The organism is Elusimicrobiota bacterium, from assembly GCA_041660185.1.
Taxonomy (GTDB): domain Bacteria; phylum Elusimicrobiota; class Elusimicrobia; order 2-01-FULL-59-12; family 2-01-FULL-59-12; genus JBAZWU01.
The window spans coordinates 56,536-105,841 of the sequence record JBAZWU010000009.1 but is presented as its reverse complement, the minus strand read 5'-3'; the positions used below and the strand labels follow the sequence as shown (position 1 = coordinate 105,841).

Genomic DNA, 49,306 nt, shown 5'->3' with positions numbered 1-49,306 from the left:
TCAGCCGTTAAGAAAGAGGTTATGCGGAAGTTCATCGGTTGCTCCGATGATAGGATAGTTGGCGCAGCGCCTCAACCGTTCCGATGACCGCCTGATGGATGGAAAATTGATCGATTCGCTGCCGGGCCGCGTCGCCCATGGCCCGGAGACGAACCCGGTTTTCCGAAAGCGTCCGGAAATGCGATGCCAGTGTCGGCACGTCGCCTAAAAAGAATATCTCGCCTGTTTCCCCTGGCCGGACCAGATCCGGTGCGCAACCGGCCTGATCACAGACCAGGACTGGAAGGCCGCTCGCCATGGCCTCATTCGCCACGAGTCCCCATGTTTCCGTTCCATCGGAGGGCAGCACGAGCGCATCGGCAGCCACATAAGCCTTCGGCAAGGCGTTCTGGTTCAGGAAACCGGCAAAGCGCACCGGCAGGTTATGGATTGCGACAAACCGCTCCAGCTCCGTCCGCAGCGGGCCATCCCCGACGACGAGTCCAACGATAGACCGGGCTTTCGGAGCGGCCTGACGGATGGCTTCCAGAAAATCCATCGGGTGCTTTCGCGCCAGCAATTTCCCGGCAAACAGAAAGACCGCGGCCTCCGGCGGGATTCCCCACTCTTTCCGCAGAGCCTCCCGATTGGGCCGCAACACTCTGGCGGAATGGTCAAAAAAATCATTATCGACCGCATGCGGAACGGAGAACATCCGCGACGCGTCAGCGCCGTAGTGAACCAAATACTCCCGCGCCCGCTGGCCGACCACGAGATACCCGTCAAACCTCGGGATAAAACGTCGATAAAGGATTTCTTTGGCCAGACGCACAAACGGAGAACGCGGGGTGACAAGCTGCGAATCCCCGCGGATCAACAGCGGTATGTGTTGACACCGGCAGGCCTGGATGGCCTGCCAGAAACTTTTGACGTGCCAACCGCTCACCAGAAAGGCGTCAAAAGCCATGGACCGGATCCGGTCAACGATCTCCGGGGTATCGCACCCGAAGAAGTGAGAGGGGCTGGGGTGCTTCGCGATATTTTTCAGGAACCAGCACGAATACCCCTCCAAGAGAGGCTGGTCCCACTCGAACGGCACGCCAAATCCCGCTTCCGCCTGGCCCTGAGGCGTTTGCTGATGCGCGTAAAACACCTGAAGATCGATCTCCGGATGGTGGGCGAGTGCCCGGTACCAGGGACTGAAGTACTGGATCGGATGAGTCGCCAGGATGCCCAAGCGGAATCTCATGCCGTCTTCCTCCCGGCCAGCGCCCGATTAAAGGCTTCGCACATCCGCCGGGTCATCCCGCGGGCCGAGTAACGGCTGAAAGCCGCCCAGTCCGCTTCCGGCGCGGCCTTCGGCCAATGCTCAAACCATTGCCGGGTGATCCGTTCCGAAACCGACTCGGCTGTTTCGCCTGATCTGAAACTGACCAACTCTCCCGCACCGGTTTCACGCAGGACCTGGCAGACGCTGCTCTGCTCATGGAAAACCGCCAAAAGCGGTTTTCGAGCAAGGATATAGGGATAGATCTTGGAGGCGGTATACCCCGGATCCTCTGACCCGGGAACAAGAAGAGCGTCCGCATCGAGCAGACACCGAAGCGACTCAAAATAACCGACCTGCTCTTTTTTTTCTTCAACGAGATCACCCACCCCGCAGGCTTCCGCCAGAAGGGCCACCCTGCCGGGGAGCAATCCTCTGGACGCATAATCCGTACCAATAAAATGAAGCCTCAGGTTATTCCATTCGGCGTCCTTCTGGCGCGCCCGGGCGAGTGACAGGAAAAGAGCGCGCAACGCCAACGCCATATCTTTCCCTCCGCGCCCGGCATAAACCCAATGACGCCGTCCATCTCCTGTCCGGAAAACGGATTGCTCAATCGAATGCTGTTGAAGGTATTCGAAATCCAACTCCGGCGCGCCAAAAGGTAATACAGTAAAACAATCCGCACTCAGGCGTGGATATCGACGGGAAAGCATTTCGACGTACGCCGTGGAAACACTGATGATATGAGACACATTTCGAAGCGCGTAAGGCTCCAGCCGACAATCGATGGCCCGGGATAGCTTCGCCTTTAAACCCAAACAGTTCCGCCAATCGTCATTCCCCCCGGCCGCTCCAGCGTCATTCCCCGCGGTCTCTGGCGGGGAATCCATCCTGCCATCAACAGCATGCTTAGATCCCCGGCCAGTGACTGCCGGGGATGACGTATCGGTGAATGCGGGGGATGACGACTTTGTCTCCGGCACCCAGGGATCCTGGAAATCGAGCACATAGGGCACCCCATGTTTTTTCGCCCAGAGCGGGCCCAGAATCATCACCGGGAACATCGTGGTCGAGAAGAAAATGAGATCCGGCTTCTCGCGCTGGATGATTTGACTCCCGAGACGATAAAGAGACGGAAGGCTGCGCCATCCCACATGTGTCAATCCCAGCCATCGGGTCCATCCCCGCGCCACCGACGTCGCCTGAAAAACAGATGTGTCCGGCGGGACCGTATCCGCCAACCGGGAATCACGCGCGCCACCCTGCTCCTGCGGATCCGTATGAAGAACCAGGGGCACCCATCCATTCTCGGACAGATAAGGGAGCGCCGTCCGGGCCCGGTGCATATCCGGATAAGTCACCGGCGGCCAATTCGGAGAAACGATCAACACGCGCTTCATGTTGAAGACCCTGTCTGCGATTTCCGGAAATAGGGCGCCTCCAGCCATTTATAGGAGAGCCACCCCACCGGCAAGAGAACCGCCAACAACAGAAAGAATGCCAGGTATTGCGTGCTCAGCGAAGACCCCAGGTGATGCGTCAGGGTTCTTGAAATAAACCAACAGGGCCACCAGTGCCACAGGTAAAGGCTGTAGGACCAGCGTCCGATCGCCTGAGAGGCAGGCCAGCTCAGGGCATTCGCAAAAGAGGAGGGGCTGACGACCACATTCCACAGCATCAGGCCATACCCCAGCGTGAGCACGGGCTCCGCCATAACTTGAGAAAGGACACCGGCGCGTCCAGCCCAACGAATGATCTCCGTGGTCATCAGGAGACGACCGGCATAGGCTACCAGTAATCCAACCAGAAACCCTTGTCTGCCCTGCAGCACCCGGGGCAGGGGTCGTTCCTGCACCACCCAGCGGGCGATCCAGATCCCCCAGCAAAATTCAATCAACCGCGGCGGCAGCTGAGATTTCCATAGAGCGACCGCGGATTCCGCGTGTTGATACATCCACAACCGGAAACCCACGGAAGCGATCATCAACACAACCAGGACACGACCGAACCCCCAACGGACGGACGCCCAAATCAGAAACGGCAACAGAAGATAAAAATGCCACTCGGTAGCCAGGGACCATAACGGGGCTGCCAATTGTCCTGTTCCAGGAAATATCGTATGCGTAAACGTGCCGTGCGCGAAAAGATCTTTCGACGGAAACGGTCGACCGCTCAACCATAGACCGGCGGCGCAGACAAGCGCCGCCATATAGAAACCCGGGGACAAACGCAGCCATCGCCGTTTGATGAAAACCGCGTAGTTCCCCCAATCCAGAGTGGTCTGCCGCCGGATATACATGAAGTACATGCAGAAACCGCTGATCACAAAAAATAGATCAACACCGGTTCCGATCAGCGAAACGACGCGCTGAAGATCGAGGGGAACACCCCTGAAGCGCCCAACAACTAAAGACGGGTTACCGCAAAAAGACCAGACGTGCGCCCAGATCACGCCGAGGACAGCGAGCGCACGCAATCCGTCGACCGGAGCGATCCGATTAGAGCCCTTTTCCAATGGCCACCTCCAGATAATCTCCTGTGCGGGTCCAGTGCACCAGGGCACGAATGCTGTTGGCGAGCGCTTCCCGGCGCTGGATCCATCGAGCTATTTTCCAGGCCCTTTGCTGCCAATCTTCCCAAAACGTCATCCCCGAGAGCCCCTGTCGGGGATCCATAATTTCTGGTAAAGGTTTGCCTGGATTCCCCGCCAGTGACCGCGGGGAATGACCAGTTCGTCCGTAAGGAAACGGTGATCCCGCGATCCGGTAATCGACCGGCCCCTGGAACCCGACCGCACGCAGGATTCGCGTCAGTGACGCCGGCGTCCAGAAGAGCAGGTGCTCGTCGAGCGTCATATGCACCCACCGATTCCGGTAAATCCGGCACGCCAGGCCGGCGCCGTACGGACACGTGAGCAGAAGAACACCTCCGGGACGAAGCAGGCGATAGGCCCCGCTTAAGAGCGGCCAAGGATCGACTAAATGTTCCGCCACGTTCAGGAGCGTCACGAGGTCAAAGGAACCTGTTGGGAGGCTATCGATTCCCCCCCGGCGTAGAAATTCGTTTTGCCGGTTTTCCGGAAGATACTCGTCAAGGCCTTCCGCCTGGAAACCCAACTGCCGGGCGATGGAAACAAACGTACCAGCCGCGCAGCCGACATCCAATAAGCGCCATCCCCGGGGAGGCGTTTCAGGCAAGAACCGGCAAGCTCTCGCCAGTTTTTGCCGTGCACTCAAAATCTCGGCAGGTCCTGCAGCATCGTCGGACAACTGAAAATGCGTATACCCCTCGGAATAGAGGTTCGCCAGATCATCCTGAGACGGCATGGATTTCTTATAAACCAGGCCACAGGAACAACGCATCACCGCGCAGGTCCCCTGCCAAAACCCCGTATCGAAGAGCTTGACGCTGAGAGAAACGGGCGCCCGGCAGGCGGGACATTCGGAACGAAGGATCATTTGTTCATCCATTCTCTTTTCGGGGAACCGGTAAATTTAGATCCCTCAACAGGTCGCGGAAGCGCCGCTCCCAGGTGTGGTGTTTCCGGACATGTGCCTGTCCCGCCGCAGACAGACGCCGGCGCTCCGCCGGGTGCGCCAGATAATACCGGATCTTTTCCAGAAGATCTTTCATCGAGTCCCATGTGGCGATATCCACACCGGGATGAAACAGCTCCCGCAGCTGCGCGCAATCCTGCGCCAGATAAAAACCGCCCGCCATCGGAATCTCAAAATCACGCAGCCGGAGCTGGCGCCGTTCCTGATGCGTCCCTGGCGTGTTGCTGAAATGGGCAAAACCCAAATTAATCGCCGCCCCTTTTACCAGGGGATCGAACATCGCGTCGGAATATTCCCCGTAGAGGCACTCCCCGGGGACCTCCGCAGACGACGAAGGCCGGCCCCGCCAAAGACGCAGGCGCCGCTGGATAGCGGAGAGCGCGTTCCCGACTCCCATCTCCGCCAGATAAGGTTTCGCGTAATAGCGCAGATCGTGAAGAATCTTCAGCCAGGGTTGTGCTTTCGATTCATCCAAGCGATCGTCCGTCTGCCATCCATGTCCAAAAACACGCAGCGGCAATCCGGCGTGGGCTATTTCAGACAACGCACGCCGGCGGAACTCCCAGGGCGAACCCAGGTAGAGCACCCCGTCAAACAAAACGTCATCCGCCGCCTTGGCGGAGGCCGGTGGATTGGAGGCCATTGGCATATACCAGGGCCGGATTTCCGCGCGGCGCAAGGCACTCCAATGATCGCGCTGGGCGCAGGCTAACCGGTCGAAATATTTTCCAGTGCGCAACACGCGGTGCCACTGACCCACCAGGTCCACATGGTAGTTGACCATCGGCACCTGCAGCAGACGCAATTGTTGAGCGGTTTCCTCTTCCAGCACATCGTCGTAGATGACCGCAAAAATCAGGTCCAACCGCCCCTCGGCACGCAGTCGGCGCGCGGTATAGAGGAGTTCCAGATTGATCCGGTGGTTAGCCTGGCGGCCTTCCCGTTTCCATGACTTCCCCATGTGCGAACCGTAGAAAAACTCCTCCACCCGGCAGCCCAGACGCCGCCATCCCTCGGAAAGGTGGCCCGGCATCCAACCGTCCCTACACAAAACCGTCAGAACATTCATAACACAGCCCCAGGGGACGTAGTTGCAACTTTGCACAAATGAGAGCTCTCGCAGTCGTGCAAAGTTGCAACTACGTCCCCTAAGACGTTTCCTTTCATTTCAGCGCCATCCGGTAAATGCGTTCGTAATTTTCCACCATTTGCTCCGATGAAAAAGCCTCTTCCGCCCGCTCGCGGCAGGTGAGCCGGCTGATGCGGTTGATCCGGCCGATCGCTTCAACCGCTTCGTCCACGCTGCGAACCAGGAATCCGTCTTTCCCGTCCCGCACAATTTCAGGCAACGCCCCGCGCGGGCAGGAAATCACAGGCGTTCCGCAGGCCAGCGCTTCAGCGAAAACAATCCCGAAGGGCTCTTCCCACTCGATCGGAACCAGGAGCGCCGATACCCGCCCCAACCAATAGTTTTTTTTCTCGTCATCCAGCGGCCCGATGTATTCAATCCCATCTTTCCCCAGATGAGGAGCAATCTCGCTCTCCCAATAGGCCTTTTCCTCCCCGGCTTCCGCATGATTGCCCGCCAGGATCAGCGGCCGGCCGGCTTTCCGGGCCGCGGCGATAGCGGTGTGAGCGCCTTTCAGCCTCTCGATGCGGCTGAAGAAAAGCAGCGGCGCGTCCGGAGGCACCGCCGGCTGGAAGGTGTAGTGCTGAAGATCGATTCCGTTGTGCACGGTGTGCCAGGCACCTCCGGAGCGGCGCCCCTCCCGACAAATCGAATCGCTGCACCCCGTGAACGTCAACGTTTGGCGGGACAAACAGACCGCCCGCCGGACCGCGGCATCCGTTGGCTTGCGCTCATACGTCATGATCTTCGGCCGGGCCTGGCGGAGCAAGGGCAACAGATACAGAAGCCTCGAAAAAGAATGAATGACTTCCGGCTGAAACGCTTTCACCGCGGACCATAAGGCCGCCAGATTGCGGCCGGTATCCACCAAGGCCTGCGACCGCTTCCCGGGCCAGGGAAAGAAACGGTCCACCGGCACCGTCGAATCCGCATGAGCCGCCAGCGCCACCACGTATCCCCTCTGCCGCAAGCCCCGCGCCAGCAGGTCCACAATCCGTTCAATACCTCCATACAGGCGTGGAGGAACCTGCAATTCCGGATCAGCTGTCAGCAGGATCTTCATCGCTTCCTTTCGGCCGTCGCCAGCACATGTATTTCATGATCTTCACTCAAAACCCGCGTCAGGTAGCCGCGCTCCTGAAGCCAGGACAATACCTCGTAGGGAGCCGCATTCAGACGGGCCAACGCCCGAGGATGCAGGCTGAGCACAAGATCCGGCTGATGCCCCCGGAGAAGCTCCTCCGCTCCACGCAGAACATCCCATTCGCCGCCTTCCACATCAATCTTGATGAGATCTGGCACAAGCCCCAGACGCACCGCTTCCTGGTCCAGACTGACCATTGGAACGGCCTTCGTCACAAATCCATCTACCGCGACACGACCGTTCATGCCTTCGGCACAATCGTCGCCTTCCCGGTAATAAAATTCCGTCTGACCCTCTTGAGGCCCGCAGCACACCGGGCGGATCACCACGCGGCCAGCGCCGCCATTCCATGCCAGATGCCGCTCCAGATGACGGCGGGTCGGCTCATGTGGCTCATAGGCCACAACACGCCCCTTGGGCGCCGAGCGCTGGAGAGCGATCAGCGTGTAGGTGCCGATATGCGCGCCGATGTCATACACAACATCTCCCGAATGAACCCGTTCCGCAAACGTCCGATAAGCGATCTCTTCCAGCGTTTCCCAGTTCTGACTGGCGAAAAGCGTCCCCAACTGCATGGCATATCCTCCGACAACCACACCGATCCCGCGTTGGCGGCCAAAACGTTCCAACACCCGCGTATAGGGATAGCGAAGCACGGACCAAAGCCATTCGCAGGACCGCAAGCCTGGAGCATGGCGCAACGTTTGAGCCAGACGCCTTAATCCGCTCAGCATACTTCCCCTTTGTCGTCATTCCCCCCGGCCGCTCCACCGTCATTCCCCCCGGCCGCTGGGGGGGAATCCATAGATCCCCCGCCAGAACCCGCGGGGGATGACGAAAAGGAACCTGCGGGGGATGACGGAACGGGTGTCCCCAATACTTCTTTGACAGCAGCTAAAAGCGTCTCTGATTCTTTTTCCCAGTTGTAGCGCGTTTCGGCCCACTCCCAGGACTTCTGTTTCATCTGAAGCAAGAGACCCGGGGTCTCCAAAAGCGCCCCCAATCGCTCCGCCAGAACTTCCGGACGGTCACTGGGAACAATCACGCCGAATCCCGGCGCGTCCACAACCAGTTCCCGGTAGGCCTCCGTGTCGGCCAACATCAGCGCCAATCCGGCCATCATGCCGGCAAAGGCTTTGTTGCCAAGGGACAACTCGTGAAAGGGTTCATGATCCGGCTGCGTGGCGAGCGCGATATCGTATTCGGAAGCGGCCCGGATCACTTCCCCGGGCGGCACCGGCGGGCGGATCTCCAGACGGCCGGCCAGGCCCAGGCTCTGCGCCTGCCGCCGGAGTCCTTCAACATAGGCGCTATCGGGATGCCCCTGCAAGACGAGCCGAATCGGGCGGGAAATCCGGGCCATCGCCTGCAGCACGTTCCCGGCCTGGGAATGAGGCCCGATGGTCTGTCCCATCCAATACAGGCTCACCTGTTGGCGCACGGATCGACGGGCAGGAGGCAAGACTCCCTGTCGCTCCGCCAGATACGGCACATTTCTTAAAACAATGGGAGATTTCGGAAGGTTGTGCCGGTCCTGCAGCCAGCGGGCCGCCGGCGGGGCCATCGTCGACACATACGCACAGCGCTTGAGATACCGGTCTTCCAGCCACCGGTGAATGGCCCTCCCCGATTCCATAGAATAATCCGCTTGAAGATCTTCCGCATCAAACGCCAACCGGGACTGCGCTCGATCGGCTGCCCAGGCGGCGGCCGGCAAGGCTTGATGCTGTTGGGCTATATACAGATCCGCCCGCTCGCCAAGAGCCATGCGAGCGAGTTCCGGATTGGCATAGCAGCAGGCGCGGGCCGCCACCGCTTCCACAGGAATCACCCGAAAGAGATGCCGATGGGCATGCAGCCTAAACCGGACCCACTGCCAGCGAAGACGGGCGATCCGGCCGTTGAGAAATTCCACGGGATGATGTGTCCATCGCGCCTTTTTGACAAGATCGCCGTCCTCGGCCGCCCATTTACCGATGAATCGAGGCGTGACGACGCTCACCGCGTATCCGGCTTCCGCCAGGGCATTCGCGCTTCGAATCATCCGGGGATTGGCGACCGGATGGCCATGGCTGATGAAACAGATTTTTTTCATTTTCACTTCCATGTTTTGCTCGCGCGAAGCGGCGACGTCTGTTTCACAAAAATCATGTCCGATTGCCACAAGGCGCTGTCCAATGGGCGGCGCATGAAATTGCAGACGTCATGCAGCGCGTACCCATGCTGCGCCAGCCAGGCGATCAGCTCCGCCGCCAACGGAACACCCTCATAGACATCGATATGATTGACCTCTGAGAGAATCACTTCGATGCCCGGCAAAATCCGTTCGGCGCCGCGCAGGACTTCCAGTTCATATCCCTGAACATCGATCTTCAGAAAATCAGGAGAGATCCGGCGCTCCTGGCAATACCCATCCAGCGTGATCATCCGGCAGGACCGGACCGGCCCGATCGCCGTCGCAGGGACTTGAGGATCGGCGGAGCTGTGTTCTTTGAAAAGAGTCGAACCGCCCAGCTGGTAAAAATAGGACTGACTGGATACCTCCCGGGCGCCGACCAGGGTCCGAGTCACCGTCAACCGCGGGTCCCGGCGAGCGCGGTCCTGAAGCACCTGAACACATTCCGCATCGGGCTCAAAACAATGCACCGCCATTTCCGGCCAATACGTCCAGGCCTCGTCAGCGAACAACCCGGAACTGGCCCCCACGTCCAGCAAGAGGTGCGGTTGAAAACCTGTTTGGCGCAGACGCTCCAGCGCCAGCTCCTGAAGAGGGAATCCCAGACGCCGGCGCAATCGTTCGGCGATGATTCTTCGAATCGTTGAGAAGATCATAAGACCGCCCCGGGAATGCCGGGGCCTTCTGGATGAAGCCAGACCACGTTGCGAAAAACAGGCGGATCCTTGATTCCCGGCAACGCCCGAAGACGCAGGCTCTGTTTCAGGCCGCCTCTTTCAAGATCAAAACCGAAGGCCTTGTATCCCTGGCGCGTCATCAAACCATGCAATTCATCCGGGCTGGAACCCGCGTTCTGCAGGAGTTCAGGTTCCACTTCCGTAATCACAGCCGGACGCCGCTCAAGGAACTTTCCCATCCCGCGCAGAACCCGGCATTCAAAACCTTCCGCATCGATTTTCACCAGCACGCGCGGTCCAATCGACGCCGGCAGAACATCATCCGCCCGGCGAACAGGAATTTGAACCGTCTTGTACGTGAGCCCCGCTTGTTCCGGCCGGGCCGCGAAAGTGGACCAGCCGCTGGATTGCTGGATCATTTGAAAAGGCAACTCTCCGTTTTGATCGCCCAGTCCAATCGGAAAAACAGTCACATTTGACAGACCGTTGATCTCCGCTTGTTTTCGCAAACGCTGCACAACGGATGGATTCGGCTCGAAAGACAACACGCGGCCGGACGGACCGGTCCGCCGGGCCGCGGTCAGCGTGAGCATCCCGATATTCGCGCCGATATCAATGAAGGTGTCGCCGGGCCGCAGCACAGTCTCAAGAAGCACCTGCGTCTCCAGATCGTAGTAGCGCCCCAGAAAGTAGGTATACCGGTCTCCCCAATCCTCCAGCTGCAGATTCATCCGGTACCCGTGCCGCTTCCCGCGAATAATCACCGGCGGCAGGCCGGACCAGAGATCGCTGCTGCGGATGGCCAGGCCCAGCGGGCCGCAGAGCCGCTCCCAGCCGGGCAGTTCAAAACGGATCCAAGGACGCATCGCATAAGCGAGGCCCCGGCGCAATCGATGGAGGATGGTCTTTCTCATGATGGCTTCAAAATGAAATGGTTGTTGTCCTCTTGCGGACCGTCGCCGAGCATCCCATGAAACGGTTGTCCATCCAGGCCGCAGATTTCATATCCGCTTTGACGAATGGTCTCGGTAAGATCCTGACGGCTGTATCCAAAACTTTCCCAGGCAAACACGTGAGTCTCCAGCAGGATCCAGGGACGGCAGCGGCGAAGCGTCTGCGCCGCGCCCAGAAGGACCTGCCGCTCGGCCCCTTCCACATCAAGCTTGATGACACCGGGGTCAAAAGTGAACGCCGCGCAAAACGCATCGAGCGTGGTCATGGGAACGCGCGACGGCCGCATCACGGGTTTGGCTTTATCCTTCCAGTACCAGTATTTCCCCGGAGCTTCGGCGGAGAGGCTGGCGTTGGGATCAATCCCATCCGTGTGAATGACCGCCTCTCCCACCCGGTCACTGAGCGCGGCACGATAGATCTCAATGGTCAAGCCATTGACCCTTACATTTTCAAACAACAGCGGAAAAACATTCGGGTTCGGCTCAAAAGCCGCAATCCGCGTCCCGGGTCCTGCCATTTGCGCATACAGAAGACTGCAAATCCCCACGTGTGCGCCGGCATCCAGAAAAGACCGGCCCGGGGCGGCCAGGCTCAGAATTTCCCGGGTCAGTTTCTCATCGAACCGGTAAGAACCTCCTGAAAATATTCGCGGCGAAATCCGGATAGAAACCTGGCCGTCCACCAGAACCGATAAGCCCTCTGAATAGACCCAGGCGTTCCAAAACCGGCCGAGTTGCTTCACCCTCCGGCCAACGACCGGCCAGCGATCCAGGGCCAGGCTCCGGGCCAGACCAATGACTCCCCGGGTGATGATTTGAAGAACCTTCATTTCAAGACGCTCCCAGCCGGCGGTACAGATCCTGATACTTTTCCGCCATCACTTTCGAAGAAAACCGTTCCTCGAAATCACGCCGGCAGTTGCGCCGGTCAATCTCCCCCAGCCGGCGCACCTTGCCCGCCATATCGTTTTCGTCCTGCGCCAGGAAACCGTTGACCCCTTCTTTGACGAGCTCGGGCAGGCAGTACCGGTTAAACCCGATCACCGGACATCCGCACGCCAGCGCCTCAATCATCATGACGGTAAAAGCCTCGGACCCCTGCAGCGGCAGAAGATAGGCCGCGGCATTGGCCAGCAGATCCTGCTTCTGCCGGTCATCCACCGGACCGATGAAGCGGATCTGCTCTCCGTCGCACTCTTTCAGAACGTTTTCCTCAAACCAGGCCTTTTCATCCGGCTGATCGCCAATGACCCCGGCGATGACCAGCCGACGCCCGGTGGCGCGGGCCACGCGGATCGCCGAAGGAACTCCTTTGCGAGGGTCCATTCGCGCGATAATCGCCAACGGCGCATCCGTGCCCACGGTGACCTTCGGCTGAAATTGATCAATCGCCAAACCATTGTGGACTGGAATCCACTCCCCTCCAAAACCCCGGTAGCGCTCCGCAATCCAGGCTCCGCAAGGCGTGAACGCAAACCGGCGAGGATGCAGGCTCAGGAAACGCCGGAGCTGAGGAAGCTGCAGATCTCCAAAATGGAAGGTGTGGACCTTGGCGGCACGTCCCCAGAGGCGCGGCAGAAAATAGAGAAGCCGTCCATGGTTATGAATCACGTCGTAACGGCTTCCGTGGCCTATGAGATGTTCCCATACGCGCCGGACGGTTTTCTCTTGATGCCAATAGGTCCCGATGCCGTGGAACTCAACACCGGCTGGCGGAGTGGAGCCATCTTCCGCCAACAGGGTCACGTTATGACCGGCTCGAACCAGTTCCCGAAGAAGGGCCTGAACAATCCGTTCCGTCCCCCCCATGGTCTTGGGCGGGATCGGAAGCACCGGATTAACGATCTGAAGGATGTTCATGCGATCGGTGTCACAAAAACCGCGTGCAGCATTTTCTCGACCTTGGGGCGAAAAGCCAACGGCGCCATCTGCACAATCCAGTTGGCCACCTTCGGATAACGGCGGACCAGCAGAGCGGCCAACCCCATGGAGACCGGCAGAGACAGCGCATGAGCGACCGGGCGGGGCAGCCACAGACCCGCCAGCAGAATAACCATAATCATGGCGAGGAATTTGTAGAACGGCGCACGAATGCTCGACGGCAGCACGCCCCAGTAAATTCCGAATTCGTACAGACAGACGGCAAAAACCAGCTCAGAGGCCAGGAATGTCCAGCCCAATCCGTACGCCAGGAAGCGGGGAAGCAGCAGATAAGCTCCGACAAACAAGGTCACCGCCTTCAATACGCCGATCCCCTGCAAATGCCACATCCTGTTTTTGGCGACCAGCGCGAATTGAGCAGGCGAAGAAACCAGGCTCACGCAGACGCCGGCGACCAGCGGAACAAACAGTTCGCAGGAACCCAGATAATGCGTTCCATAGATCAGGAAAATCCAGGAACGCCAGAAAAGAAGAAACGTCAACAACGGAAGCGTAAGAAAGCTGAACGCCACGAGTGAATTCCGAAGGAGTTTTTCGTAAGCGTCCGGCCGGCCCAGGCGGCCTCCCTCTTCAAAGATGGCCGGCGCAATAATCGCGCCGACAACCCCCGGCAACACAGCCAGCACCATTCGTAACCCGTTGGCTGTCTGGAACATCCCCAGCTGGAAAGCCCCTCCAGGATAGTGATCGAGCATCGCCAGAGTCAGCGTCGTAATCGGGTTGAACGTCAAATACCCCAGCCAGGCGGGGAAGGCACATCCAAAAATTTCTTTTAAGTACCGGATGTCAAGAGACACATCCAGCTGGAACATTTTCCGGTCAAATCTCCAAAGCTTCCAAGTGATAAACAAAATGCATCCAATAGCCGCCACCAGATAACCGGCTATCGCCCCCGTGGGGCCCCACCGCCAGCCCAGGAAGAGAGTTGCCCCGAACATCAGAACGCTCTGGAGAATAGAGAAAGAGGCCGCGGCATCAAAAAGCTGCAAACCCGTCAGGAGATTGAAGCCGTTGGTCAGAAGACCGTTCAGCCACCCCAGAAGCAGACATAAGCCGATGATGATCAAGGGCGTTGTAGACGGGAAAAATCGGACCCCCCAATGGGGGATCAGCCAGGCCAAAGTCAGGAAAAAGGTCGTGGAAATGAGAAAGAATATCCCCATGATCAGGGATATGAAATATCGCCCGGTCGGGGTATCGCGCCAGTAGTACTCCGCGGAGAAACGGTTTACCGCGGCATCCAGACCGAATCCCGCGATACCGGTAAAACTGACCGCGGTTGAATTGGCCAATCCCAACAGACCGAACCCGACGGGTTCCAGCAACCGGGCCAGGACAACATTCATGAAGAGTTGGATGGGACGTGTAATGACGGTAGCCGCCAGAATCCAGCGGCTGGATTGTACGCGGCCCAAACGGTGAAAAGGCTCAGCCTCTGACGGCGGAGGGATTTTTACGGGTTCGCCTTCCATGCCCTTTAAACATGGACCATGTACGCCCGAAAAGCAAGTAAAAAAATGCGGATAATGCTGATAAATCAATCTGAAATCCCTCCTTTAAACCCTCACCCCTACCCCTCTCCCTCAACAGGGAGAGGGGATGATGTTTTGAAAAAATCTGACGCTCCCTCCCCCTGCGGAGGGGGAGGGCTGGGGTGAGGGTAAAAATGGCGAGTGACGGGACAAAGACACTCGGGGGTGACGACAACTAAGTTAGTGCGGGTTAGGCGGCCTGGTCAGTATCTGTAGGGGGTTTCTGTCGCTGGCCAAACTCAATGACCGGTTCGTTTAAATACGCTTTCAGCCAGGAGAAGAAGGAATGCCCGGCGGTGACTTTTGTCGAGGATGTCAGATCAAAATCCGGCAGAAGATTCACACCCTCCGTCTCAGGGATGGGCGGCACCAACTTTTCGTCAGCAATATCAGGGGACGTAGTTGCAACTTTGCATATTGTTACAAGTGATGGATTCTGCAAAGTTGCAACTACGTCCCCTTTATCTTTATCGGGTTGGGCCTTCTTTTTCTGTAAAGCCTCTTCAATTCCTTGAACAACCTGATGAAGATCGTCAAAAGGCTGAGTCTCTTCGAAAACCTCGGGAGCGGGTTCTTCCGACGGATTTTCCAAGGCGGCCAGTTTCTTTTCCCAGACCACACGAAAATCCTCCAGCCCGGGGGTTCGGCTCTTCCCCATTTCTTCCGGGTTTGCCGCAGGCTTCTCGACCATCTGTTGACGAAGCTTTTCAATCTGGCCCTGAAGGGATTGATTCATTGAATTGATTCGCGCGACATAATCCGCTTCCATCTGCCGGCGCTGTTGCTCCAGATCCGCTGACAGCGTCTGGGGCTGAACCAGCGGCGGGGTTTCGATTTGACGATGGAGTTTCTCCATCTGGCCCTGCAAGGAATACTGGACGGATTCGATCCGTGACAGGACGTCTTTTGAAAACGGTTCCAGCTCGTGATGGACCTCTCCCGCAATCTGTTGCCGCTGCTTCTCGGGATCCGCCGCCCTGGCTTCTATTTGTTGATGGAGTTTTTCCATCTGCCCTTTCAGCGATTGCTGGATAGACTCGATGCGCTCCAGAAAATTTCTTGAGAACGGCTCCAGTTCTTTCTGAACCTCCGCTAATATCAGGGACCGCTGTTGTTCGAGATCAACGGGCACCGGGGCATTTCCGGAGGCCACCGCTTCGAGCCGGGCGGTAAAGTCTCTGGAAACCTGTTCGATTTCCTTGTGAATCTCTTCCACGATTTGAAACCGTTGTTTCTCGAGATCCACGGGAGGATCGGCTTGTTTTTCCATCTGAGTTTGCAGGGACCGGGTAATGGATTCAATCCGCCCGGTCATGTCCTGGGATACCTGCTCCACTTCCCTGCGAATTTCCTCCGCCACCTGCTGTTGCTTCTGCTCAAAATCAGGGTCAGCAGGCGCCCTGGAAGGAACCGGAGTTCCAGGCGTCTTGGAATTGGGTTTGATGATACGCATACCAATTACAGTCTAGCGGTCTTCGACGCGATTTCAAGAGCTATTTTGGGGGGAAGAGACGGTCAGCTCTTTCGTGTGCGACGCCAGCGGCCCCATCGAAAGGGCCATTTCAGGCCATGGGAACGCCCTACGGCTTTTTCAAGTTTCTTCACCTGCTCATGCAAAGCAACCAGTTCCTGGCTCTGCCGTTCCAGTTGCTGCTCCTTGCCCTCGATTTGCCGGGCTTGCTCGGCGGCCTGACGGCGGATATCCTCTTCGCGTTGACGCCACTCGGATTCGCGGGACCGGTAATCCTGCTGCAGGCGTTCCTGGTCATTCCGAAGCGCTTCCTGTGACTTCTGGGCCAACTGAGAACGTTCGTGCCCCAATTCTTTTTGCAGGCGCTGGGCCTGGGATTCCAGACGATCCCGAAGCTCCGCCTGCGTTTTTTCAAAACGCTCGGCGTACTGTTTTTCCAGCGTCTGTTCCTGCTCGGCCAAGTGCCGGGCCAGTTCAGCCTGTGCTTTTTCCACTTGAATCTGGTGCTCCGCCAGCCACTCCTGCCGCTGCTTGTCCAGCGAGGCGCGCAGCTCGGCGCTTTGCGCCTCCTGGCGTTTGACCAGCTCCGCTTCCTTTAACAACCACTCGTCTTTGAACCGGGCCTGCTCAGACTGCAGACGAAGATGCTCTTTATCGCGTTCCGTTTTCCAGGATTGCTTCTCTGTCTCCAACTGTGCCAGCAGCCTCTGACGTTCCCGCTGAAATTCCTGTTCCAGCGCATGTTTTTGTTCTACCAGCTGTTTCTTCACGCGCTCCTGCTCCTGCTGGCGAAGGGCCGCTTCACGGGAGGCTTGATCCTGAATCTGCCGGCGTTCCCGGCCCAGTTGTTGTTCAAACAGTTTTTTGCTCTTCTCCTCCAGATCCACGAGATACTTTTGCTGCTTCTCGGTCATCTGTTTCAGAAGCTCGGCCTCTTTATCCTGCCAGCGGGCCACCACTTCGGATTCGAGCTGGGCGGCTCGGGCCACCATTTCCTTTTCCTTCTCCTGTGTTTCCTCCTGCCAGCGCTTTTTCTCTGTTTCCAGCGCTTCCTCAGCCCGCCGAATCGTCTCTTGCGCTGTCGCGCGTTCCGCCTCAATTGCCTGCTGGAACTGCTCGGTTAGCCGTTTTTCCTTGGTCCCCCATTGCTCCGCGAGCGCTTTTTCCTTCAGAATAAATTCGTCGCGCAACGCGTCGTCCGATTGACGATTCTGCTCTTCCAGAAGACCTTTGTGCTGTTCCAGAAGCGCTTTCGCGTGTTCCTGGTCGCCCTGGAGGTGTCTAACCTGGTCGTCAAATTCCTGACGGAGCTGGTCCTTCTGCTGCTGCAGGCGCTCGTCATATTGCTTCCGAATCGCCTCTTCTTTCTCAGCGACAGCTCGGCGAAGCTCGTTTTCAATGGCTTCCTGCTGAGCCGCGAGGACTTCTTCGCGTTTGCGGAACTCTTTTAAAAGGGTTTGTTTTTCGGCTTCGAGCGAAGACTGGTGTTCGGCCAACCATTCGGTGTGCTTTTTCTCCCACGACGCCCGGAGCGTCTGACTCTCGGCCTGAACCCGCTGGGCCTGCTGAGCTTCTTTCTCCAGATACTCTGTCTCGAGCCGGGACCGGACCGTTGACAGTTCGCGGGAATGAGCCTCCCGTTCCTCTTGCCAGGCGGTTTGCGCCTGAACCCATTCCGACTTGAGACGCTCCTGCTCGCGCTGAAGCTCCTCTTTCCAGGCCGATTTGGACACCTCCAGCTGCTGGCGCTGCCGGTCCAGATCAGCCTGGCGAAGCGCCATTTCCTGCGCCAGACGTTCGTCCAGCGCTTGGGTCCGCCGGGCGATCTCTTCGGCAATTTGCTGGCCGGCCTGCTCGTGTAATGCCGCTTCTTTCTGGCGATACTCGTCGGCCATCTCCGCCAGGCGCTGGGATTCCTGGAGTTGCCACTGCTCTTCCAGCTCGTTCTGGCGTTTGCGGTACTCGGACACCAGCAGCGCTTCCCTCTCCTGATGTTCCTTGACAAAGAGTTGCCGCTCGGCCGCGAGTGTTTCTTGGCGGCGCTGCAACTCCGCCTGAACCGTCGCCCGTTCCGACTCGAGCGCCTGCTCGTATTCGGCCGCCATTTGTTTTTCCCGGATGGTCCAATGGGTGGAAAGATTCTTTTCCTTTTGAACATACTCTTCGGTGAGCGCGGCCTTGGAGCGTTCCAGCTGTTCATCGAGACTCTGGCGGTGTTGTTCCAGAATCTCCTGGCGTTTGGCGTAATCCTCCTCCAGACGCTCGCGTTGAACCTGGAATTCCCGCTGGAGGTCCGAGCGGGACTGATCTAAATCCGTTTGGAGCTGGCGGTACAGTTCCGCCTCTTTCCGGACCCACGCTTCCTGGCGTGCGGTTTCGCGGTTATTAAACTCTTGCTCCAGCGCGATGCGCCGGGCCTCAAATTCCTTGTCCAGAACATTCTGCCGGGCGCTCTGTTCGACCGCCAGGGCCTTCTGAGCCTCAGCGGCCTTCTCGAGAAACTCCTGCTCCAGCGCGGTCCGGCGTTCCTGGAGCTGCTGTTCCTGGCGGCGAACGTCTTCCTGCCACAGCTGTTTCTCGTGCTCCACTTGCGCCTGCAGCGCTTCGGTTTCTTTGGCCACCTGCCCGGCCACTTCCTGCCGCAGCTGGTCTTCGAGCTCCTGTTTTCTGTTCTTGTATTCCCGTGTGAGATGGTCCACAAACTCCGCTTCTTTTTTGTGCCACCGCAACGCCATATCCGTTTCCAGATCCGCCATCCGCGCGAGCAAAGCCCGTTCCTTGGACTTAAAATCGTCTTCCAGTCGTTCGCGCTGAAGATCAAAAGCCTGCTGCACCCGCTGGATCTCCGCCTTGGCCGAGAAACGCTCCCGATTCAGCGTTTGCTGGTACTGGTCGTGGACCTGTTTTTCTTTCAGGGCCCACTCCGCGACCAGATTTTTTTCCTTATTAACAATCTCCTGGAGGAAAACGGATTTACTCTGGTCAAATTCCTGCTGGAGTGCGTCCCGATCGCGGGTCACTTGTTCATTCTGATGGAGACGCTCCGCGTCCAGCTTGGCGCGTTCCTCGAGGAGAAGTTTTTGATAGTGCGCGTGGGTTTCCGATTCCTTTTGAACCCAGGCCTGGCGGCTCTCCGACTCCTGGCGGGCCAGCCGTTCTTCCAGCTCGGTTTCCCGCTGGGCATGGTGTTTCTCAAGATCTTTTTGATGGGCGGCGAAATCGGACTCCAGCGCCTGCTGTTTTTCGTCAAACGCTTTTTGCGCCTGCTGCAGCGCTTCCTGGTGCTGGGACAACCACTCTTTTTGCTGGTTCGTCCAATCAGACTGGAGAGCCTGGATCTCCTGTTTTTGCCGCTCCAGCAGCTCGGTCTCTTTGGCCAGCCATTCCCTGGAGAGCACCGCCTGTTGTTCTGACAGGCCCTGCTCCAGATGATCCCGCTGAGCCAGGAGCGCCTGGCGTTTTTCTTCGGCCCGCGCTTGAAGCTGTTCTTTTTCCTTGGCTAGGACTTGCTGCTGAGCCGCACGCTCGCGGGCCAACTGTTCTTCGATCTTGGCTCGCTGTTCGGTCTCCTTCTCGATAAATGCCTGCCGAAGCGCTTCTTCCTTCTTTCGGAAAGCCTGTTGAAGTTCCAGATCGCGATCCGCGGTCTGCCGCTGAAGTGCGGTTCGAGTCTCTTCGAGTTGGGCTTCCTTGTCTCTCAGTTGCGCCGCCAGCTCTTCCCGAAGTTTGGACTCTTTCTCGGCAAAAGCGATTTGCAGACTCTTCTCTTGCTGGCGATGCGCTGTGGCCAGCGACTGGGTGCGTTCGTCGAACAGGGCCTTATGGTGTTCTTTTTCTTTTTCGAGATCCTGCTGCCGCGTCTGCAATTGGGACTGGAGAGTCGATTCCATCTCCACACGGCTGGTTTCCGCCTGCTTCCACACCGCCTGCTCCCGCTGGACCCAGAGACTTTCCAGCTCCCGGCGGCGTTCGTGATACTCTTTCTGAAGGGCTTCCTCCTTCTGCTTCATCTCCAGTTCGGTGCGCAGGAGGATTTCCTTGAGTTCCTTCGTCTCCTTCAGCCATTTGGCCTGGACCTCGGTGATTTCCTTGTTTTTCTCCTGGATCGCCGCCTCGATGGCGGCTTTGATATCTTTCCGTGATTTGGCGAGCTGAGACGCCAGCTCCTGTTCGGTCCGCTGCTCAAAAGCCATTTTCTCCTTGTGGAGACGCAGCAGATCATCGTCGCGCTGGGTCAGGAGCTCCTTGACGCGCGCCAGCTCCGCTTCGCGAAGGTCGCGCGCTTTCTGCCATTCCAAAAGGGTGTCTTGAATTTCCTGGAGGCGGGCTTCCCACTTCGTCTGTTCCTGGAGAGCGACCTCGCTGCGGATCTGTGCCGCGAATTCCTGCCGGTATTCTTCCTGAGTCCGCTGGCTGGCCTGCCACTTCGACTGAAGATCCGCGATGTGAGTTTCCGCCTCAGCGATCCGTTGCCGCCAGACCTTCTCCCGGGCGGAGAGGTCCTGCAGTTCCGCTTTCAGCGTGGTATTGAGATCCTGTAGGCTGCGCAGACTGGCGATCGCCCCCCTCAGCGCCAGACGCGCGGTTTCCAGATCCGTGATTTCCTTCTCAGAGTAGGAATCTTCCCAGGAACTCATACCGTAGTCCTTCCGGCATTTTCTCTTTGTCACCTTGTCTCAAAAGCGCATTTTCGCTTTATTGACACATGGTTTCAGAAAAAGGCATTCCCCTCCTATCAGGAGAACAAGGAAGTCTCAAGGATTTTATTCTAGATAATCCAGCCGGTTTTGGATCGGATAATGGCCAACCGGTCACGGAGTTGCTCCCTGATCGGCAGGGGGAGGTCAATACGTTCCTGAAGCTGAACCAAACAACGAACCGCGGCCTGCTGAATGTCCCGGCTGGGATTGTCCACGAGAGAAACCAGCACGTCCATAGCCTCGCTGCTGGCCAGCTCCGAAAGTGCCCAGAGGCCCGGCACTTGCGTCCCGCCGCGAGAATCATTGACGAGCTTGCGCAATTCTTCGAGAGACGCTTTCGGATCAAACTGGTAAAGGGCTTTGGCCGCCCGGGCGCGCACCCACGGATCTTCCTCCTTGAGAAAATTCCGCAACATCTCCTGCGCCCGGTGGGTATCCTCGTTCTTCACCAGCTCCGCTTCGATCGCGTCGATCTGTTTCATCCCGGGCACGACCTGCAAATCCGTCGGAGGACCGAGAAAAACCTGAGACCCCATGGGCAGACTGGAGATGAGACGCTGATGATGCTCTTGCAGCAGGCGGGCCACAACCCCGCGGCGGCCAAAATAGGCCTGCAGCACCCCGACGAACACGATGGCGAGGCCCATCCCGCCGACCGCGAAGAGAGCCAACCCGCCATAAAGCAGTCTACGGAACTGATCTTTTTCGTGTTCCAGATTTTCCAGCCAGCGTTCCTGGGCCTGCCAGAGCCGCCGGATCAATTGCTCCTGATTGTTTCGCGATTGTTCCAGCCACTCCTGCATCGCGGCTTGCACGCTGAGCGGCTGGCCTTCCGAAGGGAGTTTCCGGTACAGGTCCCGCAGAAAATCCTTCATCGGAACCGGTACCGCGTCCGGAGAAGGCGCCAGCTGCGACTTCAAAGCCGAGAGGGCCTGATGCGCCTGATCCGACGGCGAGGTGAGCGCCAAGGCGCGCGTCAACGGTTGAACAGCCCCGTCAAAGTCCTTGTGGTGATACCGGAGAAAGCTTTCTTCCACGAGCGCTTTGACGAGCAACTCTCGCGCCTGGTGATTTCCCGGCCGGCGGGCCAGCGCCTTTTCCAAACACTCCGCCGCCCCCGCATAGTTCCCATCCAGAAAAGCTTTCACGCCGCCGTTCAAGTCGCGCACGAAAGCCCGGCGCGACAGAACGTATCCCCCCCAGAAACCGGAGGAAACGATAAAAACGATCAGGCCCGACACAAGTGCTTTAATTCTCATGGCTTTGGCTCCAGAGCGTTTAGTATTCGCGTCGCCAACAACTTTAAACGCCAATCTTCCGACAACATCGGCTGAAGCGCTTCCCGTACCAGCTCAGGGCGGCCCGCCTTCAGGCCATCCTCGGCTATATGTTCCATAACTGGAGAAGAGGCATTCTTCAAGAGTTCTATGAGTTGCGCGATCGTGTCTTCTCCCCCGATCCGCCCGGCCGCGGTGGCCAGGGCCTCTTGAACGTCGATAGAAGATTCTTCGCGCACATGCTCCAGGAGAAGCGGTCCCGACTCCGGCCCCCCCACGCCTTCCATGGCCCGGGCTGCGACATAACGCATTTGAACGTCTTCCGCCTCAAGATAGGTCGACACGATCAAAGCAACCATCGTGTCCCGGCCGGTCTTGCCGAGCGCGTCCACCGTGACGATCCGAACGGCCTGCTCCGGATCATGCAACATCCGCTGCAGCGCCGGAACGGCTTTCGCGGAATGGAGTTCGCCTAACGCCCAGATGGCAAAACACCGGGTGCTGGTGCGCGGGTCATCCAGTTGCCGGGTCAACCAACGGAGCAGCTCAGGGTGTGACTGCTTTCCGAGCGACTCGAGGATTTTTGAGCGGGCCCCGGCAGAGGTGGATCGGCGATACGCCTCCATCAAAAGCGGAACGGCCTGGGGATCCAGCGCGGGCACCATCTTATCGCTGGATAAAACCGCAGGGGACAAAGAAACCCCGAGGACAACGACCGAAAGACAACGCATCCAGAGTCCCCCCGTTACCCGCATCGTCTTACCGGTCAGGAGGAACGTACGCCAGAGCGGCCCGCACGCGCTCTTTTAAATACTCCTGATCAAACGGTTTAATCAGGTAGTCAAAGGCACCGATGCGAAGGGAGTCGATCGCGATTTCCACCGCCGGGAAAGCGGTCATCAACATAATCCGCAGATGGGGCCACCGGCTGCGAAGGTCGCGGGCCAGCGCCAGCCCATCCATCGGTCCCGGCATCCGGAAGTCGGTGAGGAGCAGATCAAACGTTTTCTCGCTGGCCAGGGCCATGGCTTCATCCGCATCCCGGACGGTTTCAACCTCATACCCCAGCGGGCCCAGAACCCGGGCGCAAAGCTCCCGGACAGGTCCCTCGTCGTCAACGACCAAAATACGTATGGCGGACTCTGTATTCATGCGATTGCTTTTCATGTAACTCTTCGGAAAGGAAGACGCAAGGAAATGAAACGTTAACGGCTTGTTTTCTTACGACGCGACGCCGCCGACGACAACACCTCTGGGGATCCGCAGGGTGGGCAGGCCATCGGAAACCGGGGCGCCCTGGCCGTCTTTACCGCAGGTGCCGACGGACCATCCCATGTCGGAGCCGACCAGGTCTATGGCTTTGAGAACATCCGGACCGTTGCCGAGGAGATTGGCCGAACGGATCAGCGACCCGACCTGGCCGTCCTTGATGAGAAACCCTTCTTCAACCTCAAAAACAAAATCCCCGGTTGCCGGCTCGACCTGGCCGCCGCCCATCCGGGTCACCAGCAACCCATTCGGGATGGAATGAAGAATGGCTTGAGGATCATCCGGCCCGGGCGCGACAAAGGTGTTGGCCATGCGCGGGATGGGACGATGCCGGAAGGATTCGCGGCGGCCGTGCCCATTGGAGCGCACCCCGTCCTTGCGCGCGGTTTGCCGGTCATAGAGATAGGTTTTCAGAACCCCGTGGTCGATCAGCACCACGCGCTGGGCCGGCGTTCCTTCGTCGTCAAAAGCGTAATACCCCCGTTGCCCCGGCATAGTGGGGTCTTCCAGCACGCTCACCTTCTCGTTTCCGACGATTTTCCCGATAGCCCCCTGATAAACCGGTGAAACACCTTTTTGAACCGCATCCGCTTCAAGCGGATGCCCGATCGCTTCATGGATCAGCGTTCCCCCCGCTTCGGCCGCGATGATCACGGGCATTTCTCCCAGAGGCGCCGGGGGCGCGCTGAGCCGATCAACCGCTCTCCGGGCCACTTTCCGGGCAATGGCGATGACATCGTGCTTCGTAAAGAGTTCGAACCCGCCGCTGCCGCTGATCGCCTCATAGGCGGTTTGACGCGTTCCTTCTTTTTCCGCCACCACCTTAATGGAGAAGGTCACAACGCTTCGCCACTCCTCGGATTGTTCTCCTTCCGACGTCAAAATCCGAACCTGTTTCACCGACTCGCCGTAATGGATGGAGATCTGGCGTACGGAGGGGATGGAGGCGGCCTCGTAGGCGCTCTTCACTAAAGCCACTTTGCGGTCGGCCGGGATTTGGTCGAACGGTTGGCCAATGGAAGGTCGTGACAAACGCAGGGGGAGAGGCACGATCGAAGGTTTTGTCGCTGGGAGAGCGAGTGGCCCGATCAACTGTCTCGCCAGCAAAGCGATGGCGTCGTCATTCGGATCGTCGATAGAGGCATACCGGTTCTCGTCGCCAATCCGGTACCGGAGACCCGCGCCGCACTCCTGCCCTCCGGTAAAGCGTTCCACTTTTCCCTCTTCCCAGCTGATGGACAGGGAAGACGCTTCCTCCCAATAGAGATCGGCGTAATCCCCGAAAGTTAATAACGAAAATAAGGTTGGGTTCATTTTTCTCCGTCATCCCCCGCGGGTTCTGGCGGGGGATCAACACATCGATGATGGATCCCCGGCCAGTGGCTGCCGGGGATGACGTTTGCGGATAGGTATTCTACGATACCGCGGGCAACGTCACGACGAAAACACTGCCTTCGCCAAGGGTCGATTCCACACGAATCTGGCCGCCGTGCTCTTCCACGACTCGTTTGACCAAGGCCAGCCCCAGTCCCATCCCCTGGACCTGGCCGGTGAAATGATCATCGATCTGATAGAACTTCTGGAAGATCTGCTCTTGTTTCTCCGACGGGATTCCCGGGCCGTTATCGATGAAAGAAAGGCGGACCGTCCCGTCCAGGAACTGCCCCCGAATGCAGAGTTGGCGCGGCTGGTTCGGGTTGAACTTGATGGCGTTCTCAATCAGGTTCCGGAAAACCTCTTTCATCCAGATCTTATCCAGGACCACCATCGGCAGCGTCAGGAGTGACGGCTCCTTGATAATCTGGGTTTCAACCGTGCGCAGAAGCGGCGCCAGATCGGTCAGCGCTACATCCAGAACATCCGCGATACTGTACGGCTTGCGTGTCAGCTCCAGGGTCTCGGATTCCAGGGCCGCAAACCAGACCAGCTTCTCCACGAGGCTCGTCAACGTCTGGCTGTTGCGATCAATGGTTTCGATGGCGGTCCGCTGAAAGCTGGTCAGCTCCTCAGGCTTTTCGAGCAGCATGGGCGTAAAACCACGGATCGCGACGAGCGGCGTCTTCAGCTTGTGCGACACAAGGGCCAGAAAATTCTTCTTCATCTGGGCTTCACGCCGCTCTTCCGTGACGTTGGATAACACGAGGAGATAGCCGGTCACTTTCCCCCGGTCATCGCAGATCTGGTTGATCACTCCCGCCAGAAACAGCGACGGCGCCGCTAGACGGGACAACTCCACACCGCCGGCCCCCCCGAGGGTGGAGGCGATTTCCTCCCAGGCCGGTTGAACCTGAAACGTTTCCTCAATCGATTTCCAGGTGGTCCCATCCAACTGGGAACTCCCCAGCAACTTCCGGGCCGCCAGATTGGACAACACCACCCGTCCCGCTGGATCCAGAAGGATCACCCCTTCGATCATTTCTCCCAGCATGGTGGACATTTTTTCTTTTTCCTGCCGGATCGACTCGAAGAGCCGGGCGTTTTCAATCGCGACCGCGGCCTGGGACGCGAAGGCTTCCAGAATCCGTGCATCCGCCTCACTGAAGGGCTGACCGTCGGCACGATTAATAACTTCCATCACGCCAACCAGTTTGTCGTACACCTGCATCGGAACGGCCAGAATGGATTTCGTCTGAAACTGGGTGGTTTTGTCAGCCTTTTGCGTCCAGCGCGGATCCTGAGTCACGTCATTCACGACGGCCGCCTGGCGGTGTTCCGCCACCCATCCCGCGATGCCCTCCCCTTTTTTCAGGCGAATCTGCTGCAAGGCGCCTCCTTTTTCTCCCAGCGTCAGATCGAAATACAGTTCATCCGTGACGGGATCCAGCAGGAGCAGGGAAGAGGCCTCGGCCCGCACGACTTCGCTGGCCAGGCGCATGACGGTCTTGAGCAGGTCGGAGAGGCCCAGCGTCGACGTAATGGCGCGCGTCGCCTCAAAAATTCGGATGAGATCCTGTTCCGAGAGCTGCATAATTAGTTTCCCTTCCTCCGTGACCGGTCCCGATGCAAACCCGCTGCGCGATGGGCCGGCCGTTTGCGGACCGGAGCCACGAACCGCCGCCGGAGGTCTTTATGGTACTCCGGCGTGAACGGGGACCAGGTTTGCTGCACGCGCAGCTGCCGCCGGCTCAGATCATGCAATAATCCGCGATGGCCTTGCATCCGGGGAGTGAATCGATCCAGGACCTTCAAGGGTTTGCCCCGCTGGGCGATTCCCTCGTGACCGGCGGCCACTCGGACCGGCTCCGGCAAACCACCGGCCCCTTCGGCCGGACTCATTTCGACTTCCCCGTTAAAAACTCCCAGGTGCGTCCCGTCTTCCTTTGACATCTCCAGCGCAAACTCGGTCCCTCGGACTGCGCAAACAGCCATCGGCGTGTTGAATCCCCAGTTTTGCCCGGGTGCGGCACGGGTGGAGTCCACCCGGCCAAGGAAAACGCCTCTGGATAAACTGACTTGGCCGGAATTCGTTTCAAGATGTCCCAGCGTCAGATCGGTTTGCGGGCGCAGCATCCCGATCACATTCTCGGAAAGGATGATTTCAACTTCTCCGTCCTCCCCGGTTCGAATATGATCCCCCGGTTCCAGAGGGAGCCCCTCGTGCGCCTCAATCCAATCAGCTGCTCCCGGGGATAACAATCCGACATCTCCAGTCACTTTTCCGAACCGCGACTGGTTTTCGGCAAGCCCCGCCGCATAGACAACCGGTGACAAAAGGAAAAAAAACGCCATCCATAAGATTTTGTTCATTTCGCCGCTCCAACGGATGTCCTGACACGACGCTTGACATGCTGCGCCACCAGGTGTTCCTGGTAGGTTTTGGAAAACGTATGGCGTCCCGTAGCCGGATCCGCCACAAAAAATAAATACTCTGAACGAGTGGGATGAGCTGCCGCGGCGAGCGAAGCGGCTCCGGGATTACAGATGGGTCCCGGGGGCAGCCCGTAATGACGATAGGTATTGTACGGCGATTCGACCGCCAGATCCTTGTAATTCAATTTTTCTTTCCACCCGCCGAGAGCATACTGAACCGTTGGATCGGCCTCCAAACGCATCCGGCGGCGCAACCGGTTGCGATAGACCCCTGCAATCAAGGACCGCTCTTCGGGGACGCGCGCCTCTTTTTCAACCAGCGAAGCCAGCGTGACGATCTGGTTATACGTCAATTTAAGCACTTTCACCTGACCTTTTAGATCACGGGGTTCTTGCTCGTGAAAGCGGCGGACCATCCGGTCCAGCACCCCTTGCGGGGCAAGACCCTGCTCAAAAAAATAGGTGTCCGGAAATAAATAACCTTCCAGGTGCTGCTGTTTCACCAGAACCATGAACGGCTCTGCCGGGGTAATTTCTTTTGCTTTCAGAAGAACCGCCATCTGCTGCGCCGACCATCCTTCCGGAAACGTGACGCGCACCACCGGCGGGCCCTGACGGAAAGTCCTGTAAATCTGATAACCCGTCAACCGGGGAGACAACAAATAATAGCCGGGATGAATCCCGTTTTTCCCACAAAGCTTGACCCAACAGACAAACGTCCAGGGGTGCCAGAGAAGTCCCTGATGCCGAAGGTTATGAGCGATTTCCCGGGCAGAGGCTCCCTTGGCAACGACAAAACGTTCAGGGGTGCGGCTCTGAAGACGAAGGGCCAGAATCAATCCGGCCAGCCCGACCAAACAGGCTCCGGCGATCCATCGAATCATGAGGCGTTTAAACGTTTGGTGTGGACGGGGTGTTTCAGAGAAGTGCATGGAGAGCTGTCTTGTAAACAAGCCGCTGGCGCAGCGTCGGAGGGACCGGCTGGGGTGCCGGCGGCAGAGGCGCCTCGGGAGGTTTGGGGAGAACGTCCTGCGCCGAGGAAAGCCCCATCAGCGTAGAGACCGTGACAAAATGAAATCCTTTTTGACGAAGCGAAGCGATCACGCGGGGAAGAACGTCGATGGAATTTTCCATGCCGGAATGCATCAGGACAATTCCGCCATCCTCGGCCCCTTTCATGATCCGGCGATAAATCCGTTTCTGACTTCCCCCATGGATGTCATTGGTCAGGATGCTCCACAACACCATGTGATACCCCGCATGGGACGCCACGCGAACCGTCTCGCGGTTATAATCGCCTCCCGGCGGGCGGAAAAGCACCGTCTCGCAGCCGGTCAGCCGGCGGATGACGGCCTGCGTCTGATTCAGCTCGCCCAGCACCGCTTTATCATTGAGAGCGGTCAAGCGCGTATGGCTGAAGGTGTGGTTGGCGATTTCGTTACCCTGGCGAACGATTTCCCGTGCAATTTGAGGATACCGTTCGACCATTTTACCGACGACGAAAAAAGTTCCGGGGACGTGCTCCTGCTGCAAAACGGCCAGCAGTTTTTCCGTCATGACGGGATGCGGACCGTCATCAAACGTCAGCGCAATCCAGGGATGTTGCGGAAGATGCACCTCGGGACGGCGATAGGAGGAGATGGACGGATTCCAGTCGGAAGGGATCACGGTGCCGGACACCAGCAGAACGCTCCCCAGCAGGATGACTTTGTAGCAGCGGAGAAGTGTCCCCGACTTGAGATGAGCAAAGATTTGGCGCATAAAAAAGACTTACTAAATCTACAGGAACAACGCCATTTTTACAAGCGATTTCTAAAAAACCATCCGCAGGGCCTAGGGGACGTAGTTGCCTTATTGCCATAACGGTCGACACGAAGGCAAAAAGGCAACTACGTCCCCTACCGCCCTTTAAAAACCGTCCGCAGGATGTCGAGCGCCGCAATGACCGCGCGCTGACGGATGGCTTCCCGCGAACCGAAAAAGCGATACGCATAGGTGCGGGTTGTCTTTCTCGAGGAAACCCCGATATACACAAGCCCAACCGGCTTTCGGGGGGTCCCCCCATCCGGTCCGGCGATGCCGGTAATACTGAGTCCAACCTGGCTGCCCAGGCACCGGCGAACCCCTTTGGCCATGGCAGCGGCCACCGGACGCGAAACGGCGCCATAGCGCTTAAGAAGGCCGACGGGAATACGAAGGAGGCGGGTTTTAGCCTTGTTGCTGTAGGCGATCACCCCGCCAAGAAAATAGCGGGAGGACCCTGGAATTTTAGTCAGACAGCGGCCCAGCCATCCTCCGGTGCATGATTCCGCCACGGCCAGCGTGGCTTTCTGGTGCCGGAAGATGTTCCCGGTGACGACTTCGAGCGAGGAATCGGGGTCCATTCCATAAAAGTTTTTACCCATCCGCCGCCGCACATCGGTCACAATCCGGTCCCGTATCTGAATCGCCCGGAGTCGTGTCGCCGCTGTTGCAAAAACATCAAAATCCACCAGACCGAGGTGAGCCAAAATCGTAAAGCCAACTTGCCCACCCATAATTTTTTCGACCCGTTGAATGATCGGCCGAACACGATGATCCACGACGGACTCGGGAAGCCCGACGAAATGCAGGTGAGCCTCGGCCACGGGTTGCGCCGGAAAAGCCTTCTTCAAGTGAGGCAGGACAAAATCCTCGAGCATGGGATGGAGTTCGGAAGGCGGGCCTGGCAAGAGGATTAGCACCTGCCGGGGTCTCAACCCCAACCATTGACCCGGCGCTGTTCCAACGTTGTTCGGGATGACGTCAGCACCTTCCAGAAGCTCCGCTTGCCGGGCGTTAGCCGGCGGCATCCGGTAATGGGCCCTTCGGAATTTTTGCCGGACTTTTTTCAGGAGTTTTTTGGATAGCCGAAGCGAACGCCCGGTCGCGGCGGAGGCGGCTTCGCGGGAGATATCGTCAAACGTGGGGCCCAGCCCCCCCGTGATAATGACCACAGCATGTTTCAGGAGCGCCCGGCGGATACCTTCCGTTAAGGGTCCCGGCTCATCGCCAAAGGTGTTTTCTTCGGATAGCTCTAGACCGATGCTGGCGAGGCGGCTGGCCAGAGTGGAGGCGTGCGTGTTGGGTTTACCGCGCAACAGTTCGCTGCCCACACAAATGAGTGCGACCGATGTTTTACTGCACGCCCAAATAGGCATGTTGGACCTGCGGGTTGTTCATGAGTTGAGCCGCCGGACCTTCCAGAACAATCTGACCCGTCTCGATGACATAAGCCCGCTGCGCCACCTGGAGCGCTTTGTGGGCGTTCTGCTCGACCATCAGAATGGCCATTCCCTGACGATGGATGTCGCGCACCATGTCAAATACCTTTTCCACCATTAAAGGAGCCAGTCCCATGGACGGCTCATCCAGCATCAAGAGCTTTGGGCGCGCCATCAAAGCCCGCGCCATGGCCAGCATCTGCTGTTCGCCGCCGGAAAGCGTGGATCCCAGCTGATCCTGCCGGTCCCGCAATACCGGGAAAAACGCGGCTATGCGTTCCCGATCCTCTGCGATGCCGGCCCGTCCCCGTCGAAGGTAAGCGCCCATCTGCAGATTCTCGCGCACCGTCAGGCGGGGGAAAATGCGCCGGCCTTCCGGCACATAAACGATCCCGAGCGCGGCCACGCGATGCGGCGGTTTCCCGTTGATGCGCTGGCCTTCAAACAGAATATCGCCGCTATCCGGCGTCAGCAAGCCGGCAATCGACTTGAGCAGTGTTGTTTTTCCCGCCCCGTTGGCGCCAATCAGCGCGACGATTTCCCCGGGCATCAGTTTAAGGCTGACGCCTTTGAGAGCCTCAATTTTTCGGCCATGCGACGTGCGCAGTTCGCCAATCTCAAGCATGGCCAACCTCGTCACCGGGACTGGACGTTTTCCCGAGATACGCTTCGATCACCGCCGGATTCTGCTGGATCTCCGCCGGCGTGCCGTCGGCGATCTTCTCCCCATAATCCAGAACCACCACCCGCTGACAAAGGCTCATGACGACGCGCATCTGATGCTCGATGAGCAGGACGCTGATGCCGCGGTCCCGGATCCGTTTCACCAACTGCATCAGTTCCTGGCTTTCGGTCGGGTTCATGCCCGCGGTCGGCTCATCGAGCAGGAGAAGCCGAGGGTCCAGCGCGAGCGCGCGCGCCATTTCGAGCCGGCGCTGTTCGCCATAGGGAAGGTTTTTCGCCAGGGCATTGCCGCGATCCAGCAGCCCCATGAAGCGCAGCAGATCCCGGGCGGACCGTTGAATATCCTGCTCTTCCCGTGTAAACGAACGTGTTTTAAAAAGAGTGGAAAAGAATTCGGACTGCGTCCGGCAATGCCGGGCGACCATGATATTTTCCATCGCTGTCATGTTCGGGAAAAGCCGGATGTTCTGAAACGTGCGCGCGATGCCCAACGCCGCGATTTCATGCGGGGCCAATCCCTGGATGGGCTGATCCCGGAAAAGGATTTCCCCGTGCTCCGGCTCGTAAAGCCCGGTAAGAACATTGAAAAAGGTGGTCTTCCCTGCCCCGTTCGGTCCGATCAGGCCCAGGATCTCACCCTCCTTAATAGAGAGGTCCACGCGGTCCAATGCGGCGATGCCGCCAAACGCTTTTGTGACGGACAGGGCTTCCAGGAATCCCATTATTTTCCCTCGACATCAAAAAGCGTGGACGGGGCGTTCTCCTCGGGCTCCGCCGGGTGAAGCTCCAGTGACCGCCGCCGGCTCGGGACAAGACCCTGCGGGCGATAAATCGCGATCAGAATCAACGAGAGTCCAAAAAGCAGGTACCGGGCGTCCGCAAACGACTTTCCCAGCAGATCCCGAAGAAATTCCGGAACCGCCACGATGCAAAAAGCGCCCAGCATCACTCCGCTGACCGATCCCATCCCGCCCAGCACGACCGCACAAACGAGCAGCGCGGATTCCCAGAAGGTGAAGGACTCCGGTGTCACAAAATTTTCCCAATGCACAAAAATGGCGCCCGCCAAGCCGGCAAAAAGCGCGCTGATTCCAAACGCCACGAGTTTCTGCTTCGTGACGTCCACCCCCATCAGCTCGGCGGCGATTTCGTCTTCGCGAATGGCCACCCACGCGCGCCCCAGGCGGGAGTGGTCCAGCCGGTAACAGACCCAGGCCGCCGCCAGGACGCAAACCGCGATCAGGTAGTAATAATGAAGGTTCGAGGTGAACGTAAAGCCGAAGAGCGAAATCGGCGGGATGGATTCTCCGACCCGGGGGAGTCCCTTCGGGCCGTTCGTCAGCGCGTCCCAGTTCGTAAAAATGAGACGGACCACCTCTCCGAAACCGAGCGTTACAATCGCCAAGTAGTCCCCGCGCAGACGCAAGGCCGGGAAACCGACCGCCAGACGAGCCGCCATCGCCACGACCATCGCCGCCGCCGCGCAGACCCAAAAGGGCATTTTCATGATCGCCAGGAGTGCGGCGGTATACGCCCCGATCGCGTAGAACGCCATAAAACCGAGATCCAGAAGACCGACAAACCCCACCACCAGGTTTAGACCCAGAGCCAGCAGCATATAGAGACCGGCGATGCCTCCCAGGCGAATGAGATAGGCGAAACGGCTCCCATCGAGGAAGAAAGGGATGATCAGAAAAAAGGAGAGCGAAGCCGCCCAGGCCCCGTGGCGTCCGTAACGGTTCATAATTTTTCCGGAACGTGACGGCCAAAAAGCCCCTCCGGCCGGAACAACAGAATGAGGATCAAAATCGAGAAAGCGATCACATCTTTCCACTCGGATCCGTTCGGGATAAGCCCCGCGGCCAGCGATTCCAGAACCCCTAAAATAATTCCCCCCCACATCGCTCCAGGAATATTACCGATCCCTCCCAATACCGCTGCGGTAAAAGCCTTGATCCCAGGAATAAATCCCATGTTGTATTTGATGGAGCCGTAGTACAGCCCGTTGAGCGCGCCGGCGACACCGCCCAAAGCACCTCCCAGCAGGAATGTGAGCGCAATAATCCCATTCACAGGAATGCCCATCAGGGAAGCGGTCGTCGAATCCTGCGCCGTGGCCCGGATGGCGGTACCCAGGCGCGTCCGGTTGACGAATAGATGAAGGATCCCCATGAGCCCCAGGGAAACAACCAGGATCAGGATTTGAAGGGAATTGATCTCCACCCCGCCCCACTGGTAATGCCGGATTTCAAACACCTGCGGATAGGCGAGGGACTGATCCGAGATAAAAAGAAAACCCGCATTCTGCAGGAGGATCGAAACCCCGATCGCAGAGATCAGAGGGGTCAGACGCGAGGACCGGCGTAATGGACGATAGGCAAACCGTTCCACGACCAGGGCTAGGAGCGCGCTCCCGCCAAAGGCCAGCACGATCGCCACGAGCCACGCTTCCGAAGGAGACAACCAGGGGATGAGCCGCTGGTAGACCAGCAAACTGATAAAAGCGCCGGACATGAAGATCTCGGAGTGCGCGAAGTTGATCATGAGGAGCACCCCATAGACCATGGTATAGCCGAGAGCGATCAACGCGTAGAGAGAACCGAGGGTGAGACCATTGACCAGTTGTTGAAGGATCATTTAACCGGCTGGAATTGGCCGTCTTTTACCTGGAAGAGCGTGATCCGATGGTTCAGCGTGTCGCCTTTTTGATCAAAGCGGGTTTCTCCGAGAACCCCCTGGTAAGCCACGGAGGGCAGGGCCGCCAGGATCTTTACGCGATCCGGTCCCACTTTCTCGATCAGGCTTAAAACGATAGCCATGGCTTCGTAACCGTAGCCGTCGTACGCTTTGACTTCCACACCGGGATAGCGGGCCCGGTAAGCATCCACAAAACGGCGCGCCGAAGGCAGCAAACTGGTTGGGCTCCCCAGGAATGTCACATAACAACCTTCCGCGGCCGCTCCGGCCACACGAAGAAACTCCGGATCAAAGTTCGCCTCTGAAAGAACCATCGGGGCTTTTTCCCCGACCCCGCGCGCCTGGCGCACGATCAACCCGCCGCCGGCATAGTCGCCCCCGAAGTAAATCATCTGGGGATGCAATTCATGAAGGCGAGTCAGCAGTGCGTTGAAATCCTTGTCCGCCACATTGACTCCGTCAAAGGAAAGGGCTGTCCCCCCCAAAGCCTCCAAACGTTTCCGGAATTCTTCGGCAACCCCCTGTCCATAAGCGGTTTTATCGTGGATGATGCAAGCCCGCCGGGCCTTGAGTGTTTTGACCGCAAATTCCCCGGCGTAGGACCCCTGGATGTCATCGGTGGTATTCACCCGGAAAATCGTTTTGGGATATCGCCAGGATGGATCGAGCTGCTGCAGGGTCAGCTTCGGGTTGGACGCAGCCGGGGAAATCATCGCCAGATGGTGGCGGGCATACACAAGGGAAGCCGGGAGGCTGCAGCCTGAATTAAAGTGACCGATCACCGCCACCACCGAGGCGTCCGAAACGATTCGGTTGGCCACGTCGACCGCTTCTTTCGGATCACTGCGATCGTCGAACGTTTTTATCTCCACCCTAAAACCGGTGGAGTGCCGGTTCTGCGCCGATTCTTCCAGAGCCAGCGTGCAGGCGCGTTTCAGCCCCTGCCCTAAGGCGGCGATGTCTCCGGTTAACGGCAACGCCACCGCGATCCGAGCGACTTTTTCTTTGGGACCGCACCCCGCGAGAATCGCCAGAGCCAGCAAACCGCAAAAAACCTTCTTCATTTAAAATCCCATCGCCTTCAAAACCGTGTCCATTTCGGGTATTACCGGTACCGGGAGTTGATGAACTTTCGTGGCGGTGTCCGGATCTTTGAGCCCGTGTCCGGTCAAGGTGCAGACGATTGTTTGCCCGGCTTTGAGCATGCCTTTTTGAGCTGTTTTGATCAACCCGGCCACGGAAGCGGCGGAAGCGGGCTCGCAGAAAATACCCTCGCGGGCGGCCAGGAATCGATAGGCTTCCAGAATATCGTCGTCGGTCACCTCATCAATCAACCCTTTAGATTCATCCCGGGCCGCGAGCGCTCCCTGAAGAGAAGCCGGGTTACCGATGCGAATGGCGGTCGCGATGGTTTCGGGATGCTCCACCGGATGGCCCCGTACGATGGGAGCGGCACCGGAAGCCTGGAAGCCCCACATCTTCGGCAAGCGGCGGCTGCGACCTTTGGCATGGAATTCCCGATAACCCATCCAGTAGGCGGTAATATTCCCGGCGTTTCCAACCGGCAGGCAGTGGATGTCCGGAGCCTCACCCAATGTTTCAATAATTTCAAAAGCCGCGGTTTTCTGGCCTTCCAACCGATCTGGGTTGACTGAATTAACCAGCACAATCGGATGGGTTTTGGAAATTTCACGGGCCAGCGTAAGCGCTTTGTCAAAATTTCCCTGAATCGCGATGACGCGGGCGCCGTGCATCAGCGCTTGCGCCAGTTTTCCGAGTGCGATGCGGCCTTCCGGGATCAGGACCGCGCAGGTCATGCCGGCCCGAGCCGCATAGGCCGCTGCGGAAGCTGAGGTATTCCCCGTCGACGCGCACAGGACCGCCCGGGCGCCGCGTTCTACCGCCTTGGAGACCGCCAGGGTCATTCCGCGGTCTTTAAAGGAACCGGTCGGATTGAGTCCCTCATATTTAAAGTAGATGTCGGATTTAATTTTGAGAAGATCGGAGAGATAGCGGGACGGGATCAGCGGCGTATCGCCTTCCAGCAGGGTGATCACCGGAGTGGAATCGCTCACGGGCAGGAAGGCCCGATACCGTTCGATGACCCCCCGCCGCAACGGCTGGACCGGCGCCGTGGTCATGGTTACTCTTCGACTCGAAGCAGAATGGTTTTCGCACGGATGTAGCGCTGGCGTCCAATCTCTTTGAGCGCCTTTTCCATCGCTCCCTCCGTGGTCAAATGGGTCAGGATCATGATGGGAACGCCCTTGGTATCGGTAAATCCGTGCTCCGGTTGATAGACGCCGGCGATCGAAACACCGACCTTGCTGAGGATGCCGGAAACACCGGCCAGAACTCCCGGCCGGTCCGCGACTGTAAATCGCAAATAAAAGCGCGATTTCATCTCCGCTTTTGGAACGGCTGTCAAATGTTTGAGATGATCGCCGGAAATGTAGGGAAGCTTGCCGGCGGTCCGGGCCGCCACCTGCCGCGCGAGGTACGTGATATCCGACACAACGGCTGAGGCGGCAGCCATCCGGCCGGCGCCTTTTCCATAAAGGATGACATCGCCGACCGCATCGCCTTCAATGGCGATCGCGTTATACTCGTTCTGGACGTTGGCAAACGGATGGGTCTCCGGGATCAACGCCGGATGAACGCGCACCTCTACTGTTTTTTCCGTCAGGCGGGTGATGCCCAACAGCTTGATGACGTAACCGAACTCCCGCCGCACAAACGCCATGTCGCGGGAATCGATGTGCGTGATGCCTTCCGTGACCACATCGGCCAGACGGACCCAGGTGCCGCTGGCGATGGACGCCAGAATGGCGATCTTATGAGCTGCATCAATGCCTTCCACATCGAACGTCGGATCCGCTTCGGCAAAACCGGCTTTCTGGGCCTCCTTGACCGCGGTGGGATAGTCGAGACCGGCCTGGCTCATGCGCGTAAGAACATAATTGGTGGTCCCGTTCAAAATACCGGTAATCTTGGAAATCCGGTTTCCGGCAAGACCCTCATTCAGCGCCTGAATAACGGGAATCCCCCCGCCGACCGACGCCTCAAAATAGACCAGGCGTTGATGGTCGCGCGCCGAGCGAAAGACTTCCCCCCAATACTTGGCTAAAAGCGCCTTGTTCGCGGTCACCACATGCTTGCCGGCCTGAAGCGCCTTCAGCACAAAGGTCCGCGCGGGTTCGTACCCGCCGATCAACTCAATAAAAATGTCGACATCCGGATTGAGGATGACCTCATCGGCATTGCGCGTAAAAACCGCCCGGGTCCCCAGCTTTTTGAATTGAGCGGGCGTCACAACCTTATCGCAGACCACCGCCAGTTCAATGGGCGCGCCGACCTTGGTTTCAATCAGGGCGCGATTTTTGCGGAGCAACTGAACGACCCCGCCGCCCACCGTTCCCAAACCCACCAGGCCGAGACGAACGGGCCGATTCATGCGGGCCTCCCGGAGGCTTTCTCCCCTGACAGATTTTCCGCAGAAGCCGAGGCCAGCAATTTCTTGAAACGCAGCAGCACATCATGAAAACGGTTATCGTGTGTGACGAGCGCCATCCGGATATATCCCTCGCCGCTTTCTCCAAAACCAACACCCGGGGTCACCACAACTCCCGTCTCTTGCAGAAGTTTTTCCGCGAAAGCCATTGAACCCATGGATTTGAACGGTTCCGGAAGCGGAGCCCAGACATACATGGTCGCTTTGGGCTTGGGCACCCCCCATCCCAGCTTGGCCATCCCATCGACCAGATGATCCCGCCGCCGTTGATACGCCTGCACCGTCGGCGTCACAATCTCCGGCCAATGATCCAACGCGGCCACAGCCGACAGCTGAACAAAGGTGGGAGACCCATAATCCAGGAACGATTTAAACTTCTCCACCGCAGCCACGACACGGGGGTTCCCGCACATCCAGCCGATACGCCAGCCGGCCATGTTATACGTTTTCGAGAAAGAATGGACTTCCACCCCCACCTCTTTGGCGCCTTCGACTTCCAGGAAACTGGGAGCGACATAACCGTCAAAGGTTAATTCCGAATAAGCGTTGTCATGGCAGATGATCAGATCGTATTTCTTGGCGAACTGGACCCATTCCTTAAAAATCGCTTTATCCGGAACCACTGCGGCCGTCGGGTTGTTCGGATAGTTCAGAAATACCAGTTTGCTCTTGCGGGCAACGGCCTCCGGGATTTTATACAGCTCCGGCAGGAAATTATTCTGAGGATTCAGCGGAATGGAATAGACTTCTCCGCCGGCCAGAATCACGCCATTGAAATGGGCCGGATACGACGGGGCTCCGACCAAAACGACTTCCCCGGGATTCAGAACCGCCATGGCCAGGTGAGCGATTCCCTCTTTTGAACCAATCAAAGCTACCACTTCTTTTTCAGAATCCAAATCCACATTAAAACGGCGCTTCATCCAGGACGCCACTGTTTTGCGGAACTTCGGCATCCCTTTGGCCTGGGGATAGCGGTGCGTACTGGGATGATTTTTAACGGTATCGCAGAGCCGCTGGACCACCGGATCCGGAGTCGGATGATCCGGATTGCCCATCCCCAGATCAATCACATCCAACTTTTTGGCGTAGGCCTCTTTTTTCAGCGCATTGATGCGCGTAAAAAGATAGGGGGGCAGCTTGTTTAATCGATCAGAAAATTCGGTCATAATCAGCATCTATCGTATCAAAAAATATTCAACAACGACATGATGACCGTCGAGAATGGCCTAGGGGTGTGGCTGTGCTAATAGAGGAAGGTGTTCTTCCTCCCAAACAGCTGGATCGCACAACAAAAAACGCGGCGATCCAGCTCTTATGGGACGGTTGGCGGGGGTGGCGTGGTAGCCGCCAGAGGCGGCGTTAGACGCACAAGCTTCTTCAATGAAAAACTCGGCTTAAAAGAAACTTTGCGGCCCACAGGAATCTGGATCGTTTCCCCTGTTTTCGGGTTCCGACCCTTGCGCGCCTTGCGGGATTTCACCTTAAACGTCCCAAGCCCGGAGAGTGATACCTTATCACCCACTCGCAGGGCTTCGCGGATGGTTTTCACCAGCGCTTTGACGGAACGGGAAGCTTGCGATTTTTTAACGCGGGCTTCTTTGGCCACTCGCTGGATCAACTGGACTTTGTTCATTTATCGACTCCTCTTGAACGACCTCATCAAAAACAGCGCGATTTTACGTACACTAGCTTGGTCGATTTCTAACAGATTAAATTAATGAAGTCAATACATATTTCAGCGAACAATAAAAACGGTCGCCAGACATCTGGCGACCGTTTTTATTAATAACGATCTTATTTTTAGAGTGTTTTTAACGCTTCGAGTATTGGAAGCGCTTGCGAGCCTTCGGTCGACCCGGCTTTTTTCGTTCAACCATTCGGGAATCTCTCGTCAATAAACCTTCTTTACGCATGGAGATCCGGAGAGGATTTTCTAATTGCGAAAAAGCGCGCGCCAACCCATGAGAGACCGCTCCGGCCTGGCCTGTAACTCCCCCACCCACGACATCCACCCAGATATCGTATTGGGAACCGACCTTAGCGACTTCAAACGGTTTCATGGCAACCCATTTGGACCGATGATGCCCGCCAAAATAATTTTCAACGGACCGGTCATTAATGGAGAAACGACCACTTCCCGGAGTTAAACGGACCCGGGCTGTTGAATTTTTTCGACGACCAGTGGCCCAAATAGGAAATTGTTGATTGGCAACGACCATAGATAGTTTAAGAGAGTGTCAGCAATTGAGGTTGCTGGGAGGCATGCGGGTGTTCAGCCCCCGCATAAACTTTCAGACGCGTCAGCATGCGGTCACGCAATTTGCTCTTCGACAACATGCCGCTGACAGCCCGAACGATGACTCTCTCTGGATTCTCCTTCATCAGACGTGTATACGGCACGAGTTTCAGCCCCCCGGGGTACAGCGAGTGGCTGTAAGCGACTTTCTGTTCAATCTTGTTTCCGGTGAGACGGACCTTTGAAGCATTAAAAACGATGACCCCGTCCCCTTCATCCAAATAAGGAGTGAACGTGGGTTTGCCCTTACCGCGAAGCAGTCCGGCCACACGGGTCGCCAGCCGGCCAAGCACCTGGCCCTTGGCATCCACCAGATGCCATTGGTGGGTTTGTCTGTCTTTTTTCGGGAAAAATGTAGAACTCACCTTCGCCGCCTGTTCTTTAATGTTGCGATGGCCATTAGCAAAACGATCAGCATTCAGCTGATCGTGCTAATGGTAGAGCGGACATTATAGTGGATACTTCCCTGACAGGTCAAATTTTTCAAAAGACTAAATAACCCAGTTGGTTTTTGCGCGGACTTCAGCCAGTACGGTTTGTATTTTTGCGGTGACGTCGGGCTCGGCCTTTTTACGATTTTCAATCTGGATGAGGCAACGAATGACCGCCTGCTGGAGTGGCTGATACGGATGCCAGATCAGCGGGATTAAAACCTCTACCGCTTCCCGGGTCGACAACTCCCCCAGTCCCCAGATCGCCGACAGCCAGGCTTCGGGGTTGGTATCGTTTAAGAGAGCCTTCATCACGTCGAGAGACGCTTGCGCATCCAGGCGATACAAGGTTTTGGCGGCACGCGCCCTGGCCCATAGATCCTCTCCCTCGATATACGGCTTGAGAAGACGATGAGCTGTTTCAACGTCTGAGGTATGGACCAGCTCTGCCTCAACCGCATCGAGCCGGCGAAAGGTCGCGACAGACTCGCTCAGCGCCGCACGGGACCCTGAACCCGACAGACACTGTGTCGCCGGATGGAGAAGTGACAACTGCTCCTGAATCGCCGCGACCTGAGCGAACAACCCCCGACGCCCGACCAGAAGGGATAACAGTTTCACCATCAACAAGACCAGGAGACACGCCACCAGAGCAAAGAAAGCGATACTTCCGTAAAGGATCCGGCTGAACTGGGTTTGCTGTTTTTCGAGAACCGCCTGCCATTGGTCCTGGCTTTGCGAGAGCGCTCCTATAAAATCTCGCCGATCGACCTGCTCCTGCTGCCGGTGTGCCTCCATCCATAGCGGGAATTCTCTCTCCGGGGCTGAATGTCGGGTCCCCATCGAGAGCGTTTTTAAGAATTCATCCGTTGTGCGGGGCAGATTAACCGCAGGACGCGCCAATTGGATCCGCAGAATCCTCAGGGCCTCCTGGACCTCCCCGTTGGCGGGAGCCAGGCGCATGGCTTCGTCTAGCGCGTGTTCAGCCTGCGTCGTATGACCGGCTCGACGGTGTTGCAAACTTTTCTCCAGAAGAACTTTCACCAGCAACTCCTTCACCGGCAGGCTTTTCGGACGTCGGGACAAGGCCTCGTTCAGCTTCTTTCGCGCAAGGACCAGGTCGCCGGCCATATAACCTTGAACCCCTGCGTTAAAGTCATTCAAGAAAGCCTGTCGAGCCACTAAATACGCGCCCCACGCTCCCGCACAGAGGATCAAAAGACCTATTCCGACGATGGATTTTCGGATCGTCATCGGCTCTATCCGCTCCTCTTTCGGGTCTCTTGATACAACTGCTCGTTGCGTGCCGCTATCTTTTTCATCGCCTCGGCCGCCGCTTCTCGAATGACCATCTCATCGGAACGCGCCATATGGGTCAGCAACGCCATGACGGATATGTCTCCGCAACCGCCTAACGCGGTAATGGCGACCACGCGAGCGGTTGGATTCTTCTCCTCGGCCATCTGCACCAGATAAGGAATCGCTCCAGGAGCCCGGATGGCGCCCAGAATTTTGGCCGCGCTCAAACGCAGGCGAAAATCGTCCCCCTTCAAAAACGGCATCAAATAGAAAGCCGCTTGCAGGCCCGCGGATTCCAGCCCGGTCTCCGCCAGATGCTGCAGGGTTGGGGAGGATTTTTCCTTGATCAGCTGCACCAGTTTTGAAAGGGCGGCGTCCCCGCCGATTTTACCCAGCGTCTGAGCCAGCGCTTCCTGCACTTCTGGATCGGGCTCTTTCACCATCGCATGAAGGAGCGCCGGGACCACGCGCGCATCGCCGATTTCCCCCAATGCTTTGGCGGTGACAAAGCGGGTCTGGATATTTTCATACTTCAAATATTCCAAAAGAAGCGTCGATTGTTCCGGAAGCCCCGTCTTCCCCAACGCGTCAATCGCCGTGATCAGCGGATAGCCGTCTTCGGTGCGCAGGACCTCTAATAACAGTGGAACGGCTTTTTGAAGACGCAGCTCACCCAACGACCAGATCGCGAAGCAGCGTAGGCCGGCGTCCGGATCCTCCACCCGGCTTGCAAAAAAATCATACAGGAGGGGCGCCCGCAATTTACCCAGCGCCTCAACAATTTTGCACTGGATTTCCTTGGAGGAGGTGTTTTCAAATTCACGAAGCAGAAAATCCATGGCTTTTGGATCTTTCAGATCTCCCAGAACTTCAATGACGTGGATCCGGCGGGGAGTATCCGGAGTGCTGAGCGCTTGAATCAGGAAGGGGACGGCGGCAGGACCTATTTGAACCAGCGCGGAAGCGGCCTCTTGCTGATAAACCCTGGCATAATCGCGACCCAACCGATGGATATGCGTCTGGATGATTTCGGTTTGATTCAAGGCCAACGCGCTGACCGGCGTTCCCACCATCACCCCGATGACGAATCCGGCCAAACCCTGGATTCCCATGGCAACCCCTCAGGAAGGAGCAGCGGGGGGAGCGATCAGCTCATTCGCCGTCGGGGGATGCTCAAAAAATGGGAACCGAAGCGTAAACGTCGTTCCCTGATCCGCCGCGCTGGTCACACTGATCGTGGCCCCGTGGAGATTCATCACACGCTGGACAATGGCCAATCCCAACCCCAGTCCTTCCGCCTGTCGGGTCATGTAATACGCAACCTGGTAAAAACCGTCAAAGATCTTGTTCATTTTGTCGGCGGGGATTCCTTCCCCGTCATCAGAGACTCGAATCTCATATCCCTCGGGGAGAACCTTTCCGACCAGTGAAATGCGACCTTTTTCCTTGCTGAACTTGATCGCGTTCAAAAACAGGTGCTTAAACGCCGTGCTGACCAGCCCCTCATCTCCCCAGACACACCGGCTGCTGGGTTCTGCCTCGAGATGAACGGTCAGGGATCGTTCCTGCCAGCTCAGGCGGTACTTTTCCACGGTCTGTCGCAACAGGTTCGGAAGGTCCAGTATCCTCCGGGATCCCTGAAACGACGGCTGGCGGACGTCCGCAAAGAGGAGAAGCTGCTCGATCACATCCTGCAGACGGGTCAGACGCTGGTCCAGCAGGCTGCAGAGGGACTGGCTGTGCTCGTCGGTCATCCGGCCCTTCAGAATATCCAACGCCATAAACGCCGGCACGAGCGGCATCCGCAGCTCGTGGTTCACTCGGGCCAGGAAAGCCTCTTTGATCTGCTCCATTTCCTGCAGCTGGCGATAGGCCGCCTCCAGGTCCTGCCGGAGTGTCTTTTCGTAGCTGAGATCGTCCGACAATTGCCGTTTTTCCTGCCAGCGGCCGACCGAGGCTTTCAAAAAGGACTGATCGAACGGTTTAATCAGGTAATCGTAAGCTCCCTTTTTTAACGTAGGAATCGCCGTATCCAGCGCCGGGAAAGCCGTCATGATGATGACATCGGTCGACGGGTAAAGGCACTTGATCTCCTCCAGCAGTTTCTCCCCGTTCAGGGGTCCGGGCATGGTCAGATCGGTCAACACCAAATCAAATGGATGGTCCCGCATCTTCGCTAAGGCCGGTTCGGCCCCTTCCGCGGTCTCAACGACACATTCCATCCCCGCCAGCGTCCGCTGGCAGACTTCGCGGACGGAGGCTTCATCATCGACCACTAAAATCATCGTCCGAGATTCACGCATGCACGCCCCCGATGGCCTGCTCAACGGCCTGGCGGAGCACTAACACGTCAAAGGGCTTTTCGATACAGCTAAAAATCCCGCATTCCGTCACCTGGCTGAGACGCTCTTCGGGCGTCAGGGACCCCGTAATGATGACGATCGGCACGGACGCGAATTGGCCCCGGAACGCACGGATAACCTCCACTCCGCTTCCATCCGGCAGACGCAAATCCGTCATCAGAAGCTCAAAAGAACCCTGCTCAAGCAGTTGAAGCCCCTGCTGAACCGTGTTGGCTGTCACGAGATGAAAAGTGGGAGGGGTCAAGACCCGCCTGAGGAGATCGAGAATCACTTGCTCATCCTCAACAACCATGATGCGGCAGGGAGTTTTATTCATAAACCGGGAACTGCAGGGTAAATGTCGTCCCCGCATGGACCGCACTCTTCACCTTTAACTCTCCATGATGCTGCTGGATTATGCCGTAACAGATCGACAACCCGAGCCCGGTTCCTTTTCCGGGCGCTTTCGTCGTAAAGAAGGGGTCAAAAATCTTTCCCATAAGCTCTGGAGGGATCCCGTCTCCCGTATCGATAAATTCAATCATCACCTCTTTGGCGTCTGTTTTCGCTTCGATCGATAACTGTCCGCGAAGGCTTCCCTCCATCGCTTGCCGGGCATTCGTAATAATGTTCAAAAACACCTGCTGGAGCTGATGGCTGTCGCCAAAAACCAGCGGCAGGGAATCCGGGAATTTTTGGATGATTTCAATGCCCGACGTTGAGAAATCATATTTCACGAGGTCCAGCGTCGCCTGAATCAGCGGGATCAGATTGATGGCTTCTTTCCTCGGTTCTTTGCGCCGGCTGAATTGCAGCAGGTTCTGAATAATCACCCGGCATCGCTGAGACTGGGCATGGATGGTTTCCACGTCTTTGCGTTGCTGAGCCGTCAGCTTAGGATCATCGAGCAATAGTTGGGAAAATCCGAGAACACCGCTGAGAGGGTTATTCAACTCGTGCGCCACGCCAGCCGCCAATTGACCTATTCCGGCAAGTTTTTCAGATTGGATTAATTGCATCTGAGCTTCTTCCAACTGTTTTTTGGCGGTTTCTAACTCCGTCACTTTCGCTGCCAGCCGCTCATAGAGATGGGCATTATGAACCGCCTGGGCAATTTGCGAACTGAAAATGGTCACCATTCGCAGGTCCATCGGGGTAAAGGGGTCGCTCTGGCGGGTCCGATTCACATTCAGCACTCCGAGCAGTTCCTCCTGGAGAATCAGGGGATAGACGATCGACGACTGGATATCCTTCGACTCTGCGGAATCCGTAAAACGAGAATCATTTTTTAAGGATGCCACGAAGAGAACTGGTTCGCGAGACTCCGCCACCTTCCCGGCTATTCGCGCTCCCAGCGCGAGGCGAGCGGATCGCCGGGCTTCATTTTCAAGACCTGCCGCCGCCGCGACCGACAGATGCCCTTTCGAATCCATCAACAGGATGGAGACGTCATCGGCCCGCAGCAACTGTTTGGAAAGATCCGCAATATGCGGCAACAGGCTCGCCAGTTCCACCGATTGAAAAACGGATCGACTGGCTTCATAAACAGCCATCAACGCCTTGAGCTCACTTTTTTCCAGACATTTTTCAATGATGGCCAGCAATTCATTAATGTTAAAAGGCTTCTGAACAAAGTCGTAGGCGCCGCGTTTCATGGTCTCCACGGCCGATTCAATCGTGGCGTACCCCGTGGCCATAATGACTTCCAGGTCCGGGTCGCACCGACGCGCTTTGGCGAGAAAATCAATTCCGCTCATTCGCGGCATATTGATGTCACAAATAACGACCTGAAATGCCCCGGGGTGAATTTTGGAAAGCGCTTCCGCGCCATCGGCGGCGGTGTCGACCTGGTATCCCTGAAGCAAAAGCTCATTCGAGAGAAAATCCCGGATGCCGACTTCGTCATCGACAACGAGAATCCGATTAGCTGTTCCCTTTTTTTCTTCTTCCCGATGGACGGTCTCAACACTTTCCATAAACGCTCCTAAGTATTGGTCTGCACCCCAGAGGCGGCAGAGGGCAACAATCGCGTGATCGCTTGCATCAGTTTCTCCGCATCCCAGGGTTTGGTGAGGTATTCATCCGCGCCGCTTTCCCATCCCCTGAGCTGCTCGATATCCTGGGAACAGGCCGTCAGCATGATAATGGGAGTCGTATGGGTCTTTGGATCAGCCCGTAAACGCCTGCACAGCTCCCACCCGTCGATCTTGGGCATCATGACATCCAGGATGACCAGATCCGGTTTTTGCCGCTGGGCACGGCGAAGCCCGTCCTCTCCATCGGTGGCCTCCATCACTTCATGGCCGATCGCTTCCAGGCGGATCTTCAACAGATTACGGTTATCCGGATCGTCATCGGCAATCAGAACGTAGGCCATTTAGGCATCCCTTTTGGAAGACGGTATTGAACGCTGGTCCATCCAGAACTGAATGCGTTCCAACAGGTCTTTGGGCTGACAAGGCTTCGCGATGTAATCATCACAACCGGCGCTCAGCGCTTTTTTCGACTCCCCCGCCAACGCATGCGCCGTAAACGCAAGGATCGGCGTTTTTTGAAAGCGTTCATCTGCACGCAAGCGTTTAGCCACTTCCCATCCGCTGATTTTCGGCATCGACATATCGAGAAGGATCAAATCTGGTTTCGTCTGCATGGCCATTCCAAAGGCTTCCTCTCCATTGACTGCTATGAGCACCTCATACCCGGACGCGCACAACGCATCCTGGATGATCGTCCGGTTGTCAAAATCATCGTCTGCGACTAAAATTCGGCCGGTCATCATACCGCCGCCTCTTTCAGAGACAGAAGTTTCTCACGAAGCATGCCAAAAATCTCAGGGAGAGTCTTGGATCCCTTTTGAACAATCATGTCCGTGCGTTGTTCTAAATATTGGATCTCCTGAGGCGTCAGGTTTTTAGCCGTCATCACGAAAACCCGTACATTTTTCAGATCAGGATCCTTGGACATTTCTTCTAAAACCTCAAATCCGCTCATCACCGGCATCATGAGATCCAGAAACAGGACATCCGGCTTGAAGGCTTTTAACTGCTCTATGACCCGCTGACCGTTTTCCGCCGTCTCCGTCTGGTATCCTTCCTGGTTTAACGCTTCCAGAAAAAGCCGGCGGATGAGCGGGTCATCATCCGCAATCAATGCCTTGGCCATCGGCCTTTTTTCCAGCCGTCGCAGCCGATCCAGCAGGTCGCGTCGGTCAAACGGTTTCACAATGTAATCGGCGACCCCGAGTGAAAAACCAAGCTCCCTGTTTTCACAGATGGAAACGATGAAAACCGGGATAGCCCGAAGGTGCGGGTCGTTTTTAAGCGCCTGCAGCACGAACCATCCATCCCGGTGGGGCATCATAATGTCGAGGGTAATCGCGAACGGATGGATCTGCCCTGCCAAGGCCAATCCTTCTTCCGCGGATTGAGCCCCGACCAGGGTATATCCGGTCCCTTTGAGACTGTCGGCCAGAAGATTCAGAACTTCCGGATCATCATCAATGGCCAACAGCTTCCTGGAGCCGTTTGGAGCCTCTGTCCCCACGGGCACGGGCAGATCCTCCTTAACAGGAACCTGGCCAATTGGAAGGATGAAGCGGAAGATCGAACCTTTTCCAAGCTCGCTCTGGGCCTCGATACGCCCGCCCAGCAATTCCACTATTTTCTTGCAAATCGAAAGCCCGAGCCCGGTCCCGCCGTATTCGCGCGTCGTAGACGAATCCAGTTGCTTAAATTCCTGGAACAATTGGCCAATATCTTCCGGTCGGATACCGATGCCGGTATCAAAGACTTCTATTTGGGTGTTCTGTCCATCCGCTGTTATTTGCGCCCGAATGCCCACTTCTCCTTCCTTCGTAAATTTGAGGCTGTTCCCGACCAGGTTGATCAGAACTTGTTTGATCTTGGTCTTATCGGAATAGAGGGCAAGATCCTCTGGAATGGAGGAAACCAACCGGAGACTGCACTCCTTCGCCAATGATTCCATGATTTCAGTTACTTCCTTACCGAGTGCCTGCAGACTGAAGGATTCCTTACAGATCGGCATGCGACCCGAAGACAGCTTGGAGAGATCCAGGATATCGTTGATCAACTGAAGCAGATTTTTCGAATTTGTTTCGACCCGTTTCAGGCTTTGTTTCTGTTTGTCCCCCAAAGGACCATAAACACCGTCCAACAACAACGAGGTATACCCAATAATGGCGTTCATCGGGGTCCGGAGCTCATGACTCATGCTGGCCAGGAACTCCGATTTCAAACGGTTCAACTCCTCCAGGCGCCCCACTTGCGCTCTGAGCTGCCGCCGTTCCTGGGCTTTCTCAAAAATCGCGTTCAACTGTTCCAGACCGTAAGGTTTCGTAATATAGTCGTAGGCGCCCTGCTTCATGGATTCCACCGCGGTTTCGAGCGTCGCATATCCGGTGGCCATGATGACCTCGGTTTCAGGACTGATCTGTTTGATCTCCTTTAACACTTCGACACCATTTTTCCCGGGCATCATAATATCGCTGACCACCAGATCAAAGGGCTGTTTTCTTAGCTTCTCGATCCCTTCTTCCCCGCTCGCCGCCGTGGTCACGTCATAGCCGCGATCCGATAAACCGAAGACCAGCATTTCGCACAGTCCGATTTCATCATCAATCACAAGAACTCGAACACGGTTTATAGGCGATTCACTCATGAAAGGCTCCTTTAGCCATGAACATCATCTGCCTGACGGGTAACCATTTGGACCGGTGGGACCCCGAACGAATTTCGCCGGTCCCACATGACCAGGCTCCTCCCTTGATGATCTTGCTTTTTAATAAACTGCTTCATCTCGCTGGCCACTTCCACCAACTGTGCATAATGGGAAACCGCTGAAGGGAGGGCCGCCACCACGGCAACGGAAAGAGAGACCAGCGGAAAGGTTTGCTCCTCCCCACGCCGGTTTTTGGTCCGGATCTGTCGATTACGACGGTCTTCCGGGCGGTAGAAATCTAAACATCTGGCATCAAATTGAGCCGTAATGACGGGCAAAATCTGCTGCAACGTATCGATAGTAGAAATCAACACGAAGTCATCCCCGCCGATGTGACCGGGAAATGATCCAGCCTGTTCGGTCTGTTCTGCCGCATCCATGACCAGCTTGGCCACCAGCTGGATCATCCGGTCTCCGGCGTCGTAGCCATACACATCGTTAAAAGCTTTAAAATAGTCAATATCAAGGTAAGCGAACGCGAACCGATTGGAGCCTTGCATCCGTTGCTGGACATTCTCCCTGATCCCGAGGCTCCCCGGCAAAAGGGTCAGGGGATTTCTCCATAAATCCCACTGGCGGCGCTGAAGGGTGGCTTCAATACGAACCTTTAATTCTTCCAAGTCAAAGGGCTTGGTAACAAAGTCATCCGCCCCGATCCGGAAACCTTCCAACCGGTCGGCCAGCGACCCTCGTGCCGTCATAAAGATCACGGGCAATCCTCGAGTCCGGTAATTGCTGCGAAGCCGGGCGCACAGCGTGAGCCCATCCAAAACCGGCATCGCAATATCCAGGAGGATCAGATCGGGCGCCTGGCGACGAATTTGCACCAGTGCTTCTTGTCCATCGCAAGCCGTAACAACGGTGTACCCTTCACGCTCCAGGTAACGGTGAACCATGCTGACATTGGCTATCTCATCATCCACAACCAGAATTTTCACTGATTTTGGGGTGGTTGTTGGGGGCTGCTCCCCTTTAAGATTTATGTCGTTCACAGACATGGTTTGCCCATCTTAAAACAACCCTATCCGGAGATTTCAGGGCATTCAAGGAAACAGTTTGGAATGAAAAAGGAAACGAGATGTTAATGACTTGAGGGACTGATCAACGACGGACAACGGGGGGAAAAGATCGTCAGGTCGACTCAATCCATTGGTACCCTACGGCTGGAACGGTTCTAAG

45 protein-coding genes (1 of these 45 cut by a window edge) are annotated in these 49,306 nt (G+C 57.1%); all 45 read right to left on the bottom strand.

Features of this window, described 5'->3' with window-relative positions; all coding sequences use genetic code 11:
• Nucleotides 1-31 precede the first annotated feature (31 nt).
• Nucleotides 32-1,228 carry a glycosyltransferase family 4 protein gene (locus WC859_08310; protein MFA5976148.1) on the bottom strand — a complete coding sequence of 399 codons (1,197 nt, stop codon included), beginning with the start codon at nt 1,226-1,228 and terminating at the stop codon, nt 32-34.
• Entirely contained in the window at nt 1,225-2,649 is a 1,425-nt protein-coding gene (locus WC859_08305; protein MFA5976147.1) for a hypothetical protein, read from the bottom strand. The genes WC859_08310 and WC859_08305 overlap by 4 nt, the downstream gene beginning before the upstream one ends.
• Nucleotides 2,646-3,764, bottom strand: a complete 1,119-nt coding sequence (locus tag WC859_08300; GenBank protein ID MFA5976146.1) for an acyltransferase — start codon at nt 3,762-3,764, stop codon at nt 2,646-2,648. Before WC859_08300 ends, WC859_08305 begins: the two co-directional genes overlap by 4 nt.
• Nucleotides 3,748-4,707, bottom strand: a complete 960-nt coding sequence (locus WC859_08295; protein MFA5976145.1) for a class I SAM-dependent methyltransferase — start codon at nt 4,705-4,707, stop codon at nt 3,748-3,750. The genes WC859_08300 and WC859_08295 overlap by 17 nt, the downstream gene beginning before the upstream one ends.
• Before the next feature lie 4 nt (nt 4,708-4,711).
• Nucleotides 4,712-5,839 carry a glycosyltransferase gene (locus tag WC859_08290; GenBank protein MFA5976144.1) on the bottom strand — a complete coding sequence of 376 codons (1,128 nt, stop codon included), beginning with the start codon at nt 5,837-5,839 and terminating at the stop codon, nt 4,712-4,714.
• A gap of 130 nt (nt 5,840-5,969) precedes the next feature.
• Nucleotides 5,970-6,998 carry a glycosyltransferase gene (locus WC859_08285; protein MFA5976143.1) on the bottom strand — a complete coding sequence of 343 codons (1,029 nt, stop codon included), beginning with the start codon at nt 6,996-6,998 and terminating at the stop codon, nt 5,970-5,972.
• Nucleotides 6,995-7,813 carry an FkbM family methyltransferase gene (locus tag WC859_08280; protein ID MFA5976142.1) on the bottom strand — a complete coding sequence of 273 codons (819 nt, stop codon included), beginning with the start codon at nt 7,811-7,813 and terminating at the stop codon, nt 6,995-6,997. The genes WC859_08285 and WC859_08280 overlap by 4 nt, the downstream gene beginning before the upstream one ends.
• Entirely contained in the window at nt 7,807-9,174 is a 1,368-nt protein-coding gene (locus WC859_08275; protein ID MFA5976141.1) for a glycosyltransferase, read from the bottom strand. The genes WC859_08280 and WC859_08275 overlap by 7 nt, the downstream gene beginning before the upstream one ends.
• Nucleotides 9,175-9,176: 2 nt before the next feature.
• Nucleotides 9,177-9,911, bottom strand: a complete 735-nt coding sequence (locus WC859_08270) for an FkbM family methyltransferase (protein MFA5976140.1) — start codon at nt 9,909-9,911, stop codon at nt 9,177-9,179.
• Nucleotides 9,908-10,846: an FkbM family methyltransferase gene (locus WC859_08265; GenBank protein ID MFA5976139.1), complete on the bottom strand. Its 939-nt coding sequence runs from the start codon at nt 10,844-10,846 to the stop codon at nt 9,908-9,910. The genes WC859_08270 and WC859_08265 overlap by 4 nt, the downstream gene beginning before the upstream one ends.
• Complete coding sequence (locus WC859_08260) at nt 10,843-11,715, bottom strand: FkbM family methyltransferase (protein ID MFA5976138.1); 873 nt, start codon at nt 11,713-11,715, stop codon at nt 10,843-10,845. The genes WC859_08265 and WC859_08260 overlap by 4 nt, the downstream gene beginning before the upstream one ends.
• Nucleotide 11,716: 1 nt before the next feature.
• On the bottom strand, nt 11,717-12,745 hold the full coding sequence (locus tag WC859_08255; protein ID MFA5976137.1) for a glycosyltransferase: 1,029 nt from the start codon (nt 12,743-12,745) through the stop codon (nt 11,717-11,719).
• The gene (locus WC859_08250; GenBank protein ID MFA5976136.1) at nt 12,742-14,298 is read right to left on the bottom strand and encodes an oligosaccharide flippase family protein; all 1,557 of its coding nucleotides are present in this window, start codon (nt 14,296-14,298) and stop codon (nt 12,742-12,744) included. Before WC859_08250 ends, WC859_08255 begins: the two co-directional genes overlap by 4 nt.
• Before the next feature lie 250 nt (nt 14,299-14,548).
• Nucleotides 14,549-15,811, bottom strand: a complete 1,263-nt coding sequence (locus tag WC859_08245; GenBank protein MFA5976135.1) for a hypothetical protein — start codon at nt 15,809-15,811, stop codon at nt 14,549-14,551.
• 62 nt (nt 15,812-15,873) lie between these two features.
• A complete protein-coding gene (locus WC859_08240) occupies nt 15,874-20,466 on the bottom strand; it encodes a hypothetical protein (GenBank protein ID MFA5976134.1) in 4,593 nt (1,530 codons plus the stop codon).
• 131 nt (nt 20,467-20,597) lie between these two features.
• Nucleotides 20,598-21,788, bottom strand: a complete 1,191-nt coding sequence (locus tag WC859_08235; GenBank protein MFA5976133.1) for a HEAT repeat domain-containing protein — start codon at nt 21,786-21,788, stop codon at nt 20,598-20,600.
• The gene (locus tag WC859_08230) at nt 21,785-22,537 is read right to left on the bottom strand and encodes a HEAT repeat domain-containing protein (protein ID MFA5976132.1); all 753 of its coding nucleotides are present in this window, start codon (nt 22,535-22,537) and stop codon (nt 21,785-21,787) included. The genes WC859_08235 and WC859_08230 overlap by 4 nt, the downstream gene beginning before the upstream one ends.
• Before the next feature lie 28 nt (nt 22,538-22,565).
• Nucleotides 22,566-22,958 carry a response regulator gene (locus WC859_08225; protein ID MFA5976131.1) on the bottom strand — a complete coding sequence of 131 codons (393 nt, stop codon included), beginning with the start codon at nt 22,956-22,958 and terminating at the stop codon, nt 22,566-22,568.
• Nucleotides 22,959-23,027: 69 nt separating this feature from the next.
• A complete protein-coding gene (locus tag WC859_08220; GenBank protein ID MFA5976130.1) occupies nt 23,028-24,389 on the bottom strand; it encodes a TldD/PmbA family protein in 1,362 nt (453 codons plus the stop codon).
• 100 nt (nt 24,390-24,489) lie between these two features.
• Nucleotides 24,490-26,043, bottom strand: a complete 1,554-nt coding sequence (locus tag WC859_08215; GenBank protein ID MFA5976129.1) for an ATP-binding protein — start codon at nt 26,041-26,043, stop codon at nt 24,490-24,492.
• Nucleotides 26,044-26,045: 2 nt separating this feature from the next.
• The gene (locus WC859_08210) at nt 26,046-26,822 is read right to left on the bottom strand and encodes a FecR family protein (protein ID MFA5976128.1); all 777 of its coding nucleotides are present in this window, start codon (nt 26,820-26,822) and stop codon (nt 26,046-26,048) included.
• Entirely contained in the window at nt 26,819-27,769 is a 951-nt protein-coding gene (mltG, locus tag WC859_08205; GenBank protein MFA5976127.1) for an endolytic transglycosylase MltG, read from the bottom strand. The genes WC859_08210 and mltG overlap by 4 nt, the downstream gene beginning before the upstream one ends.
• A 34-nt stretch (nt 27,770-27,803) precedes the next feature.
• Nucleotides 27,804-28,646: a polysaccharide deacetylase family protein gene (locus tag WC859_08200; protein ID MFA5976126.1), complete on the bottom strand. Its 843-nt coding sequence runs from the start codon at nt 28,644-28,646 to the stop codon at nt 27,804-27,806.
• A gap of 137 nt (nt 28,647-28,783) precedes the next feature.
• Nucleotides 28,784-30,064 carry a CinA family nicotinamide mononucleotide deamidase-related protein gene (locus WC859_08195; GenBank protein MFA5976125.1) on the bottom strand — a complete coding sequence of 427 codons (1,281 nt, stop codon included), beginning with the start codon at nt 30,062-30,064 and terminating at the stop codon, nt 28,784-28,786.
• Entirely contained in the window at nt 30,042-30,752 is a 711-nt protein-coding gene (locus tag WC859_08190) for an ABC transporter ATP-binding protein (protein ID MFA5976124.1), read from the bottom strand. The genes WC859_08195 and WC859_08190 overlap by 23 nt, the downstream gene beginning before the upstream one ends.
• Nucleotides 30,745-31,533, bottom strand: coding sequence for an ABC transporter ATP-binding protein (locus WC859_08185; GenBank protein ID MFA5976123.1), 789 nt, complete (start codon nt 31,531-31,533; stop codon nt 30,745-30,747). The genes WC859_08190 and WC859_08185 overlap by 8 nt, the downstream gene beginning before the upstream one ends.
• A complete protein-coding gene (locus WC859_08180) occupies nt 31,533-32,555 on the bottom strand; it encodes an ABC transporter ATP-binding protein (protein MFA5976122.1) in 1,023 nt (340 codons plus the stop codon). Before WC859_08180 ends, WC859_08185 begins: the two co-directional genes overlap by 1 nt.
• Nucleotides 32,552-33,448, bottom strand: a complete 897-nt coding sequence (locus WC859_08175; GenBank protein MFA5976121.1) for a branched-chain amino acid ABC transporter permease — start codon at nt 33,446-33,448, stop codon at nt 32,552-32,554. Before WC859_08175 ends, WC859_08180 begins: the two co-directional genes overlap by 4 nt.
• Entirely contained in the window at nt 33,445-34,572 is a 1,128-nt protein-coding gene (locus tag WC859_08170; GenBank protein MFA5976120.1) for a branched-chain amino acid ABC transporter substrate-binding protein, read from the bottom strand. The genes WC859_08175 and WC859_08170 overlap by 4 nt, the downstream gene beginning before the upstream one ends.
• Nucleotides 34,573-35,649, bottom strand: a complete 1,077-nt coding sequence (gene thrC / locus WC859_08165) for a threonine synthase (GenBank protein ID MFA5976119.1) — start codon at nt 35,647-35,649, stop codon at nt 34,573-34,575.
• Between the two features lie 2 nt (nt 35,650-35,651).
• Nucleotides 35,652-36,962: a homoserine dehydrogenase gene (locus tag WC859_08160; GenBank protein ID MFA5976118.1), complete on the bottom strand. Its 1,311-nt coding sequence runs from the start codon at nt 36,960-36,962 to the stop codon at nt 35,652-35,654.
• On the bottom strand, nt 36,959-38,188 hold the full coding sequence (locus WC859_08155) for an LL-diaminopimelate aminotransferase (protein MFA5976117.1): 1,230 nt from the start codon (nt 38,186-38,188) through the stop codon (nt 36,959-36,961). The genes WC859_08160 and WC859_08155 overlap by 4 nt, the downstream gene beginning before the upstream one ends.
• A 146-nt stretch (nt 38,189-38,334) precedes the next feature.
• The gene (locus tag WC859_08150; protein ID MFA5976116.1) at nt 38,335-38,655 is read right to left on the bottom strand and encodes an HU family DNA-binding protein; all 321 of its coding nucleotides are present in this window, start codon (nt 38,653-38,655) and stop codon (nt 38,335-38,337) included.
• A gap of 178 nt (nt 38,656-38,833) precedes the next feature.
• The gene (rpsI, locus tag WC859_08145) at nt 38,834-39,241 is read right to left on the bottom strand and encodes a 30S ribosomal protein S9 (protein MFA5976115.1); all 408 of its coding nucleotides are present in this window, start codon (nt 39,239-39,241) and stop codon (nt 38,834-38,836) included.
• A gap of 7 nt (nt 39,242-39,248) precedes the next feature.
• Nucleotides 39,249-39,683: a 50S ribosomal protein L13 gene (gene rplM / locus WC859_08140; GenBank protein ID MFA5976114.1), complete on the bottom strand. Its 435-nt coding sequence runs from the start codon at nt 39,681-39,683 to the stop codon at nt 39,249-39,251.
• Between the two features lie 126 nt (nt 39,684-39,809).
• Nucleotides 39,810-41,003 carry a HEAT repeat domain-containing protein gene (locus WC859_08135; protein ID MFA5976113.1) on the bottom strand — a complete coding sequence of 398 codons (1,194 nt, stop codon included), beginning with the start codon at nt 41,001-41,003 and terminating at the stop codon, nt 39,810-39,812.
• Between the two features lie 5 nt (nt 41,004-41,008).
• Nucleotides 41,009-42,160: a HEAT repeat domain-containing protein gene (locus WC859_08130; GenBank protein ID MFA5976112.1), complete on the bottom strand. Its 1,152-nt coding sequence runs from the start codon at nt 42,158-42,160 to the stop codon at nt 41,009-41,011.
• 9 nt (nt 42,161-42,169) lie between these two features.
• A complete protein-coding gene (locus WC859_08125; protein MFA5976111.1) occupies nt 42,170-43,351 on the bottom strand; it encodes an ATP-binding protein in 1,182 nt (393 codons plus the stop codon).
• Nucleotides 43,344-43,727 carry a response regulator gene (locus WC859_08120; protein ID MFA5976110.1) on the bottom strand — a complete coding sequence of 128 codons (384 nt, stop codon included), beginning with the start codon at nt 43,725-43,727 and terminating at the stop codon, nt 43,344-43,346. Before WC859_08120 ends, WC859_08125 begins: the two co-directional genes overlap by 8 nt.
• On the bottom strand, nt 43,720-45,366 hold the full coding sequence (locus tag WC859_08115; protein MFA5976109.1) for a response regulator: 1,647 nt from the start codon (nt 45,364-45,366) through the stop codon (nt 43,720-43,722). The genes WC859_08120 and WC859_08115 overlap by 8 nt, the downstream gene beginning before the upstream one ends.
• Before the next feature lie 8 nt (nt 45,367-45,374).
• Entirely contained in the window at nt 45,375-45,767 is a 393-nt protein-coding gene (locus WC859_08110) for a response regulator (GenBank protein ID MFA5976108.1), read from the bottom strand.
• The gene (locus WC859_08105) at nt 45,768-46,169 is read right to left on the bottom strand and encodes a response regulator (GenBank protein ID MFA5976107.1); all 402 of its coding nucleotides are present in this window, start codon (nt 46,167-46,169) and stop codon (nt 45,768-45,770) included.
• A complete protein-coding gene (locus WC859_08100; GenBank protein MFA5976106.1) occupies nt 46,166-48,067 on the bottom strand; it encodes a response regulator in 1,902 nt (633 codons plus the stop codon). Before WC859_08100 ends, WC859_08105 begins: the two co-directional genes overlap by 4 nt.
• Before the next feature lie 11 nt (nt 48,068-48,078).
• Complete coding sequence (locus WC859_08095; protein MFA5976105.1) at nt 48,079-49,065, bottom strand: response regulator; 987 nt, start codon at nt 49,063-49,065, stop codon at nt 48,079-48,081.
• Nucleotides 49,066-49,258: 193 nt separating this feature from the next.
• Nucleotides 49,259-49,306: the end of a response regulator transcription factor gene (locus tag WC859_08090; GenBank protein MFA5976104.1), read on the bottom strand. 654 nt of this gene lie beyond the right edge of the window; only the last 48 of its 702 coding nucleotides appear in the window; its start codon lies off the right edge, out of view — the gene reads right to left on this strand; the stop codon is at nt 49,259-49,261.

Excerpts from the sequence above, each read along its gene's own strand:
- WC859_08310 (MFA5976148.1), bottom strand. The coding sequence starts at position 1,228 with ATGAGATTCCGCTTGGGCATCCTGGCGACTCATCCGATCCAGTACTTC.
- WC859_08305 (MFA5976147.1), bottom strand. The coding sequence starts at position 2,649 with ATGAAGCGCGTGTTGATCGTTTCTCCGAATTGGCCGCCGGTGACTTAT.
- WC859_08295 (MFA5976145.1), bottom strand. The coding sequence starts at position 4,707 with ATGATCCTTCGTTCCGAATGTCCCGCCTGCCGGGCGCCCGTTTCTCTC.
- WC859_08290 (MFA5976144.1), bottom strand. The coding sequence starts at position 5,839 with ATGCCGGGCCACCTTTCCGAGGGATGGCGGCGTCTGGGCTGCCGGGTG.
- WC859_08285 (MFA5976143.1), bottom strand. The coding sequence starts at position 6,998 with ATGAAGATCCTGCTGACAGCTGATCCGGAATTGCAGGTTCCTCCACGC.
- WC859_08280 (MFA5976142.1), bottom strand. The coding sequence starts at position 7,813 with ATGCTGAGCGGATTAAGGCGTCTGGCTCAAACGTTGCGCCATGCTCCA.
- WC859_08275 (MFA5976141.1), bottom strand. The coding sequence starts at position 9,174 with ATGAAAAAAATCTGTTTCATCAGCCATGGCCATCCGGTCGCCAATCCC.
- WC859_08270 (MFA5976140.1), bottom strand. The coding sequence starts at position 9,911 with ATGATCTTCTCAACGATTCGAAGAATCATCGCCGAACGATTGCGCCGG.
- WC859_08265 (MFA5976139.1), bottom strand. The coding sequence starts at position 10,846 with ATGAGAAAGACCATCCTCCATCGATTGCGCCGGGGCCTCGCTTATGCG.
- WC859_08260 (MFA5976138.1), bottom strand. The coding sequence starts at position 11,715 with ATGAAGGTTCTTCAAATCATCACCCGGGGAGTCATTGGTCTGGCCCGG.
- WC859_08255 (MFA5976137.1), bottom strand. The coding sequence starts at position 12,745 with ATGAACATCCTTCAGATCGTTAATCCGGTGCTTCCGATCCCGCCCAAG.
- WC859_08250 (MFA5976136.1), bottom strand. The coding sequence starts at position 14,298 with ATGGAAGGCGAACCCGTAAAAATCCCTCCGCCGTCAGAGGCTGAGCCT.
- WC859_08245 (MFA5976135.1), bottom strand. The coding sequence starts at position 15,811 with ATGCGTATCATCAAACCCAATTCCAAGACGCCTGGAACTCCGGTTCCT.
- WC859_08240 (MFA5976134.1), bottom strand. The coding sequence starts at position 20,466 with ATGAGTTCCTGGGAAGATTCCTACTCTGAGAAGGAAATCACGGATCTG.
- WC859_08235 (MFA5976133.1), bottom strand. The coding sequence starts at position 21,788 with ATGAGAATTAAAGCACTTGTGTCGGGCCTGATCGTTTTTATCGTTTCC.
- WC859_08230 (MFA5976132.1), bottom strand. The coding sequence starts at position 22,537 with ATGCGTTGTCTTTCGGTCGTTGTCCTCGGGGTTTCTTTGTCCCCTGCG.
- WC859_08225 (MFA5976131.1), bottom strand. The coding sequence starts at position 22,958 with ATGAATACAGAGTCCGCCATACGTATTTTGGTCGTTGACGACGAGGGA.
- WC859_08220 (MFA5976130.1), bottom strand. The coding sequence starts at position 24,389 with ATGAACCCAACCTTATTTTCGTTATTAACTTTCGGGGATTACGCCGAT.
- WC859_08215 (MFA5976129.1), bottom strand. The coding sequence starts at position 26,043 with ATGCAGCTCTCGGAACAGGATCTCATCCGAATTTTTGAGGCGACGCGC.
- WC859_08210 (MFA5976128.1), bottom strand. The coding sequence starts at position 26,822 with ATGAACAAAATCTTATGGATGGCGTTTTTTTTCCTTTTGTCACCGGTT.
- mltG (MFA5976127.1), bottom strand. The coding sequence starts at position 27,769 with ATGATTCGATGGATCGCCGGAGCCTGTTTGGTCGGGCTGGCCGGATTG.
- WC859_08200 (MFA5976126.1), bottom strand. The coding sequence starts at position 28,646 with ATGCGCCAAATCTTTGCTCATCTCAAGTCGGGGACACTTCTCCGCTGC.
- WC859_08195 (MFA5976125.1), bottom strand. The coding sequence starts at position 30,064 with ATGCCTATTTGGGCGTGCAGTAAAACATCGGTCGCACTCATTTGTGTG.
- WC859_08190 (MFA5976124.1), bottom strand. The coding sequence starts at position 30,752 with ATGCTTGAGATTGGCGAACTGCGCACGTCGCATGGCCGAAAAATTGAG.
- WC859_08185 (MFA5976123.1), bottom strand. The coding sequence starts at position 31,533 with ATGGGATTCCTGGAAGCCCTGTCCGTCACAAAAGCGTTTGGCGGCATC.
- WC859_08180 (MFA5976122.1), bottom strand. The coding sequence starts at position 32,555 with ATGAACCGTTACGGACGCCACGGGGCCTGGGCGGCTTCGCTCTCCTTT.
- WC859_08175 (MFA5976121.1), bottom strand. The coding sequence starts at position 33,448 with ATGATCCTTCAACAACTGGTCAATGGTCTCACCCTCGGTTCTCTCTAC.
- WC859_08170 (MFA5976120.1), bottom strand. The coding sequence starts at position 34,572 with ATGAAGAAGGTTTTTTGCGGTTTGCTGGCTCTGGCGATTCTCGCGGGG.
- thrC (MFA5976119.1), bottom strand. The coding sequence starts at position 35,649 with ATGACCACGGCGCCGGTCCAGCCGTTGCGGCGGGGGGTCATCGAACGG.
- WC859_08160 (MFA5976118.1), bottom strand. The coding sequence starts at position 36,962 with ATGAATCGGCCCGTTCGTCTCGGCCTGGTGGGTTTGGGAACGGTGGGC.
- WC859_08155 (MFA5976117.1), bottom strand. The coding sequence starts at position 38,188 with ATGACCGAATTTTCTGATCGATTAAACAAGCTGCCCCCCTATCTTTTT.
- WC859_08150 (MFA5976116.1), bottom strand. The coding sequence starts at position 38,655 with ATGAACAAAGTCCAGTTGATCCAGCGAGTGGCCAAAGAAGCCCGCGTT.
- rpsI (MFA5976115.1), bottom strand. The coding sequence starts at position 39,241 with ATGGTCGTTGCCAATCAACAATTTCCTATTTGGGCCACTGGTCGTCGA.
- WC859_08135 (MFA5976113.1), bottom strand. The coding sequence starts at position 41,003 with ATGACGATCCGAAAATCCATCGTCGGAATAGGTCTTTTGATCCTCTGT.
- WC859_08130 (MFA5976112.1), bottom strand. The coding sequence starts at position 42,160 with ATGGGAATCCAGGGTTTGGCCGGATTCGTCATCGGGGTGATGGTGGGA.
- WC859_08125 (MFA5976111.1), bottom strand. The coding sequence starts at position 43,351 with ATGCGTGAATCTCGGACGATGATTTTAGTGGTCGATGATGAAGCCTCC.
- WC859_08120 (MFA5976110.1), bottom strand. The coding sequence starts at position 43,727 with ATGAATAAAACTCCCTGCCGCATCATGGTTGTTGAGGATGAGCAAGTG.
- WC859_08115 (MFA5976109.1), bottom strand. The coding sequence starts at position 45,366 with ATGGAAAGTGTTGAGACCGTCCATCGGGAAGAAGAAAAAAAGGGAACA.
- WC859_08110 (MFA5976108.1), bottom strand. The coding sequence starts at position 45,767 with ATGGCCTACGTTCTGATTGCCGATGACGATCCGGATAACCGTAATCTG.
- WC859_08105 (MFA5976107.1), bottom strand. The coding sequence starts at position 46,169 with ATGATGACCGGCCGAATTTTAGTCGCAGACGATGATTTTGACAACCGG.
- WC859_08100 (MFA5976106.1), bottom strand. The coding sequence starts at position 48,067 with ATGAGTGAATCGCCTATAAACCGTGTTCGAGTTCTTGTGATTGATGAT.